The organism is Patescibacteria group bacterium (assembly GCA_041659905.1).
Lineage (GTDB): Bacteria > Patescibacteriota > Kazan-3B-28 > Kazan-3B-28 > UBA10110 > UBA10110.
In genome coordinates this window covers 230,686-288,356 of sequence record JBAZXK010000002.1, presented here as the reverse complement: position 1 = coordinate 288,356, position 57,671 = coordinate 230,686, and the positions used below count along the sequence as shown (strand labels likewise).

Here is a 57,671-nt window from a genome sequence, read left to right as displayed (position 1 = left end):
ATCTGCCAATAGAATTAGAATCAGCCGTATGCCCGAAAAAATAAATCCGTTTGTTGGGTTGCAAAAGTACACCATTGATCATTTTCTGCCAAATAATAGAAGGGTTACTGGGATGCGCAATCGTCGCCCAGTTGGCTCCAGCATCGCTACTGTGAAGAATCTGGTTGGGCTGACTGACCAAGGCTATAATATTGTCACCGAGCGGACCAGCGGCTAGTATGTCGGTAAAGGATGGGATATCATTCAAGCCTGATTCTGCTGCTGTATACACCAGATCATTCATGGCATATCCGCCCCGGACGGTGACATTCGGGCTGATATTATAATCATTCTCATTATCAAAATCAAACGTAAAAGTACTGGCGGCTTTGGCGCCATGGAACAAAGTTTCAAAATACCCGTAATACATCCCCACCCCTATCAACGCGAAAGCTGACAAGATAGCAATGGGCACGCCCCAATTGCGCTTGGGTGTAGCGGTTTTAACGGCTTGACTTAATTTGTTAATAATCTCTTCCATAATTTATTTTTGTTTTTGTTTTTTATCGGAGGGACTGTTGATTATGGATTCAAGATAAGCCGATTAGTGTTATCCACGGTGACAGAATTATCATCTGCTATCCAAGTATCAGAACCTGGGTCATATCTTTGAGCAGTATAACCAGAATTAGCAAAATTACCTTGGTCGAAGGTCAGGTCAATAGTGTTGCTTTCTAGGGCAGCCTGGGAAGCCAGCCAGTTCAGAAGGTTTCCAATCTGATTACTGAACAAGACAATTAAAATTACCCCGATAATCCCAATAACCAATAGATAGGCTTTCATAGTCTGGCTTTTATACCAGGGAAGCTGGCTATTGCTCATCGGAACCGGGGCATTATTACTGGGATTAAAGTTGCTTACCATATGGATTTTGGTTTTAATCTTTAATTACCTCTTCAATCATATTAAATCATTATACTACAAAGAAAGAAAAATGTCAATTCAGATCTGGTCTAACCAATTTTAACTAATCTAGCCCAATGAAACTTGCTAATTCATTATTTTTATGATTAAAATAGAAGCACAAGGTCAAATTGGCCGTAAGAAGGTTGTACATTAGTATTGATTGAGTTGAGAGAGCGGTAGGAAAGGAGCTTCTTGCTCCTTCCCACCAATCTATGAAGGAGGAGACTATTGCCAAAACCGCCCAAGAAGAAGGGCGGAGACAAAGATGTCCTGACCAAACAGGACAAATCTAAATCTCCGCGACCTAAAAGAAGGCCCAATGTTGTCAGGGTCCACAGTAACCCAACGAGGGGTACTGATAATGATGATCCTCTGACACGAGCCCAAAGGGCCGCCTACGAATCTGCCACCTGTGGAAACGATAAACTCAGCTGGCCCTACGACTAAGCATAAGTCTCGAAAAATCTGACAGGGGCTGCATCAGCAGCCCTTCCCTTTTTCCTCTTGAAAAAAATATCTACTCCTATTAAAATATCCTTACTATGAAAAAAGACATTCACCCCAAGTATTATCCGAAAGCTAAGATCACCTGCGCCTGCGGCAACGTGATGGAAGTCGGTTCTACAGTAGAAAGCATTTCGACTGAAGTCTGTTCGGCTTGCCATCCCCTCTACACCGGTAAACAGAAATTTATCGATAAAGCTGGCCGGGTAGAAAAATTCCGCGAGCGGGCGGCTAAAGCTGTGGCTAAGAAAGCTCCAGCGAAAAAAACCAGAGCCTAATAATATAATTATCATTTTTGTCATCCCGAGCCTAGTCGAGGGATCTTGCAGATTCCTCCACTTCGCCCGCCTTGGGCGAGGCTTCGGTCGGAATGACAATTTTTTATTAACTTCAGAACTGTATAATTAAACTATGGGTCAGACTATACAAAACTTACGACAAGAGCTCGAAGAGATTATCGGCAAACTCGAAAATGTGGCCAGTCTGTCGCCGGGTGATATAAAAACTCTCAGCCAGCGCAAATCCCAGATCGAGAAGATTTTGGATATTCAACAGCAGCTAGAAAAAATCGAGCGACAACTCCTTGATAACGCCGAGATGATGTCTGGGGACGATACCGAATTAGCTCAGGTGGCTAAAGATGAATCAGTTCAGCTGGATCAACAAAAAATAGAACTGACGCAAAAACTAGCTGATCTCTTGAATCCCCAAAACGCTGAACTGCAAAAAAACGTGATTATGGAAATTCGGGCCGGCACCGGCGGAGATGAGGCGGCTATTTTTGCGGGAGATTTATTTAGAATGTATACCCGTTATGCGGCCAAGGAAGGCTGGAAGATATATATATTAGATGAAAGTACTACCGAAGACGGCAGCGGATATAAAGAAGTGACCTTGCAGATTGATGGCACGGATGTATTCAGAAAACTGCGCTGGGAAATGGGTGTCCATCGCGTCCAGCGCGTTCCCGCTACTGAAGCCAAGGGGCGCATTCATACTTCCGCAGCCACTGTGGCAGTATTGCCTTTGGCTGAATCCGTCGATGTAGTCATTCGCCCGGAAGATCTCCGCGTAGATGTGTTCCGTTCTTCCGGTAAGGGCGGTCAATCCGTCAACACGACTGACTCGGCTGTGCGGATTACCCACCTCCCCACCGGCATCGTCGCCAGCTGTCAAACCGAAAGATCGCAAACTCAAAATAGAGAAAAGGCAATGGCGGTATTGCGCTCACGGATTTTGGATGCAGAACAGGAAGCTAAAGCCAAAGCCCGCGGCGCAGAGCGCCGCTCCCAGATTGGCACGGGAGATCGCAGCGAAAAAATCCGGACTTACAATTTCCCGCAGGATCGAATCACTGATCATCGCATCAATCAAAGCTGGCACCATATCGAAACTATTCTGGCCGGGAATTTGGACCCGATTATCGATGCTCTGACTACTGCCGAAGTAAAACTACAAACCTAAACGTTCAGCGCTATTGCGCTCCAAAAAGAAACCCGATTGCAATTGCTTCTAACACAACCAAAATCGTCACGAAGAAACTAAGTAATTTTATTGTCCAAGGATATCCCTGGACGGCTTTAATCATATAAAATGGTGAAATCAGAAGAACCACGAAACCAATAATTCCACTAAAACCGCCGAATGACAATCCAATCATCGCGGCAAATAAACTGATAATAAAAACTACTATGACCGTAATCAATACTAATCTTAACCAGAAATTCATTCGATAAAAAAATTTGGTATACTTGCACGCATACAATGCAAAAATAATTGGAGGCACCCAAAACAAAAAGCCTAACCAGCCCCACCCTGCCCATGGCATAGCTGTAAACATCCTCAAAGAACGATTGACTAAATAAAGAAAATCTATCATATTCCTAAATAATTACGGATAATTTTTTTAACTAGGCGGACGGTTTCGTCCAAGTGGCCTTCCTTGTTCACTACGCTATAAGCAAAAGCATTTTCTTTTTTCATCGCCTCTTTAGCGAGCTGCAGCCGATCGGCGATTTCATCCACTGTCCCCCCGCGCGCGATCAGGCGCTTTTTTAAAACATTTAACGATTCAGCTTTTAAGAAAATAACCAGCGCATCCGGATTGCGTTTTTGGATATTATTCGCTTCGTTAGGATCCACATCCAAAAGCGCCACATAACCTTCCGTGGCAGGTTTGCGCATATCTTTCCACTGGGTACCGTAATAACTTCCACTGAAATAATTATGTTCGATCAACAAATTGTTTTTGATCATTTCCCGGAACCGAGTCTTGGTTACAAAATGCCGATCCACTCCCCGTTTTTCACCGGGCCGCGGAGATCTGGTGCAAGTGGTGATCACTTTCTTTAAAGGCAAGTATTTCATTACTTCCACTTCGACCGTATCTTTCCCGACTGCCGATGGTCCCGTAAACACTACTAATTTGTTAGTCAGTTTATTTTTCATATCTAACGAGACAAGTTTTTTAAGAAATTACTTAGGTCCTTGGGTAAAGGGGCGGTATAAGACCTGAGTTGCCCATGAGAGTCGTTAAATTCAATTTTATGAGCGTGTAAAAATTGCCGATTCAACCCCCGCTCTCCTCTCCCATACATGGTATCTCCGGCGACAGGGTGACGGAGGGCCTGAAAATGTACCCGGATCTGATGGGTCCGCCCAGTTTCCGGAAATACTTCTACCAAACTGAATCCGGGCAGATATTCTTTTACTCGATAATGGCTTTTGGCTGCCCGCCCCCCCGCCAACGCTTCGAATCTGCCAGACTGCCCGCGCTTGATCGGCAAATCCAGATAAGCTTCCTGGGGAGTGATTTTACCAGTTAGCAGTGCCAAATAAGTTTTTTTAATTTGGCGTTTTTCGAATAGTTTAGTCAGCCAATTTTTGGTAACTTGATTTAGAGCCACTAATAACACTCCGGAAGTGTCTTTATCTAATCGATGTACTAAATAAAAAGTATCAAATCGGTGTTTCAGGGCATTAGCCAACGTTCCAGTCAGATGCTTGCCGGCCGGGTGCACTACCAGTCCGGCTGGTTTATTAACTACTACCAGATCTTTATCCTGGTAGATGATGTCTAGGTCGATTTTCTCCGGCATAATCTCGGTGCGCGGGAGTTGCAATTCGGCCACGACGCTCTGTCCGGCTTTGACTACACTTTTGACTTGAGCGGAACGGCCTCCTAACCAGACCCGGCCGGCCTTAATCTCTTTGGCTAAGAAATTCCGGGAGTACTGCGGAATTTTTTGTGATAACCAAGTATCTAAACGTTCGCCGGCTCCAGATTTAACCGTAAATCTAAATTTTTTGATGTCGTTCGCCATAAATAACTCCCAAAATAATCATGATTACTCCAATAAAAATACAAACATCCGCTAAATTAAAAATGGGCAGCCACCAAAGAGAAATAAAATCCCTCACAAATCCTAACTGAATCTTATCCCACAGATTACTCGCCCCCCCGCCGATGGCCAGCAATAATCCTAATTGATAACCGTTTATTTTTCCGCGGGCCCGCAGCCATAGTCCTAATAATACTAATAATAATATGGCCATCAGTATGCCTGCCAGTGGCATAGGCAAATTAATACTAAAAGCAATGCCAGGATTCTCATACCAGACTAGTCTTAATCCTCCTCCGTTCCAAAACTTTATTAGACCAGCTAAAGCTTTAGTCCACTGATCTAAACTCACCAGTAAAACTGTGGTGATCAGTGCCACAATCAATCTAATAATCCATTCTCGCATCAGTTTTATTCGCACTTAATGCAGGTTTTGGCTGCCGGATAGGCCTGGAGGCGGTCTTCGGAAATATATTCACCGCAATTCTCGCAATAACCGTATTTGTTGGCCTCGATATCTTTGAGAGCACTCAAAACTTCATTGAGAGATTTGATCAGACTGTCGGCCATTGCCGTATTCTCGCCAAAGGTAGTAGTTTCGTCGCTAGCTTCATCGGTAGACTCAGTTTCCCCCGGACTAGTTTCTTCGTACTTGGGCACATACCGGCCTTGGCTCTCATCAAAAAAAGCGACATCTTTAATTTCCCGTTCCAGCCGTTCCTTTTCTTTCAATAGCGCTTCGCGCTGGGCACTAATAAATTCTGGACTATAGTGATCGCTCATATTTACCTCTAAATTAATTTGTTAATTTATCCTGAGCTAGCCGAAGGACTAATGAATTAATTTTTCCACGGCTTCTAGATTCGCACGGATACCCATCAAAATCAATCTGTCTCCAGTTTGAATTACTGTGTCCCCTAACGGATTAATAATCGCATGGCCATCTTGCCGATTGATGACTAATACTGACACTCCCGATTTTCGATTAGCTAAAAAGGCTTCTAGAGGACGTCCGACCAGCTGCGATGCAGAGCCGACTGTCATATCCGTGATTTGGATTTCGCTATTTTTGAGATCAAACACATTATCGACAAAATCAGCCACTCCCGGATGCAGAGAGAAAGTCGCCATCCGAAAAGCGCTAATTTGATAAGGCGAAACTGCCCGGTTAGCGCCCACGCGGAGTAACTTGTCTACCGCTTCGTCATGATTGGCTTTCGCCACGATAAAAACGTTGCTCTGTAAAGTTCTGGCGGTAATGACTACCAAAATATTGTCGCTATCTTTTCCTAAGGCAGAGATCAGCGCTTTGGCATTCATCAAACCGGCTTCCAGCAAAGCGGCTTCGGTGGTAGCATCTCCTTCTACACAGAGAAAACCTTGCTGACGGCAAATGGCAGCCATTTCGGGATCACCTTCCACCACCACTACCGGCGTATTCTCTTTGGCCAACTCGCGGGCAACTTTACTGCCCACCCGGCCATAACCGCATACGATGTGATGTCCGACCAAGCTTTGAATTTGTGCTTTCATTTGCTTAAGTTTATATTTTTCGTCAAACCGGCTCATCAAGACATATTCCCCTACCACCCTAACTACATAGTATAGGGTAACTATACCAAAGACAATCAGGAGAATAGTAAAGATCGTTCCGGCTGTGCTTAAAGGATGGATCTCTTTATAGCCAACGGTGGCTAAAGTAATTACCACCATGTACAAGGCTTCCAAAAAGCTCCATTTCTCGATCACCATATAACCCAGTATGCCGATTGCCACCAACCCGACTACTAACGATATCAGAGTAACAAAATGTTTTTTATTGAGCTCGAGTTCTTTATCCATTAAGGCTGTTTAACTAATTCGGGTTCTTCTTTGGGTGCGGTCGATTTCAGTAGTTGCGGTTTTTCTGCTTCGGCCAAATAGGTCATCCGTCCCCGCACTTTCCCGACAATTTTTTTGTATTCGGTGTAAGCATTACCGATCATCGTATTGCCCCGAGCAATTTGGTTTTCCAAGACAGTATCCATTTCTCCTAATGCCCTGTCCAGATCTTCCAGAAAAGCGTGTACTTGCTGCTCATCGTAGGTCGCTAAAGTTTTTTTATGCAGATCGAGAAAAGTCAAAATATACGGCACGGCCATACTGAAAGGAATTAAAATGACCGATTGACTGTAAGCTCGGGTGAACGATTCTTTCAAGATGGAATAGATGGCGTCTGGCACCATCATCAAGGCCCGGTCCCACGTGATGGGCGGATGGACATACTCGGCTACTTCTTTGATTTTTTTCATGACCTCGGTTTCAATTTTTTTGATTAGTTTTTGCCGAGTGTCCTCGTTATTTTCCGTCACTAATTGGTTCATTTCTTCCAGCGCCACTACTTTGGAATCCATCGGCACAATCCGGCCATCCGGAAGTTTCAAGCCAAATTCGACGGGGCGGCCTTCTACTTTGTAATCAAACACGATCAGCTCGGGTGGGAAAATTTTAAAGATCTCCCGTAAAATGTTTTCTCCGGCCATACCTTTGGATTTCGACCCTTTAAACAGGTGCTCAATGCCTTTAATAGAATCTTTGATGGACGAAGTATATTCTTCTTCGCGGTGATTGCGCTCCTCTTGGCGAATTTTGAACTGCTGTAATAGATCCGCTAAACTCCTCAGGTCTTGATTGAGCGTATGGCTCGATTCGCGAATTAACTTTTGATCTACCCTCAGATCCCGCGTATCCCGGAGTAGCGCATCTAAGCTCTGATTTACCGCTGGGCTAGTATCAGGCTGTTTGGCCGACAGACGCTTTAATACCCAAACCAATGCCCCCAGGGTGGCTAAGCTGATCAAACTAAGGATTACTAAGAGAGTATTGATCATAATTTAGGTCGACTACTATACCTTAATATTAAACCACCAATCAGGCTGATGAGTATAATAACTAGACTGCCCCATTGGGCGACTGTCAGGTTCCCCCACTTATCGCTATCGATACGGAAAAATTCGATGCCGAATCTCAGCACCGAATAAGCCCCGGTATAAACGAAGGCCACCGTTCCCGCCGGCAGCTGTTTGCGTTGAGCAATTAACAAAATTAACAGAACTATCAGCAACCCAATGCTTTCATATAAAAAAGTCGGGTGGAACCAACTATAATTTTGCCAGGCCTCCGGCCGCAGTGCTGGCGTTATCCACATTTTCCATGGGCTACTAGTCGGACCCCCAAAAGCTTCTTGATTAAAAAAATTACCGAATCGGCCAATCATTTGCCCCAAAGCCACCCAGGGGACAATCATATCAGCCGCTGCTCCAAAAGATAGTTGATGCGCTCGGCAATACCAAAACATCATCACAGCTCCTCCCAATAAAGCTCCATGAATACTTAAACCACCGCCCGGCAAATTAAATATTTCCAGCGGCGTAGAGGCAAATTCTGACCATTTCAAAATTACAAATAATAAACGAGCGCCGATAATACCTCCGCCGACTGCGCTAGTCACTAAACCTAAAATATGCGGTTCCCATATCGTCGCTTTGGCTAAGCGACTAAGACCTAAGAGAGCCAGCACTACTGCGCTTGCCATTAAAACGCCGTACCAGCGAATTTGCCAAATACCCAATTGGAAAATAACTGGCTGAATTTCTTTTAGTCCAGCAAAATACGGATGCAGCCACCAGCCAATCATTGTACAAATTAATAATCCCCCTGCTGCAATCCCGATTCGCTTGATTTCGTAGTAGCTCATCTCTCTTTATAGGATATACTATTGTTCTGTTTCTTCCCAAAACTTATTCACAGCTTTGATTGCCAAGTTTACGGCTAGTAGTCTATAATAACTTTGATAACCAAAGGTTAATGGTAGATTTCAAAGTTACAGCCACAAAACCAAAATATGCCGTTAAGATCGGCAAGGTTTTATCTAAAAGCCCGTCGGCGAGCGGATTTTCTACTGCCCTAGTCTATCGGCCTGATTTAGCAGAAGAACAACGGCATGGCAGCCTCTATTTTGTGATCGATATTAGTAGCGCCTCTCCTCTGACCCCTGATATTGCCTATAATCTGATTGATATTATCAAAGAAGAATATTACCGCGACCTGTCCTTAGACCCCAGTCAAAGCTTTGAGAGTGCGCTCAAGGCAGCTAATGAAGAATTTGCCGCCATTGCCAAAGAAGGAGAAAAGGACTGGATCGGTAAAACTAATGTGACTATCGCTGTTATTGCTGGCGACAAGCTTTTGGCCGTGCACCGGGGTACTAACGAAATTCACCTCTGGCGAGCCGGTAAAATGATGCATCTTTCTGCTGAAATGTATACCCCAGGAGAAATGCCCCGCCCCGAGGAAACTTTATCTAATATTATTGAAGGCGACCTGCTGGTAGGAGATAAGATTATTATCAGCACCGCCGAACTCCTGTATTATTTTTCTATTGATAAGGTAAAACGGATTATTGAAAGTTTCGGTCCCGCCGAAGGCGCCCGCAAGTTGGCTGCTCAACTGGAGAAAGAAGGCGATATCAGTAAAACCAATGTGATTATTGCCGAATTCTCCGTTCCCGAGATGGCCACTGACGAAGAAGAGGCTCCGGAAGATAACTGGGTGGGCAATACCGAATCGGATTATGGCAGAAAGTTTGTTCCGAGCGCAGCTCCGACTGCACCGATCAGCGACAACCTCTGGGGGAAAACTCCTCAAGCAGGTTTCCATACTCAGGTAGTCCGCGAAGCGGACACCAGTGAAAGCGTGGGGGCTCGGGCCAGCGAAATGGCCCAGGAGTTAGATATTACTGCCGAAATGCCCGCCTACGAAGAGCCTGTCCGACCGGAATTATCTACTGCCAAATTTAATTTACCCAAAGTTGACTACGGCCGTTTGGGCGATAATCTGACTAATATTACCAATAGGGCTAAATTAGCCGCTAAAAGTCCTCAACTGAAGAAAACCAGTAATGCCGTGATGCGCTACTTTAAATACGCTTGGCTGGTAATAGTAGCGGTGGTAGATCTCGTCTTCAGTTCGGTGAGTTATTGGGTGAATCAAATCAAAAAACAGAAAAACGGCAACCGGATCTTACTGATCTCCGTAGGCGTATTGGCTATCGTATTAGTTGCTTCTACTCTGGCTTTAGCCAGCAGCAATACCGAACGGGTAAGTAAAAAAACTGCCATCGCCTCTTTAGACAGCGCTATTCAAAAACGCGATGCCGCCAAAGCGGCGCTGATTTACGAAGATACGGCTCAGGCTAATTCTTTGCTCGCGGAAGCCTATGCCCTGGCGGAAGCGGCCACCAAACACGACACGACCAAACAGGATGCTCTCGGGGTGTTGGCGGAAGTCAAAGGCCAATTAGATGACATCAATAAAGTCACGCGTTATGCCAACCCCAGAGTGACAGTTGATTTTGCTAGCATCGCCAGTCAGCTAGAAACCTCCGGTAGTAAAACGCCCAAGGTCAACGTGAATAACTTTTTCGCTGTCGGCGAAGATATTTATACTTACGATGTCGATTACAATAAAGTTTACAAATACAATTACACCCGCAACGAGGTAGGGATTATCAATTCTTTAGTCAGTAATGAGAAAAAGATCAAACTGGGCGCCCCCACCGATAGCGGCCTGGTCATCTACACCACTCCCCCGGGGATTTATGGCTTAGAGCTTTCGGATAACCGGATGAGCGCCGCTAATTTAGATAGCGGAACTTGGAATAACGCTATCGACGTAATTGCCTACACTACTAAGCTTTATTTCCTGGATCCGGATAATAACCAGATTTGGAAATATCAAAAAACCGTAGATGGTTACACCAAGATTGCGTCTTTCTTTGAAGACAATTCAACTATCAGCTTAGCCGGAGCTACCACTTTTGCCATTGATGGTGATATGTACCTCCTAATTAACGGTGTGGTAAATAAATATGTTCAGGGAGTAAAAGTAGAATATAGTCTGAAAAATGTTCCTGAGCATACCGGAATTATCAATACTATTACTGATATTTATGCCAGCTGGAATACCAATGGGCTGTACGTATTAGATGCGGCTAATTCCCGCGTGATCGCTTTTGATAAAGACGGCAAATACCGCAAGCAATACGCCTTTAGCGGGATTACTAATCCCAGTAAAATTTTTGTCGATGAAAAGATCGGCTCTTTCTGGGTGATGTCCGGCTCCCAAGTCTACCAATTAGATCTATAAAACTCGATCTATAAAACCGGAATTACTGTTCGAGCGTAGCGAGAACTAAGCAATAGTTCTCGTCATTATATTCCTTGAACAATAAGACATTTAAGTATTTAAACAGTCGGAATTTCACCGGCTGATTGATTCTAAAGCTTAACAAATTTTTCATCAATCATATTCTTATTTCCTAATCAAACACTTGCTGTAACCTAAGGCTACGAGTTGCTCATAGGCAGACCACACCTTATCAGGAATTACTTGACTGATCTGGAACCCCATCTCTGGATATAATTTAATCCGTTGCAGATCGCCGACCATAATGTTGATGACATCTTCTTCGGAAATCTCTGCAGTAGGATAATTTTCATAGGCTATCTGCGGAGAAGTAACCAAGACATCTATTTCTGGCCATAATTTCTTAAAAGTGGCATAAGTTCTACGTTCCATATAAGGTTTATGCACAGCGATTATCCGTTTAATATCGATACTCTTGTTTTCTAGTAGTTTTCTAACAGAGGTGATGTTTTCTCCTGTATTGGTAGATGTGTCTTCAACTAATATCTTGTCCGGAGGTACGCCCATAGCTAAGGCAATTTGTTTGAACTTCTCCGCTTCAGTTTCTTTCCATATATTTTTAGTAATCCTTCCAAAACCGCCGGAAAAAACTATAAGAGGCGCCCATCCCTCTAATAGTAATTGCGCTCCCCTTTCAGCCACCCGGGTGTCTTGGCTACCCAAAACCACAATGCAATCAGATTTCTGAAGCTGATGTTGCATATGATGGTAATCCCAAATTATCTTAGCTAATTTATCTACTGAATCAGGCATAATTTTATCTTATCAGGTTCCCGCTTTGTTGAGTTATTAAAAAAGGCGGTTAACTTTGCAGTTCCCGCCCTTTAGTCACACCGGTTAATGCCGATTAGTTATCGAGTGCCGCCCACTGGTTTCCTAGGAAGAAATCATTAAATACAGTAGCGGCAAGTTCACGAGCCGTGACCATACTCATGAATCCTAACCTAACTGCGGTGAGCAGCATAGCTGTCTCATCGCATATTGGAGGCAGGCCGGATAAGGAAAAGATGTAGAATTCGCCATCCTCATCACTATCACCTACTACTGCTCCGGGAGGCTGTCCGCCGGACAGCTTACTGCTTTGCGAACTTAACCTCTCGCCATAGATAGAGAATCGGGAAAGTAAGAACACTGGTTTGGATTGGCTGAATCCTTTGTACTTCTCATCACATCCGTTGGTAATTTCGTTGACAAGTAGAGGATCAACTAACCAAAAAAGACCTGTGTCTCCGGGTCTCGCCGCAGATATGGTTAGATATGCTCCATGGTGATTCCCAAGGTCAAGGCCAAACGAAGCGGCTTTGCCCATAACTTCGCCGACAGAAAAGTTAGCGACAGCGATCATCTTGTCTCTCGGTACCCTCATATGATGACCCATAGATCCATCACTAGGGCCTTCGGATTGTTCACTCATATGATTGCCTCAATGTTCAAAGCAGGTTTGGATTTACCATCAGGGTAACTGCTTTATACATTAGAATACCATAAAATCACCTCTGGCAAAGAGTTTATGCATCAGAATTTTATTATAAAAACAACCCCGCCATCAGGCGGGGTCGGTCAATTACTTAAAAATGAACAGAATCAAACAGAAGATCTCAAGGATTCGCCGTAGAGCAGCCAGAGATCCGGATCCATTCCCTTAGAATCGAGAGTAATCCGATTACCAAATACTCCTTTGGCTTTTTCCAAGAATCCGCAAACGCTCTGGACTGCTTCTTCATAGGACCCGCCACAGAACTGGTCGTAATAATATGCGGTCATGCGAATGGGGTTATAGGCCTCCCATCGGCTTTCTCGCGGCCAGTACGTCGGATCTTGTGCGCTTAAACCCATCTTCTCCAATACTTGCAGGAATAATCTGGACCCCAGAATAATCAACAAGGGGGAATGGGTTACCCAGACCAAGGTGCCATCAGCGGCATAAGAAGTATAGAAATTCAGCATCGCTTCCGTGTCGGCCTCCCAGCTTTCTGACCCAGTTCCCGGTAAGCCAGCAATCGAAGTTGCGATCAAAGGCACTCCGAATCGAGAGGCCCTTTGGAACGCTCTTTCGATGTGGCCGATCTGGGTATTGCCCTTACCGGCAATTTGAATATCGGTCAGGGATTCAACGCCAATAGCGAACCGGGCGCCAACTGCCTTAGCGCAGTAGCAAAACTCATCCGTGAGTTGAGTCGCATTCATAAAGGCCTTCATCCAGCGTTCGGGTTCCGGCTTTTCTGCTAACACTTGCTGTCGCCATGTAGGAACTGCGGTGGCCAATTCGTTAAACTCCCTTGGGTATACTCCCACAGTATCAGCGGTGTTATAAATAATATCCACCCCTGCTGCGTGGGCTGTCTCCAATTCATCCCAGAATACTTTAGGATCGGGACGACTGGAATGACCCATCGTTGCTCTGCCACAAAAGACGCAGCGTTGCCCGGTGGCCGTCAAAGCGCAGTCGCCGGCGAATAAAGCACTTATTCCCTTATGACTGGATAAGGCATAAAGCAGATTGTAATCTACCCCTGCATTAACAAAGTCAAAAGGATGCCAGATTGTTGTGTTGGGAGAATGCTCTTTTGTAAAAATATTCTCTCCGACTCCGAAGCCTTGCTCAACAATAATCGGCAGAATATTTTCGCCTCCACCCACGACACATCCATTTATAAATGGATGTTTAGCGTAGAAGGGAGCGGTAACTGCAGTTACTTCTGGCCCGCCTATAAAAATATGGCAGCCAAGATCGCGCAGCTCTTGTGCCCATCTCATACATTGAGGAACATTGCCAGCGGTCAAAGTCATGCAGACTAAAACATGCCCTTGGCCGTATTCCGAAATATATTGAACAATGTCTCGACGCAATACCTCCCCCGAAGTTACCTCCAAATTATAAACGATGGCGTTTATCTCTGGGTAAACTCTCTTTAAGGCCGTCAGCATTACCAACAACCCAAGGGGGCACGCATACTTACTGGAATGGAGCGAGGCTAACTCGCCGTCGGTGCCGCAGAAGACACCGACAACACAGGTATAATGAAGTGATTGTGTCATGTCAGGCCTCCTGCCTGTTTGATTGAAAGATTTTAATGTTCTGGAGCCATTTTATTGGCATTTTGGCCTGCTGTCAATTCTCAGACCACAAGATAACAGCTGTATTCTGGATGCCTGCCCGATCACTGGCGGGAAGTGGGAACTTGGTTACAGGAGAACAGATGGCAAGAACTACCTGTTATTCCTTCTGCCGAGACTGGGCTATCAACTCTTTGAATGCACGATAGTGTAACTCTAATTCTTCTTTGCAAATATCTAATGACAGGATGGAGTGTTTTTCATCAAGTTTCTTTTCTATAGAATCTAAATGCTCATCAAAACCAGCATTCGGTTTACCCGTTAAGGCAAAGGCAATTAAAAAACCTCGTGGAGAAAGGAACTTATAACAATCGGCATTAGCACAAATTTCTGCCTCTATAGATTTATATGGAACATCTCCATGGTGAGCTTCGATGCAATTGATAATTTTATTTTTAACATCATCTGCCAACCCGAACTGTTCCAGAAATACTGCTCCACTTTCCGCACTTAACCGAGCGTGTTCTGATCGTTTACCATCCCTCTTAGCCTCTCCGAGTTTCAAGTCCATTAAATAAGCACCCATTTTTGTTATGTCAACGTCTGCCTCTAAAGCGGTGGCTAATCGAGTAGCTACTTGGGTTGCCAAATCAAGAAGCAGTACAGGGGATCCGTACTTTTCGAACTCACTAACAGTGTATTCTCTGGCTTTGATTATAATTTCGTCCATATATTTATCTTATTAACTTTTTTTATAACCCACTGCGGTGAATCTGGTTGTAAATCCAATCTTTTTATAAAACTCATTGGGATAAGTTCCTGCCTCAGTAGCCAAGTAATGAATGGTATTGCCATTTTCTACAGATCTTTCTAGTGCGAATAATGTAGCTGTCTTGCCAAACCCTTCTCCCCTGACTTCCCGCAGAGACCCCACATTAGAGATATATCCGCCTCCCTTCAAGTTGGTCAACGTAGACACGGCCACGGGTTGGTTATCTTTATAAACTATGAAGTATTCTACTCTGTTGGTGGAATGGTGGGCTTTCCAGGCTCTAGCTGTAGCTTTGAGATAATCTCCCAATTCACCAAAGGGGTTCTGGGGATCATCTTTTTGATAACATTTATCAAAAGTGTCGATAAATATCTTTAAATCTTCTTCATTTTCCACCTTTTTCACATGGTGAGATCTGTCATAATCAATATTTTCACCCGCATGGAACATCCACGAATCCTCATACTCAAACTTATAGCCGGATTGTTTTAGTAGGTCTATAAATGATTCGGATTTATTGTTCTCAAAATAGATGACAGGCGTTCTGCTTTGGCTAATCATGGTTTGCTCAATGACTTTTATCTGTTCTGGGGTAATCTCATTTTCTATCAGAGCCTGGTTCCACCAGGCCGATTTATCGTCTTCACAGTAGCTAACTGAGGCAAAGCCCAAATCAGTAAGTTTTCCAAACATAATCTGATATTGGAGTTGCTGATATTCTTTTAGAAACTCGTAGTTGCTCATAGGTTTATCTTATCAGGTTCTGATTACATTCAAGTATTAAAAAAGCCGGGTTTTACCCCAGCTTTAAGGCAGTGAAATAGAAACTTAGGCGGTCTCCAATTTAGCCATCTTTTTCAGAGCCAGATCATTTAGCACGCCTCCGGAAACTTCAGCAATTTCCTTCCATTCGTCGAGCGAAAGGTTAAATTCTTCTATCTTGGCGAGAACAGACTGGTCCGGTTCACTCCCCTCGGGAGGATTCTCATAGATATACAACAGCCAGGTTATAGTAGAGGCAGTTTCGCACACCTTAGTGAAGGCGAGCTCCTCTAGGTCATCGAATTCGGAAGCATAGACAAAACTTGCCCATTCGGCCGAGGACAGGTCAAGTTTGCCTATTTTGGTAAGGGCAGACTGTTGTTCTAAATCACTCTCGGCCAGAACGGCCGCATAGTAAGCATCTTCCAACTCTTCGAGAGTATTGGAGGCCTCGACTATTCTGGTAAGAATAGGTTTTTCTAGACCGCTGCGGGTTGCGACAGCCAACCGATAGGCGTTTCTTAGCTCACTAAGAGAAGCAGGCGCTTCCATCATTTTGGCGAAAGCCAGTTGCCCCAACTGATCATCATGGGAATTTAACCAGATTCCCTTCCATTCAGCAAATGACAGAGATAACTCGGGAGGCAGGCACTGATGGCGATGATAGTAGATCATCACTGCTAAACCAGTATCGTACCTATCGATCAAGGTTTGGATTTCACTCACAATTTCACCTTTTTTTCAAGGAGCCTTCCAAGACTCCTATGGAATATCTATAATATACCATTATAGGAGAACAGATTAGATATACTTGGTCAATTAGGTTTGGCAGTATAATGCAGGAGAAAGACATAAAAATGGCACATACACAGCTCAAAATTAGCAAATACACTGCCCGTGACTTAGTAAATAAGTTTGGCAGTCCTTTATATGTTTATGACCAGAAAGTGCTAGAAAAACAGTATAAAGAGATCGTTGACAGCTTTAGTTACCAGCCTTTCCAGATTCGTTATGCCGTTATGGCGAACAATCACTCTGGGATATTAAGTATCCTGAAAGGCTTGGGGGCAGGTCTTCAGGTTAATTCTCCTAAAGAGTTGGATGAAGCCTTAGCGGCTGGTTTTAAGCCAAATTCTATTACAGTTACCACTACCAACATATCTGACAATGATCTTCTGTTGTATGCCAAGAAAGGACTTTTTATTAACTTTGATTCCAAGGAAGAGATAGAGCGATACTGTTCTTTAGCTAAAAGCATAAAGTCTAAGAATCCAGAAATAGGCATTCGCTACCAACTTAGATGGTCACCTCCAGCCCATGCCACTAATGCTTTAAAGAACAAGAAACGGATTGGTATAAACCGAAAAGATTTTCCTTATATACTAAATCTTTGCAAGAAATCAGGACTTAAGGTCACTAGTATACATGGCTACATAGCTTCTAATATGTTATCCTTGGCTCCTTTCATCCGTTTATCTAAAGAGCTGGGAGGGGCAGCTAAACTCCTACCAGATCTAGAGTCTATTAACTTTGGCGGAGGCTTTGGTGTAAAAATGAAACCAACTGAATCAGAGTTTGACTTTATTTGTCTTGGAAAACATTTATCCCAGTTAACGGAAAAATTGTCTAATCATTTCAAAAGGGAAATCATCTTAGAAATAGAACCTGGCAGATCTTTAGTTGGTAATGCCGGCACTTTATTAACCACAGTTACTAGTATCAAGCACCTGGACGGTTGGACACAAATTGGTTGTGATGCCGGATTCGGTGTCTTTGCCCGTCCATTTGTCTATGGGTGCAACTCTGGCGGCTATCATCCGATAGTTTTAGCTGATGGTAAAGGTGGAAAACATCAGAAATATACCATCTGCTCGAATTCTGTCCTCCAATCAGATTTTATTGGAGAAGATAGAAAGCTGCCCGAGATTCACATTGGAGATATACTGGCAATCTTAAATACTGGGGCTTATGGAGCAGTAATGGCTTCCGGATTTCCAGGCAAGCATCTCCCCGGTGAAGTATTGCTTTAATAATGTAAAAACAATGGATGTTATGAAGTTAGGGTTTATCGGGTTTGGCAGAATGGGGTCTTTATTGGGCAATGCTCTAGTAAATAGTGGGGCTATTTCTGGTCAAAACTTATACATCAACGATATTGCTCTACTAAACCCTGAAAGATTGCCAGAGGGAGTCAAGGTAGTCAAAACTCCTCAAGAAGCCATCAATCAATCTGATATGGTATTTATTTGCGTCAAACCCACTGAGGTTATATCTTTAATAAAAGATCTCGGTTTTGATAGCAATAAACTGGTGGTTTCTATTGCAGTAGGGGTTACGCTCAGCCAGTTATCTAAACATGTTGGTGACCAAGTTATTAGAATCATTCCAAGCTATACCCAAAAGGTGTTCCAGGGTATTATTCTTTATGCTGCTCACGAGAATTTAAAGACTGATAAACTATCCAGGATATTAAGTCTGCTTAACCTGGTGGGTCATCCCCTCTTGTTGGATGAATCTAAGTTTGAATTAGCCGCCGATGTTTCTAGCTGTGCCCCTGCTTTCTGGGCATTTATGCTTGATACAGTCATCCAAGAAGCCGTTACAAGGGGTTTGCCCAAGGAGATAGCAGGAGAAATTGCATTGCAGACACTTATTGGATCATCTCAAGCCTTCTTAAAGGAAAATGATTTAGCTAGTGTCCCCCAGCAAGTAGCTACTCCGGGTGGAATTACGGCGGAAGGCATGGAAGTACTAAAAGCCCATTTCCCTGATTTGATTAAACAGGTGTTTGACCGAACTCTAGCCAAGTATGACAAATTATCACAGATCCTAAATAAACAATCTGAATAATTTTTACTAGCGGAGCATTCTGAATGCCTACCCACGGAAACAGGTCCGCAGGACACGGCCAGGGAAGTGGAAAATTATCTGAGGGAAAATAAAACAGCTCCGATGCCTTTCGGAGCTTGATGTTTTGTAGACTGGCTACTGCGGGAGAGGTTTGACTTGCATCACTCCTTATTACTGATCATCTTTGTAGATGATGGTGGTATAAGTATGGATACTACCACTGATCGGCTCACCACAGGCAATCTGGCTGATTGCCACAATTGTGGCGTTGGGGTGTTTATCAAGCCACCGCTGGATATGCTTCTCCAGGTCATCCGTCTGTCCGACAGAGCCCAAAACTGCCACCTTGTTCATTGGGTCGGTTCTCCTAAAAGGTGCTGATATCTGACAAGTCAGACCACCTGGGAACATCCTCAGGAATTATGCACTGATTGTAGCTTTATCTATCAAAAAGTCAATCCAGAAACGGATTTTACTGGCGGTGCATCTTAGAGGATATAGGAAACTGACTACAGGAGAACAGGTTTAGTATTGATATTCCCAACCCGGTTGCCACTGCCACGGATCTGTCACAGTTTTTAGAATAGGAATGCCTTTAATCCAATGCTCTAATCCGTATTGAGTAGCTCTATGCCCAATGATTAGCACAGTCTTGTTATTATAGTTAGTTTTTAATTCATCTAAGAAATCCTTCATCCTGTCGCAGATTTGTTCGTAACTCTCGCCGTTCGGGAAATGAACAGAAACCCTGTTCCCTCTTTCAGCTTCTACATCACTGCTGGGACGTCTTGTCCAATCTCCATAATCACATTCTCTTAATCTGGCGTCTTGGATGATGGGAATGTCTTTGCCTTTAAAAGCGATCTCTGCAGTTTTGTATGACCGCTGTAGATCCGAGCAGAAAATAGCATCTATATGTTTATCCTGGTAACGTTCACCTAACTGCTTCGCCTGTTCTCTGCCAAGATCGGATAACTCCACATCATAATGCCCGGAAGCTAAGTGAGCTTCATTATCCAGAGTTGTGCCATGGGCTTCAAAGAATATAATAATCATAGTTTTATCTTATCAGGTTCCAACTATATATATTATCCAACGGCTCAACGATGAGCCGTTGGAAACTGGGGGGATATGGCACCCGTCGCCCCGATGCTAAATCGGGGCTCCTCGGACCCTTGCGGTTCCGACGCCCACCAGTGATACTGGTGGTCTGCCTCCACCACGGGGAAACTCCCGTTTCCCCGACCCCTTTCCCAGGGTGCGAATCAACCCTCTCAACTCACACAAAGAAAAAATCCAGACACAAGGTCTGGGATTTTTCTTTGGTGGAGCTGGGGGGATTCGCACCCCCGTCCAGAGAATAATTTCCAAGAGTCGCTACATGCTTAGTCAGTTTGAGTCTTTTCATTTGCCACCCACAAACCAACAAAGACGGTGGCAAATTAAGTTACATTAGTCTTAAGAGTTAGCCGTAACCGCTAATTCAGCAGCTCGAAAATATGACGCCTCTTGAAAACACTCGAGCAGAGTAATCAGAAGCGGTATTCGCAATTAGGCAAATACTGGCGCAAGCCTCATTTGAGGCATGCTAAATGCGTTTTTGGCATTTGTGATTTGTCTGGTTTAACGTTGCAAGACATCAACGACATGCTACCCCTAGAAATCAAGATTCACTGTCGAAGCTAGACAGCCCCATGCAGGAGATATAGTAAGTTATTTTTTTGCTTTTAGCAATAAGAAGACCCCTTTTCAAGGGGTCTTTCAATTTTCAATAAAATTCCGTAGTTATTTGGGAATTTTTAGAACATCGCCAGGATAGATCTGATATCTACCGATATGGAGACCATTCCTGTTTGCAATTTCAATATCATCGATACCGAAATTCTGCCCGATCCGATATAGATTATCACCAGGTTGAACAATGTACTCCGTGTACGGAGTATCGTCATCGAAATAACCAACAACACCACTACCGAGATCGAACATTTCTGATCGATCTGTCGCAGTCGTTGGTTCAGCAGGCGTTTCAGGAACAGCTGTTGTCCCGGGATTATCCTGTTGTGATGGAGTTGGTGAAGGGTCTGGCATCCGACGGACACTTACTGGAGCAGTACTGGGCGCTGTTGCAGCAGCATGGGAAACCACCGCGACCAGATTGGTAGTCCAATCGGTTAAGGGAGTTTTAATTTCTCCCATTCCCATTAATAAAATGGATGCTAGGAATACTGCAAATCCGACAATACCTCCAACGGTATTGTTTTTTGAGAATGCCTTGGCAACAGCCGTAGCCAAGGCAGCTAATACCAACAAGGCGACCATTGTCACAATTACTGGGACTAATTCCATTTTGGGACCTCCTTAAGGGTCTTAGATTTTTCATTTCCACTCGATCTCACCCTGAGGGACATCCATTTCCCTTCCGATATTTATGTAAATGTGCGATGCACAGTATAAAAATAATACTCTATTTTTGATAGATATGTCAATAGTTTTTGGCTCTAGGGGCTAAATATCGCAAATCTGGCCTTTTACCGTTCGAGCCTGCCTACCGGCAGGCAGGCAAAGCGAGAACTACTAACAATCTGATTATTAGTTCTCAGTTTCCACTCCCGCCAGCTGGCGGATGGCGGACTCGAACAGTAATAACGGACTATTTTCGCCTGATCTTGCGCTGAATATCTCTGGCGGTTTCTTTGGCTTTGATCTTGGCCCGTTTGTCATATTTTTTTAGGCCCCGTGCTAAGGCAATCTCTACCTTTGCCACATTGTGCTTTATATATAAAGAAAGTGGGATCAAACTCAGCCCCTGTTCTTGAATCTTGCCAATTAACTTATTTAACTCCGATCTTTTCAGCAGTAATTTTCTCGGCCGTAAGGGATCGTAATTTGCGGGCACGCCTTGGTGATAGGCAGCGATATGCGCTCCAGTCAGCCACAACTCACTCCCTCGTAATCTGCCATAACTCCCCTTCAAGCTCGCTTGCCCATTCCGGATGGATTTAATTTCCGGCCCAGTTAATACCAAGCCCGCCTCGAATTTGTCCAGGATATCGTAACTGCTTTTGGCGTATTTGTTGGTAGCGATAAGTTTCACAGCATTATCATAACATTGACTGGAATGGCATTATTGTTATACTGGCAATGAATTAGTGAATTAGCACCTTGTGCACTTGATCACCTACTTTATTTTTAGTTATTAAACCCCGGAGGGTGGTAGGATTGCCAGATCCTGCCTGTCCCCCTTCCCGAATTTGCCCTGATGGTTTTCTTGCCGGAGCATCGGCTATAAAGAAACATTTGTCATCAGGGCTGTTTTTTATCTAGCCGGTTGCTGCTTCTTAGTCAGATAGGTTTTTTCGTAATGCTCTACCGCCGCTAAAGCCACGGCTGAAATCAGCGTCAAGATCATAAATAATAGTTGGATGCCGTTCGGACCCGTGGAAGGCAAGGTGCCGGGCGCTCCGTAATTGATGACCCGGGCCACCCGGACAGTAGCGTTGTCAGCCAAAATATTGCCGTTGTAATAGGCTGCCACCATGACAGTGTCATAATAAACTCCCGGAATTTTACCGGCGATAAATCTGCTGTTGTGGTTATTATCTATTGATCCGGCTTTCAGAATAGTTCCCCCGCCGGCAATAACATACCAACTAAAGACTAGTTCATTTATCTCTTGGCCGTCTTGGTCGTAACCAGTTGCGCTAAAGATCTTAGCTGCTCCCGGAACTAGCGTAACATCCTGAGGAGTAATGACAATTTTATCCAATACTCTACCAGAATCATCGTCTACTGGGATCAGTTCGTCTAATTCGCAATCACCTTCCTCGCAATCGGTGATATCTAAAGGTAGAACAATCATGCTCTGGCCTGTACTTTGGGCAATACCAGCCTGGATCACCACTCCGGCAACCCCCAGTTCGCTATTACCATCGGCGATAGTCAGGCTATACGATCCCGGGGTAGAATCTTTATAGTAAATTGTTTCTGTCATTGTGGTAGTGCGAATGTAGTGGCGATAGAAAACTTGCCGACCCTGGTTGGTATTGGCTACATATTCCTCGGTGATCAGATTTTTATCGCTGGTATAGAACCGGCCGGTAGTGGAAGTACTGTGCAACAGGAAGCTTCTGCCCTCCTCTAATTCCACTTGTTTATCTCGATTAGTGATGCCAAAGATAATCGGATTACTAAACGAACTGACCGGAATCCGCTGCGGATCGCTGCCAAAATAGATCTGATCAATATCGCTGCTAGTGGTAGAAGTAATCACCGGTTTGCGTTCGGGATCGATCACGACATAGCCTTGGGTGTTACTGTCGGCCGCCATTAAAGAATTAAAGCCGATCTCAACGTCGGTGTAGTAGAAAGAAGCTGCATCTCCGCCCACAGGAATTTTTAGATAAGCATTCGGATCAGCCGGTTTGCCCGACCAAGGTCCCCAGGTCTTGGTATAGAACGGGCCTGTGGGTGTAGCACCCATCCGTCCAGTTGTGCTAGTGGTTTCTAGATTTAACACCAGGTCTTGCATACCTTCGACAGTGTAGGGCAGATACGCCGGAGATTCACCCAGAGCATTAAAGTTAATCCAATCTACCACTTTTAGAATAATTTCTTGACTCACCTGACCGGCTAAGAACGATACCGGCCCCTCGGGTTGAGAGAAGGTCAACATCGGCCGGACAGTGGTAAATTTCCAGGTGTTATCTGGCACGGGTCCATCGGTGATCAGCCCAGATCCTTGCAGGTCAAGCGCTTCTAAGATATGAATGGTATAGATTTCGCCAGAATCTAGGGGAGCTGGCGGCGTTAGGGTTACTTGTTCCCCTGTTTCCGACCATGTGGCTTCCCATTTACTGACATCGACTTGTAAATCCCCCAACATCACTTCGTATTGCAGAAAATCAGTATTCATGGTTTCAGAGAAAGGCACCACAACCGAACTCAGCAATTTAACACTAGTAGCATTCATCGCCGGCTGGATTTGATCGGTAATATACGGCGCCGGGTTAGGCCGAGGTGGTTTAATGGTCGTGTCTTCTGGGACATCCACCATGGTGGTATTCTCCATAACATACCCGTCCACTCCATCTGCTAAATCAATCTGGGTAAAGACTTTATTGTTGGGTGCTTTAAATTCATCGGGATTATTGTTCAGTTTGATTTGATAAGTAAAAGTTTTATTTTGATTAACATTAAGAACTCCTGTCCACTGCAAAGTATCTGTGGCCGAATCATAAACCAAACCGCCGGTGGCAGAACCATCAACATATTTAGTATGATTTGGCACATCAGTGACAACAGCTAGATTACTAACATTCATATCACCCGTATTGGCAATATAAGTAGTGTAGGTTATGGTGTCACCTGGTTTGACTTTGCCGTCAGTCCGCTCGGGTGGTAAATCAACCTTGAGATACGAGGTAGCCCAATTGGGCGTCGATCCGACAATACTAATAGCTTGTTTGGCAATGGCCGGATTAGTCTGGTCTTTAAGGGTGACAGTATTGGTGATATTCAAATTATTATCCAAGGGGGTATTCACTCTCACCTGGAATCCCATAGTTTGCGAAGCCCCGGCCAGAACAGTCCCGCTCCAAGAAAATATTTTAGTCGTGGCATTGTAATTGAGTCCTCCAAACCGATAATTGGCATAAGTAGTGTTGGCCGGCAGCGGGTCCGTCAAAGTAACCCGAGCTGATACGGTGCCTAGACTGTTATCCACTTTAATAGTGAACAAGAGCAAGGCTCCGGGTTGAACTGTCGGACTGTCTACTAATTTAACCGAGGCAGTCAGATCCGGAGCTTGTTTAATAGCCGTAGTGAAAGTAAAGGGATTGGGCTTGGACCGGCTGTCAGCGTTATTTAAGTACTTTCCCTTAGCATCTTTGGCAATAGCCGGATCAACCGATACTTGGTATTGAGTTTTATATTCGAATGGGACGCTCGCATGACGCAAAATTATCTGGGTACTGCTAGTATTCCAAGTGGCTACCCACTGGAAATCAGGCACCGGCTTGCCATCCACCCGACTGAAATTGAAAGCACTAATCACCGAAGCCCGATCCATGGCTGCACTAAAAGTCAACCGGACATAAGAAGAAGTACCGCTGATTGGCACATTAACCGCATTATGCACAGGTGTGGTCAAAGTAATATACGGACGAATCGTATTCACCCGAGTATAGGCATCATAGCTGCTGGGAGCATTTTCGATATTGCCATAACTATCGGTAGCTCGGGTGTAAAAATAATAGGTCAAACTGATTCCCTCAGCAAATGGGAAATCCCATTTGTAATAAGCGGAGCCATCCGGCAAATCTTGATATTTTGTACCTGGCCCGAAATTCTTATACACAGTATCGCCCGTGGCGCTGGTTCGGTAATACAAATTTACCGTGAGCAAGGAAGAGGCATTGGGAGCTTGCGCCACCACCGTTAACGGCGAGGCGTAAGTATAGCCCTGCATCGGGGTGATTAGAGTTCCGTCCACTAAATTGCCAATGACCTTGGAAGTTGGCACGGTGTTAACGGTGGTGTTGGCATACCGGTCAAAGGTATTGCCAGCTCCATCACTGAAGGTAGCTTTATTCTCGATAACAGTACCATTAGCCACTCCCGTATTAATCTTGACCCGGAAGGTAATGGTCCAAGTTCGACCCCGGGCGATAGTACCGCTCCAACGGATAGTCTTAGCCACCGCGTCATAAACTGCATTGGTCACCATATTATCGTAAGTTGTATTGACAGGAATAGGATCAGTAAACACTACATTGGCCGTGGCCGTGCCGGTATTACGCAAAACGATAGTGTAAGTAAGTAAACTTCCGACCGGTGCAATCGCTAAATTAACTACTTTAGTTGAAGTGGCTAAATAAGGTCGGTTGGTTTGTGGACCCGCCGCTACCGTAAACGAGAATGGCATGGGAGCTGCATCAGGGTTGGTAATATCCAAAGGCGCTCCGCTCGCATTGGTAGCAATATCCGGATCGATTTTTACTGTGTAAACTCCACTGTAATCGAATACGGTGGCATGACGGAAACTTGCTACTTGGTTGTTATTAGACCACACAGCTGACCAACGCAAATCCACCGGCACTACAGCGCCTTGCTTAGTAATACTAAAGGCACTCCAGACCGAAGCAGTATTCATGGGCATATTAAATACCACTTGGATGGGCATATTATTCGCCACGCCGGTTTGGCTATTAAGCGGATTGGTACTAATCACATATGGCCGGCGCATATCCACTAGCGTCAACGTATCATAACCTGGCATGCTCGGGGCGGTTTCGGCGTTGCCATCATAATCAGTGGCTAACGAATAGAAATAATAAGTCGTAAATTCCTTTGCCGGAATATCTATAATCCATTTGTAATAATCATAACCGGGTTTGGCATTGGCAGGTGGGACCATATACATTCCCCCGCTTTGGGCAATATACTCACCGGCGCCTTTTTTAAGTTGCAAATCAATTGCAGCTACACCCGTACCTAAAGGACAACCATCAGCCACCAAACCTTGGTCGGGATCGATTGCTTCCGCCACTACTGTCATGGGAGTTTTGTAAGTAGTGGCCGGCATGGGTTGGATAATGTTATTGGCATCTAAAATCCCTACTACCGCCGAAGCCGGGGCTTTTTTATCCATTGATTCCGTACAACCAATCACGGTAGTAGATCCCCCACCGATGATGTTCATAGTATCAGATCCGGTCGCACTGCCATAAGTCGCGGTAATGGTTTGTACTCCTGTCCCGCTGATTTGATAACCGTTATATGTGACTACTCCATTCGACCAAGTGCCAGTAGTGGTACCGTTGCCGATAGTGGTTGGCGTGATATTGCTGGGCAAAGACCCGATCGCTGTGGCTTCACTAAATGTAGTAATGGTATTTCCATATGTATCTTTAGCAGTTACCGTCAAACTAAAATATTGGTTGATGTTAGCTGTTTCTGGAGCAGCTACAGTAAAACTGGCCACAGCACCGTAGGCCACCGTAAAGGCATCCGAGGTCCCGGTCGCAATCAGGGTATCCGTAGCATCGTAGGATTGCACGCGGACTTTCCATTGCGCGCCCGGAGTATCGTTGTTAACAATCCAACTGTAAGTCTGTGGCATCGCTCCATCCGCCACTCCATTTTCAATCGTGTAATAATTACCTCCATTGTTTGGCGAATACGCCAAATCCAAATGGTCAATACTTGTTTCTCCTCCTGCCCGAAAAGTGATGCTGTTCCCAGGCGAGCCGATTACAAAACTGGAAGCCGATGTCGGCGCATCCATAAGAACTAGATTAGCTACTACATTAGTGGTATCATTCCCTTTGGCGTTTAAATCATAACTAATTGTTCCACCTCCATCTCCAATATTACCTTCATCATAAGTGAAATAAGTAACAATTTGAGCATGTCCATTAGCCCAAGACCATCCAGAAGGTTGAGGCTGAACAATACTAAAAAGGCCATCTCCGTTTGTTAAGTTTGAATCACCGTTTACAGTAACCATGACATTAGGCACTCCCATACCATCAATCCTCACGTAGCCCTGAGTAACCATACCTGAATCAGAGAAATTCAAAATAGTATTATCATATTGGTCTTTGGCTGTAGCATCTAAATAAACCGACAATCCCTCGCTTATTTGAGGTTCAACATCTACAACAAAACTATCTAGTGGCCCATAATCAATTATGTAAGAGACAGTACTTTTAGTCGCCAATAAAACATCCCCGGCATCGTACGCCTCAACCTTAACCTGATGTGTTTGTGATCCTGCGTTAGCCACTACCGGCGTTGTCCAAAGATAGAACTGAGGACTACCTGTATAGGCCTCATAATCATCTATTGAAGCCCAATTGCCTCCACTGTCGGTTGAATAATACAATTTGAAATAACTTGGAACATCCCCGACAGTTGTCCATAATATGGTATTATTTTCCCCAATAACCCACTCTGTAGAAGCAATGGGCGCCGATATGCCTAAGGTTGTAGCAGCATAAGTTCTTTGGACAGCAAAATCAAACAATCCTCCCGGAAACACCACCTGAATAATCAACACTGCCATCACCACCCACGACAGCACCCTACTTACTCTGCCCGTCATCCTGGCTTGTCCAGGATCGTATAATTTTTTATTCCCCGAGTGTAGTCGAGGGGTTACCGACAAGAGGTTATTCTTTTTGCTTTTTGGAGCCATTTTGATGTTTGTTTCCGCAAGGAACTCTATAAAGTAATTATATTATTATACTACAAATCACTCTCCTTGTCAACATAAAACCATCCCACCCAACCTCCCCTTAATATAAGGGGAGGAAAGGAGGGGTTATTGTATATAAATTATCCTCTCCCAGAGCCAAAAACTCTTGACTTCTGCCCATTTTTGATATAATATTTAGTCAGAAATTCAGTCCTTTGACATACATCCTTTGAGCCCGGCATTCTGTTCCCTATTCGTCATCCTGGACCGACTGTCCATAAGGCCAAGTTCGGATTCAGGATCTCTCCCTGGAGATGCTGAAATAAATTCAGCATGACAACTAACGAGCAGACCGCCGCGCTCAAGGAATTCTCCGGAGAACACGGCTATCAAAAAAAACGCAGCCAGGACATCTGCCTGGCTATGCCCACGGAGGCAATTCGATGCATAGATACTTTCTTCTTATCACCGCCGGGCTCTGCCTGGCAATCATTGGATTAGTATCATGTGGTAACGAACCCGTCACTCCTCCTGTCAATACTGGAGCAACGGTTGTAATTACCGACGACGGAGATGGGCAACTCATCTCAAGAGAGCCTATTATTATTTCCTGGGATTTTGTCACAATAGTCGATCGTTATACTATCGACTATTCGACCAATGACGGAGAAACCTGGTCGCCAATTGGCGAAACCAGAAAGATTGCCAGTATTAACTGGCAAATACCTTCAGGAACGGAAACCTCGGCTTTCATTATACGAGTCGATGGGTACTCTGATCGGTACACAGCACCACGATCCCGAAGTATCAGCCCGTCTATACAAGTAATCCCCTACGGAACGTTAAATTTCTTCGACGTTGACGCTGAATCCCAAATCAGCGAAGGATCATCGATCTATCTAGATGTCACAGCAAAAGATCGGTATGATAATACTGTTCTTAATTTCCATGATTCCGGCATAATCATTTCTGGCCATGTCCAGATTGATGGTGCAGGGGTACCCGGTGTCCAGATTTTTATCGACGACAATTCTACTATGACGGATGGAAGCGGCGCATATTTCATTATCATCCCTAATAGTGTTGTTGACCCTAAGTCCTGGGTTGATGGGAGTATCCAACTTACCACTTCCTTCAACTATAACAGCAATATTGCTGGTGGAATTATCCTATATATAGTTGATGGAGGAGGGGGCGTCACCGGACAGGATAGCACCAATATCGCATAAGGACAGGAGAGACATTCCTTTTGTCACCGTCAAACTCGTACTTTGCAATTGGTTTTAAACCCTGATATGAAATCGGGGTTTTTTCGTCCCCCATTTTTCCATCACTCTCCCCTTGGCTACGCAAAAACGCTATAGCGTTTTTGCGTAGCCTCATCCTGATTAGTTAATTTATTATTCCTCTTATACTCAACTAAACCTACTGAGTCTGCATTTTTCTTACTATCAAACTGGGCGGCCGCCTTATTTTTGCAATGGGGATTGTAAAACAATTGATTTGCTATAATAGGGATGAGCGAAAGCTTATGAACCTTCAAACGGCAGGACTCTCCCTTTTCGGGTGAGAGATGGGAACTCCTTCCTACCTTCCTTCAACCAATCCGAAAACCTCCTAGTCTTCACTCCTCTTCTCCTTCCCTCTCTCACTCAAAACGGGACTCCTGCCCGTTTTTTATTTAGACAGTATGTTTATCCAGTTCGATATTCAATAACTTATCGGCGAGAGTGTTTTTGTCGCGGAAAATGTGTTGGAATTTGACTGCCGCGAATTTAGCTACCAATTCTTCGACTTTGGCCACTAACGGTTTTAGGTCTTTGTTTTTCACGCGGTATTCGCCGGAGAGTTGTTTCACGATCAATTCGCTGTCCATAAATACTTCCACCGCAGTTTCGGCAATTTTATGGGCATCGCCCACCAGTTTTTGAATCCGGCCCAGCCCTAAAATCAGCGCTTGATATTCCGCTTGATTATTCGTGGCTACTCCCAAATAATGGGCGAATTTATCAACTTCTTTTAGGTGTGCATCATAAATCACCACCCCGGCCGCCGCCGGCCCCGGGTTGCCTCTGGCCCCCCCATCTGTATAAAGAATGTATTTTTGCATGTTTATATAATAACACCTGATATGATTAAATAGGATTGATAAACGGGGTGTAGTTCTGCTGTACAGCAGAATTTATGGCTAACTAATAGATATGTATTATGTCTATGTCATTGCCAATAGCCAGGGTAAGATATATATTGGCCAGACAGCTAATCTAAGTAATCGCCTGGACGCTCACAACAAGGGAATATCTAGTTATACTAAGAAAATAGGCGGTCCATGGAAGATAATTTATCAAGAAGATTATGATACCCGAGCCCAGGCCAAGCAAAGAGAGACATACTTCAAACAAGGTTCTGGCCATAGACTTCTGAGAGATATATTGAAAATACGGGGTGTAGCCTAGTGGTTTATGGCGCACGTCTAGGGGGCGTGAGGTCCCGAGTTCGAATCTCGGCACCCCGACCATCGTCGCAGTGGACTCCACTTTATCCTTTTGCTAGTTTTGCAAAAGTCATAAACGCTTTGTCACTGCTCCTCTCCAAATTACAAACAGCACTGCGTGCTTCGGTTTGTAATTTGGGTATTCGTCTATGCCAGCGGGGTTATTTTTGATACTATAAGATGTTCTCGCATATTAACATTAGAAAGTACCTACCTGTGAACAGGTAAAGGAGGCTTAAATGCCTAGCAATAAAACGAAGGTTTATCATGGGGTTAAAGCTATTGATAAGTTTTTGGATCGATATGCTCATCCTATTCCTGACCAGGACGAGTACAACAAACATCGCCAAGTTCTTATCGGCCTGCAAGAAAAAGTATCCGAGAGAGAGGGAGAATTAATAGTAACGATTCATTTCCGTGATACGCGCGTCGGGGGAAACATTTTTAGGGATTGGTATGGTCCCGTTCTCGAATTCATAAACGTTGCTATATTGCCTCCGACGAATAACTTCTTAAATTATCAATCGATACCCAAGGACAATGTGATTGATAGGTTATTCAGCCGGGATGCGTTATTCAGCGTCAATACGGGTGGATACGCAAAAGTGCACATTCATCCCCCCACCACAGACCCATTCATAGAGTGGCGGGAGGAAGAATTTCCTTTAGTAGATGGTGATTGTCTTGTGGAATTGCTTTGGCCAGAGGCATGCTCACGCAATAACACCAAAACCACATTGGCGATTGGTAACCAAGACGTCGCAAACATTTGGAAGGGCGCTAATGTAGATCTGTTCAAGTTGTTTCAGTGCATTAAACAGGCCGCTGACTTAGTCAGTACGACCTTGAACAGACCCATCGACTGGGACGCAGATCTCAAGGAAATAGCCAAATTGGCTAATATCCGCACATCGAAGGGGAACAATCTGCCTGTAAAAACTGTAAGAGCAATGTAATTGTTAGGTTTGCAATTATAGCGCTACCTTGAGTAAGGTAGCGCTCTTTTTTATTGGTATAGTATATTTATCTTAGGTGTATGAATATGCCGGAGTAACTCAGTGGTAGAGTAGCTGTTTCGTAAACAGCAAGTCGAGGGTTCGAATCCCTCCTCCGGCTCCAGCGCCCCAATCCGCCATCCGACGGATTATTGAGCCACTGGTTTTGCAGTTCTAAAACGGGCATTGGAGGAGAGGCGGTAATGAAATGAGTAAAATCTCTGTGGGTGAAGCTATGTGTGAGCCCAGCAGGGCGAGTTTAGCGAGAACACCCAGAGATTTTTGCCATTTCATAGCCTCGACGACTGCCTGAAGCTTTGGTGTTACCTTTCTGGAAAGGTAACAAGAAAATGTTTTAATGATTTTACAAAATCAAAGGTAGCCCCTCGACTCCGCTCGGGGAATATATACTCCCACCTCCCCTAACCCCTCCTCCGGCAGGAGGGGAATATTAAAAGCTCCATAGATTCGCCAGACAAATTCTGATCCTAGTAAACTAGGTGGGTTCCCGCAACCACAGCCCGATTAGGAAGTCGTATTTTTTGAGACACAACTTGCTAATAGGACCGTGGCGATATAGGGATCCCGTATCAGAAATTTTGTTGGGTCAAAATTGCTAGCGAATACAATGGAGTACTTTTATTTTACCATTGCCAAAACAAATAGCGTCAACACTACGTCTGCAAAACTCATCTAAAAAATTGGGCCACTAGCGCCAGTAATCCAGTTGATCAAAAATATAATAGGGTCTAGGAGCCTAAAAATAATGTTGATACTGAATAGCCGCTCGGCGAACAATAAAGTCAATAAAATCATCGGTCCCATGCGCTCAAAATTCGGCCACCAATCTACATTACCGAAGGTCAGCCGATCTAAAATTAAATACAAAACTTTAGATCCATCCAAAGGCGGAATGGGAAACAAATTAAAAGCGGCTAAAGCGACATTGAGCACCACTACCGTGGCCAAGAATTTAAAAATATTACCATCGGCTAATTGCCCAGTTTGCATAAAATAAATTCTGGCCGGCAAAGCAAACAATGCGGCTACTATAATATTACTAACCGGCCCGGCTAAAGCTATCAGAGCTTCGCCCCAGACTCCCCGCCGGACAAAATGCGGATTATAAGGCACCGGCTTGCCCCAGCCAAATCCAGCGATCAATAACACCACTGAACCAACCGGATCGAGATGAGCTAACGGATTAAGAGTTAATCTGCCGGATAATTTAGCCGTGGAATCACCCATCCAAGTAGCAATCAGGGCATGGGAAAATTCGTGGACCGTGATAGCAATGATCAGGGCAACGATAGCAAACACGATGGTAGTGAAAGAAAGTGAGCCTAGCAGCATAAAATTATAGTTGCGAATTATCGAATAAGTTGATAAGCTGGGGAAAGTTAAAGAAAAGACTATGAGTAGAATCTGTACTATCTGCGGCAAGGGTCGGCAAACCGGACACAATGTGAGCCACTCCAAGCGGCATACTCCGCATACTTGGCAGCCTAATTTGGCTAAGATGACGACTACCGCAGGTGGCCGTCGGACATCTGCACTGGTCTGCGCCAAATGCCGGAAAACACTATCCAAACCAGCGACAAAAAGGAAAAGAGCTACAACGTAACTCTATCCAATATAACCAATTAAACTAATTTCTCCAACCTAGTAGTTGGGGCAATTGGTATAATGAGATAGCATCTAGCATTTAGTAGTTAGCATTTAGAGCAACTGACAGAAAATAGTGCGGGATTAGTTTAGTGGTAGAATGCGACCTTCCCAAGGTTGAGGCGCCAGTCCGATTCTGGTATCCCGCTCCAGTCTTCGCTTCCTTACGGAAGCTACGCCTGGCTTCGCCATATATTAAATAAAAGCGAAGACTGCCCTGCGTCATATTCCGGCGCAGCTGATGCGAAGACGGAAGCCTTGGTATAGCATGGGCTACCGATTCTGATTTATTCTAAACTGACTAGTTCCAATATAATTTCTGACCCAAATAAATCCTTGGCGAGAGTTTGGATGTTTTCGGTTAAATCGGTGACTAGATATTTCCTCTCCCCGCCTTTGGCCAGCAACTGATCAATTTCGGGATGACGCTCCAGGTAATCACGCAGTTTATCTGGAATAATTTCATCTTGCGATAACACTTTCACCTCGGTCGGCAGTTTTTGTCTGATTAAATCCTTAATGAAAGGATAATGAGTGCAGCCTAAAATCAGAGTATTTATATGCGCTTCTCGCAGCGGCTTTAAGTAGCTCTCTAAGATAGGCTCGATCCATTGTAAACCATCATTTTCAATCAAAGGCACCAGCAAGGGGGCGGTTTGTTGAACAATCTGAAGATGCGAATCCAATTTATGCAGTTCTCTAAGATATGTACCTGAATTAACCGTGCTGGTAGTCGCTAATACGCCTATTTTTTGGGGATGTTCGGCTACAGTCGCTTCGGCAGTTGGGATAATCACTCCCAATACCCGCCGCTCTGGATAATGTTTTGATAGATATTCTTGCTGGATTCTACGCAAGGCCTCGGCTGAGGCAGTATTGCAAGCTAAAATAATTAGTTGGCAATCCTGGTTAAATAAATACTCAACGGCTTGCTTGGTAAATTCATAGACAGCGGCCTGAGAACGATTACCATAAGGCACTCGAGCAGTATCGCCTAAATAAACGTAATCGTATTGCGGTAACGCTTCAACCAGGCTGCGCGTGAGCAACAAGCCTCCTAAGCCGGAATCAAAAATCCCTATTTTCATGAAAATATCTCTATCTAGTATATACTAGGTTCATTATAGCAAAATACTTGACTGAGAGCTGATTTTTCGTATACTAAATCCATGCTGTCCGCCACCGACACTGGACAGCCAAAGGAAGAGAGCACATTGAACTATCTGAGAGATTACAGAGTCAAAAGATTGATGACTCAGAAGGAACTGGCGAAGGTTAGCGGCGTGAGCCAGGTGACCATCTCGTTCGCGGAGAATCAGCTATCTGAACCGATGGAACTGACTAAAGAGAAGCTCGCGCGAGCGCTTAAAATTGACCGCGAAAAACTCTTCCCGCCGCCGAAGAAACAGGGGAAGAATACCGCAGCCGCCTGATTCTGATTTTCCTCTCTTACAAACAAAATGCCCCAGTATTTAGCCTGGGGTATTTTTTTATTTCCGCCAGCGGGAGAGTTTTGGGATAAAATGCACACACATTTCAATGGCATGATCTTCGGAAATTCCTTGCATTTCCATCATCATCTGGGCAACTTTATCTACCATCTGATCCATGGTGATCTTCGGTTCGGTAAAAGCGCCTGTTTGCCAACAATAACGGCAATAATCCTCATTTTTGCTGCCGTCTTCGTTAGTGCCAAAATCTGCCGATCTACGAAGCGGCATGCCGCAACTCTGACAAACTGGTCCCTGTGATGTTGAATGGTTCATACCTTTATTAAAACATATCCACGAAACTATATCGAAGCTCTTGATTTACCAACGCATGGCTGAATAAATAATCTATCAGTTGATTATTAAATAATTCTACTCCAATCTGGTTTAAATGCTGATCATCATAAAAGTGTTGGGTATCAGATAGCTGTAGTTGAGAATAATTATTGAAATTGACATATGGCGCCAACTCCTTAAACCAGGCATCAATCTCGTTATTATTCGCATACGAATCAAATAAAATCTTGGTCACGGGAGCTTGGACTACTAACAACTTTATCTCGCGCTCGTTTATCATATTAACAGTTTGGCGGAAGGTTTTAGTTTGTTTACTATTTAATACCCACGAGCTGAGGGTATGTTTTTGTGGCTGATAGTAGGCTGATGTTTTCTCGACATAACCGCCAGAGATGTAAGTGTCTCCGTTCTTTGTGGCTGGTTCTATAAAATTCGCATTAGAGCTAAATTGTTGTTTATACAATCCAAAAATAAGCGCATTAATGGTTTTTATGTTCAACGTGTCCCCCACCATCTGCCAAGTGTCCCAACCTATCCGATCATTCGCAATTATATCTAAAGACGACTCCACCCCATCGGAAGAAAAACTGTCATGACACACCTCATAAATAATCAGTTTGGGGTTAAAAATGTCCAAATATCTTTCCAGTAATAGTTTAGTTTGGATGGGTGTTTGCAAGCTGGAACCCAGGTTAAATGAAGTGATCCGGTGGGCAGCAAATATGCGGGTATCAAACCCCCGATAAACATGCGATGATCCGACAAACAGCACGTCAACATTGGGATACTGATCAATTTCGTGAATCCGAGAATAAGTATGCCCATAGCCCCCGCGAGGATAATTTAAATTGAAAATTAAGCGTCCCGGAATTAGCTCACCCCAAACTATCACTAAAACTGGATAAATCAGCAGAGTGAGGCCGATAAATAACGCTAAATCTTTGAGAAATTTTTTCACGGTTTTATTTAAAATTGAAAATAAATAAAGGGGCTTCCCAGCGCTGCCATATACATAATAATGATCAGAATAATAAACAAATAGACGCTCCACCGGAGCGGTCGCGATAAACTCCCTCCTAAATTAGCCAGGGCATGCTGCTGCCCTCTCCCTACCCATTCCACTATCAGAAACCCCACCACCAACACTAAGACAACGAGGGCCTTGAGTCTCATAGGGAAATCTGGAACAGTCAGGAGTGATTTGGAAAATATCTGAGAGATAAAACTCAGAGCATGGTGCATATTTTGGGCACGGAAAAATATCCAGGCAAACACAGTTAACCAAAAGGTAGCGCTTACGGCCCAAACCTCCTTTAATGAAGGCAGCAGTTTCCCTGGGGCGACTGTATCGAGATGGTCTCTGTTTTTACCCAACAATAACAAGGGTAAAAAATAGGTGGCATGCAACGCTCCCCAAACCACAAAGGTCCAGTTGGCCCCGTGCCACAACCCGCTGACCAAAAAAACAATCAGGATATTACGCACTTTTGTCCAGGTACTGCCTCTGCTCCCGCCCAGTGGGATATAGACATAATCTCTGAACCAAGTCGAGAGTGAGATGTGCCAACGCCGCCAGAATTCGGCAATATCTCTCGAGAAATAAGGAAATGCAAAATTTCTCATCAAATCAAATCCGAATAGTCTGGCTGTACCGATAGCTATATCGGAATACCCGGAAAAATCACCATAAATTTGGAAGGTGAAAAACAGCGCTCCCAAGACCAAAGTGCTACCTGAATAATTGGCAGAATTATTGAAGATCATATCGGCATAGACAGCACAGTTATCGGCGATGACAATTTTTTTGAACAATCCCCATAACATCTGCCTTAGACCATCGGTCGCCTTGGCATAATCGAAGGTTCTGCTGCGATAAAACTGGGGTAATAAATTAGCAGCTCGCTCAATCGGCCCGGCCACCAACTGAGGGAAGAAACTAACAAATGCAGCAAAGGCAATAAAGTCCCGGGTAGGTGCAAATTTTCTCCTATAAACATCGATCGTGTAACTCAGCGTCTGAAAGGTATAAAAACTGATTCCGACCGGAAGAATTATGTTTAGGGAATTGGCCGAGATGTCTGCGCCGAAGAAAGTGAAGGCGTCGATGAAGCTAGCCAGGAAAAAGTTATAATATTTGAAAAATCCCAGAAGACCAATTTGGGCGATGATACTTATCCATAAAAATAATTTGCGTTTGGCGGAATTTTCCTGATTGGCTAAACCTAAGCCAACCAAATAATCAACAATAATACTGCCGATCAGTAGTAGCAGAAAACGCCAATCCCACCAGCCATAAAACAGAAAACTAGCGCTGACGATTAAGATATTCTGAAGCCGGAGATTTTTATTAGTAACAAACCAATAGAGAACAAAAACTATTGGTAAGAATATGGCAAAATCAATGGAATTAAACAGCATAGGTGTACTTTAGTTTTTGCGCTCGGTCAAACATAACTGCGAGAACGTCATTTTGGCGGAAGCGAGAGGATTCGAACCTCTGATACCGGAAACCGGTATAACGCTTTTCGAGAGCGCCGCCTTCAACCGCTCGGCCACGCTTCCACAAACTTATTATACTGGCAATCTGATATGAAAAAAGACCTGTTTGGAAACAGATCTTTTCGAAAAGATTTGATGAGCAGCCAGAAATCATCCCGTTTTGTAGGCGTACCATCGCATTGATATGGCTCGGATAATGAGGATGGGTATCTCCCTAAGCCACCAGGCCCATGCTGAACGCGTATGCGGCTGTTTCGACTCATTACAGTACCACTTCTGAGGTGGTATCTGCGCAATGTCTTCCCAAACCCTCACATCGATATCCAATCCAGATTCCCACACCGCATATTCAGTGTCTCCTTTTGCTCTCCCTAAATGCGGCGTGGCTGCTACCACCATGATTTTGGTAGCCGGATGGGCATGAAAGCGCGCTGATGGGATTACTTCATTCATCATCCAGTGCGCAATTTTTAATGTCGGTTGGGCCTTCGGCTTCAATGAAATATAGCGGATTCGGGATGGATCGATCCCTGGGATCTCTGGTATCTCCTTTTGTGTGAAGATAAGTGCGCTGTCGCCCTTGTTTGTTATAAAATTATAACAACCAGCTGCCAGATTGGCTAGAATAACATTAGAAGCAACCGGGCCTGACCCAAACGCATACACAACAATATACCAGAATATTGGAGTGGCCTGCATCGGCCATCACCTCCCTCACAATAAGATAAGGTGCTATTAGAACAGCTTATTGTACGGGTTTCTAATGAAAAAGTCAATGCCAGAGCTATTTTCTACGCAAATCAGTAAAAACTATCACATCAGCTTTTTAGCTTTCCCCATATCACTAAATATTAAAATATATATTTAAATATATATTTTAATACGTAATTCTTTAAAGAAATCTTGTAATAATTGCTTAGTCTCTCCAGCGTCGTTTATCTTTTTTATGATCAGTTTCGGAAATAGTTTAGTCAGTTGTTTTTTAGTTAAGCGACTTTCGACCGAGCCGAATTGGGGATCAGCTAAAAAATAACTTACTTCTTTGATACGCGCATTAGCTATAGCGCCCAGACACATCAAGCATGGTTCTAGATTAACTATTAACTGGCAATCGTCCAATCGCCAATCACCCGTCTTTTTGAAGGCCTGCCGGAGGGCTCTAATTTCGGCATGCTCGGTAACATCTTTTTTGGCGTGGGCTAAATTATATCCCCTACCGATAATTTGTCCGGATTTATCTATCACAATAGCACCTACCGGAATTTCTTTTTCCGGAAGGCTTTTTTAGCTAATACTAAAACTTCTTTTTGATATTCTTCTGATTGATTCATATGGCTTGGTCGGGGTGAGAGGATATGGAACCTGTCGGCATTCGGGCTACCTCATGCCTCCTCGGACCCTTGCGGTTCCGACACCTGCTAATAACATATTAGCAGGTTGCCTCCACTGCGGGAAAACTCCCGTTTTCCCGACCCCTTTCCCATGGTTCGAATCTCATAAACACAATCACAAAACTTCCATCCATCTCTGATGAATAAAAGTTTTGTGGTCGGGGTGAGAGGATTCGAACCTCCGGCCTCATCGACCCGAACGATGCGCGCTACCACTGCGCTACACCCCGATACAATGAAAAATGACAAATGTAAAATGATTAATGATTGTTGATTTTTATCCTCCAACTTTAATTGGTGATATTAGCAGAGCCAGGCGTAGCTCCCAAGGGGAGCGAAGACTGGTGTCCCCGCGAGGAATCGAACCTCGACCAAAGCTTTAGGAAAGCTCTATTCTATCCATTAAACTACAGGGACATAAAATCAAAAAACAGCTTACTCTAATCTAATCCAATTATCTATCAGAATGTTATAATTGTCTTGTTCAGACTATCAGATCATCCATGGCAGCAGCAAACTCAGCCCTAGTAAGATTAGTAGAACCATCCAAATAAAGCGATATTTCCTTTTAGCCATAATTATATTATATCAAGGATAGAATAGCCCGCTTTGAGAAAAGATTTTCCCACACAAAAACCTGACGAGAAACCAGTACTCATCTTACGCAAACATTGGTTTGTGTTAGCTTGGCCTTTTTTTAAGGGAGCGGCTTTTATCGTCCTGGCCGGTTTTTTACCGACTTTTGGCCGGATTGGTTTCTATATTTTTAATTCAGAAATTTTAACTTTTCTTTATCTGGCCTGGATAGTCTTCTGGGCGAGCTATATCGTTTACGAATATCTCAACTGGTATCGTGATAAATATATTATTACGGATAAGCGGGTAGTTAATATCGACCAAAGGAGCTTGTTTAAGCGGCGGGTGTCAGAAATTGAATTAGACCGCATCCAAGATATTTCTCATGAAATCAATGGAGTAATGGCAACGAGTTTTGATTTTGGCACCGTGATTATCTCATCAGCCGGAGGTGGTAATATAGAGTTACGGGAAATTCCGGCCCCAGCTGATATTCAAGATATTATCTTTAAATTAGTGAAGGAAGCCACCAAAGAACCTCCGGTCACAGTAGACGAATTAGTCGATTTTATTAAAAAACAACGCGTATGAGTAATTTCCGCAGCACTAAAATAGGTTTAGCCGCTCTGACAATTATATTTTTGTTGCTTTATGGTTATTTCAGCACTTTAGGCAAGCCCAGCAACCAAATATTTGATCCGATCATCCAAGGCTTTGCTAATAATGAGATTGTTTTAGGTAATTTGGGTGGATTCCATATTATAAAGAATATAAATTACAGCGACGAAAACCAATTTCACAGACTAATTATAGATACCGAACTTAATCGCTCGACCGCTTCTCCGGAAGACATCACCATCCCTTATACGGTGATTCAAGAAATTACTGATGCAACGGCGGTTACCCCGAGCTACCAGATGAAAATTAAGCTGAGCGACAGTACTATAGAAAATATTCCTCAAGACCGACCATTGGCGATTTTCCCAACTACTCTAGATTCTTCGGAACCGGCTCAACTTATTCAAGAAGTGCGGGTCAATCAAATTAGTGATGAAAATGCTGAAATCACTATCTCACTGACTAAATCAACTCGTTTTCGGGCAATCGCCGATAACTCTGGCGCGATCATTCTAGATATATTAAAATAGTGCGGATAAGCCTCCTGGATCTAGGAGGGGGTGTAGCTCAGTCGGTTAGAGCGCTTGCCTGTCACGCAAGAGGTCGCGGGTTCGAGCCCCGTCACTCCCGCCACCACAGTGTCATACGACACGTGGTGAGTCCTGCATCGAATGGTGCAGAGCCAATTGAAAAAATAACACAACCTACTTATACTAAAGGTGGTTTTATTATTTATATTTAAGGGGGTTCGATGAAACTGAACACTCATGGTACCGGGATGACGCTAGGCGCGTTTTTTGCGTTATTCCATTTTGTCTGGTTATTGATAGTCGGCCTAGGCTGGGCTAAAGGACTTATGGATTGGGTTTTATCTCTGCATATGATGGGGTGGGATGGGAATATGCTGCCATTCGCCTGGGGTGCGGCGATCCTGCTTCTGATTGTAACTTTCGTCGTTGGTTACATCTGGGGCTGGGTCTTTGCCTATCTCTGGAATTACTTCCACAAGAAGTAAATTACACTCTTATACCAAACAGCCCGCTTCCGACGGAAGCGGGCTGTTTTAAGATCAATTTATTCCTATAGAGTATATCCGTAGACAGACAATGGGAAATTCTTTACCAGATATCCTTGAGTCCAATCAGCACTGGAGGTTTCTATTACACCATCGTCATCGAAGGTGGGTAGATGAATCAAGACAGACTTATCAGACCAGACGAAATTAGTTGATCCGCTGAACTGCGTACCATTGGCTTTCTGCAACCCAATGATTTGTTGTTTTCCCACATCGGAATCTAAATCGGTTAGATACACATATCCACCAGGGTACCCAATGCCTGGATCTACAGCTTGATCGCTCAATAAGGCAGTGGAAATAGCATCAGTTGTGGTGAAACCAGTTCCGCACTGTGCTCGCAAAGTATATTCCACTGTTTGCCCAGCTCCGATCGATTGCTCACCATTCGCATCCGTTGCCGGAGTGTTGGCAAAGGTTACTTGTACCAAATACGAAGTATTGTTCTCCAAATAGTTCGTGTCTTCCAAGGTTAACGGAGTAGTAATGTAGGTAGAACCATTGTTCGACACCATAGTAATCTGGGCACTGGCAGTAATATCTGTGCCACCCCGTAGAAAAGTAAAATTAGTCAAATCGGCACCTGAGGGAGTGGTAGTACTGGCATCTGTTATAAAGATAGAGAAAGTGAATTTTTTTATTGCTATTTCACCGGCCGTGTCGGCTGATACTTTGAATTTATAGAGATTAATGATGCCACCCGGCACAATCGTGCCACTACCGGAAGGGTTAGAAGCGGTTACTATAGGTGTGCTATTATAGAGCACATGCTCTGCGGAAAAAATGTTCTGGGTAGCAGCCTTAGTATCTATAACTCCTCCGCCATCCGATGTGGCTAAGAAATCTCCCGCAGTAACCCCGGAAGCTAACCCAAATTTAATATGAGCCCTGAATTCACCACCTTCCCCAATTGTGCCTACTTTCTTAAATGTAGCTTTCAGATTCATCACTGCGCTGCCATTTTTCGGCACATACATAGCTAAGCCTTCAAACTTACTTTTCTCTGCCGAAACACTTATCTCTTTTGATACAATCTGGCCAGTTTTCAGCGGGTACTCTATTTTCAATGTATCTACAGACGCCCATCCATGAGTAGGTATAACTATAGCTATCTTCTGCACAGTGAAACCCGAGCCAGTAGCGGAAAACTTGTACTTGGCCGCATCATAGTATTGATGGTTCCCCAATACTATATATGCCGCAGGCGAATCTGCAGCCAAAGTTGCGGTCACATCGCCAGATTGCGGCGTTATATCAACATTGGTTACATTCCCCGGAAGACCGCCGCCCAAATTTAGAAGATTAGCCGCAGATGAACCGGAAACTGATTTGAACCCATAATAGCCCACTATGATCAGAGCTATTATAATCACGCCATATAACAGAATTCTGTTGAATTCTGTGGATTTTTTCTTCTTAGCCATAACTATTAATATAAATTGGTATAACAATTCCTAATCTACACCAAGAAAAGATAGAATACCAGGGATGCGACTAGGTTCTCGCTACTAGTCAGAGCTTATTTTTTAACAAAATAAGCAAAGCAACCCCATAAACCCGGATTTGAGTTTATACTGATTTAGGAGTATAAAAAAACCATTGTCAGCCACTGGTATGGCCGCAGCGAACGTTCTATTCAAGATTTACGCCTTATTGAACTTATTAAATGGATTACCGCGACAGGTTTTACTCAAAATATATTTCCACTCATACTTCTTATTTTCATGGCGAGATAAGTTTAGATAAAATTAAAAAACAATTCCCCGCCTGGCAGAGATATTTCGGCAGATTTTTGCCGAAAGATAAAAACGCAAAAATTATCGATCTAGGCTGTGGCAGTGGCGGACTGGTTTATTGGCTCCAACACAGCGGCTACCAAAATTCATCCGGTATAGATACCAGTACCGAACAGATTGGAACGGCCCAAAAATTAGGCATCAGCCAAATTCATCAGGCTGATTTCAAAGAATTCCTAAAAAACAAGCCGATGGCGTACGATGTGATGGTGATGCGCGGCGTGATCGAACATTTTACCAAGGAAGAGGTTCTCGATATTCTTGATCTTATCTATCGTTCCCTCAAAGATGGCGGAATTCTTATTGCCCAGACTCTTAATGCCGAAAGCCCCTTTAGCGGCCGCGGACTGTACGGCGATTTCACTCATGAAACCAGTTTTACCGAAGGGAGTATTTACCAGGCCCTATTGGTATCCAACTTCAAAAACATTCAAGTTTTTCCGACTCGGCCGGTGGTACATGGTCTCAAATCATTTCTGCGCGCTGTTTTATGGAGAGCGATTGAAGCTACTTTACGCCTGTATGTTTTAATTGAGACAGGTTCATCTACGGGGATATTTACCCGCAGCCTCATCGCCAGAGCAGAAAAATAACTAAAATATGGCTAAATCTAATCTCCTACATCGAATTTATGCTTTCCTCTGGCAAAACCATACCCTGAGTCAAACTGTTCTTAAAAATACGTTTTGGTTGGGCGTCAGCCAAATTGTCGGCCGACTGATTCGAGCCACTATTGTTATCTATGCCGCCCGGGTTTTAGGAGTAGCCAATTACGGCGTTTTTTCCTATGCTTTGGCTATTATCGGATTTGCCGCCATTTTTTACGACTTAGGAATCAATGGCATTCTCACGCGGGAAGCTACTAAAAATTCTGCCCAACGGTTAAATTACCTGTCGAATGCTTTATTGATTAAGGCCACACTGATTATAGTGCTCGCTCTGATTGTTTCTTTAGGAGTACCCCGTTTTATTAATAATATTGATGTTATACCCATTCTGCAGATTGTCGTCTGGTTGTTCGTTTTCAACGGCTTACGAGATTTCTGTCTTGCCTATATCCGCTCTTTAGAAAAAATGGAATACGAAGCCGGCATTAACATTGTAGTTAATGTTTCTCTCGTGGTACTCGCCTGGATCATGCTACTAAAAGGAGCTACCCCGGAGAATTTGGCTATCGCCTATGCTGCCAGCAGCGGCATCGGCTTAGTGGTCGCTATCGGTATCATTATGCGACACCTGGCTAATCCATTCCGGTATTATTCTTACGACCTGGTTAAAAAAATAATGATGTCAGCCTGGCCGTTTGCTCTGATTGGATTCTTCAGCGCCTTTTTGGTCTATGCCGACAGCTTAATGTTAGGGTGGATGCGATCGGCCACTGATGTAGGATTATACGCCGCCGCCCAAAGACCAATTCAGTTACTCTGGGCCATCCCTTATATTATTGCTTTCAGCGTCTTTCCGGTGATGTCACGGCTAACCAAAGAATCCGGGCAAAAATTTGGCTCGGTATTTAAACAGGCTTTATCCGCCACGCTGCTGCTCGCCCTGCCTCTGACCATGGGCAGTTGGATAATGGGGCCTCAAATCATTCATTTTCTTTACGGCAATGATTACATTAGTTCGGTAATGACTTTCCAGATATTATCAATATCCTTTATTGCTTTATTCCCAGCAGTAATCATTAATTATGCTATTTTTGCTTATGATTATCAGAAAAAGTTTATTGTTTATAGTGTGATCGGGGCGGTGTTAAATATCATTCTCAATTTATTTATGATCACAAAATATGGAGCGACCGGCGCCGCTGCGTCTACTATCATATCCCAGATCGTTACTTACTCTTTAATGTATCTGGCTGTGAGAAAATTGATTTGGCGCGACATTACTCCCCAAATCACCAAACCGTTAGTGGCCACAATTATCACCGGGGTAATCCTCTGGCAATTGCAACAATTTAATCCACAAATTTACTGGTCAATTTTAATCGTCCTGATTACTTATCCGGCCTTACTGATTATATTGAAAGATCAGACTGTCTTTAAACTGAAACACATCGTGGCTGATGTGAATTATCATAAATCAGGTTAATTTAATTCTATTCGAACAGGATCGCTTGAGATATTAGCTACTCGTTGGCTGGTTTAGCAGCTCAGTATATTCCTCAGTAGTACGTTTGATATCATATTGGGAAGCAAATTGCTGCAGCCAAGCTGTAGTCCCCTGCTGCAGCTGATTAACCAATTCTCGATTAGTCAAAACTTTTGCCAGAACTTGGGCCAAGGCAGTGGCATTATTAACTTCGAACAAAATACCGTTTTGATCGGGAATAATAATTTCGCGCAAAGATGGAATATCGGAAGCGATGACTAGTTTGTGGGCGGCCAACCACTCCATTATAGCTAGCGGCGATCCTTCCATGAGCGATGGCAGTACCACTACATCTATATCCCGCAATACTGCGAGCATTTGTCCAATCTCGGTAACCCGCCCAACTAGTTCCACTTGAAATAATTGATGCGCCCGAATATATTCAGCCACACTTGTTTGCAAACTGCCGCTACCAGCAATAATTACCCGGGGAGATAGATTAAATTTAGATTGTAAAATAGCCAAAGCCGAGAGTAGACAATCTATCCCCTTCACCGGTTCGAGCCGACCGATAAACCCAATCACCAAATCATCTGCGTTACCTGTCGGTTTAGTGCCCGCACTAAACTTAGCGATATCTATACCGTTAGTAATCACTCGTACTCGGTCGGTAGAAACATTCCAATAATCCAACAAAAACAAGTTGACTGACTGGCTGACCGCAATAATTTGAGTAGCTAACTTGACGGCAAGATGCTTTTTAACCAATTTTCTGAAGCCACTGAACTGTGTAGTGTCGTGTTGGATTAAAATGCGCTGACGCACTCCGGCTAAATAACTTGCCCACATCCCGATAATATCAGCCTGGTAGAGGGAAGTGATAACTGTGTCAGGCTTCTCTCGGCGCAGCCACCCCCAAGTTCTTAATAAGACTACGGGACTCATGAGTAGCCACATCAGCTTAAATGACCGGCTTTGACTAAACGGAACCGTGGGCCCGGCAAAATAAAGCGGGACACCCAACTCCCTAAATTGCGGTTCCCACGGCCCAGAGCCCAAAACTGTTATAATAGAAAGGTTAAATTTTCCTCTGTCCAGGTGGGTAATCAGATCGCAAACCAACCTTTCTACCCCCCCGATCAAAAAATTATTTATAATAAAAACGACTTTTTTCCTGCTGGTTGTATCCATAGAAGTAAGGAATAGTTAATTCTTAATCCTAGCAGTCTGCCTGATTCGGACCTGAATACCTATCAACAATCTACTCTGGCACTCATAGTAAATCAAGATTTCGACAAATCAATATTCTCGCGTAAAAGATGAAAAATAAATTATTAATAGTTGTGGGTGAATCCGGATCGGGGAAAACCCAATTCGCGAAACGCTACGCCAAAGAGCATCAAGCAACTTATTTGGATTTTGATATGTTGTTTGACTACAGCGATACTCAGAATGCTTGTGCCAGATTGATAGACAAGCTCACTGTTATCATACAAAACAGTCCGGGCAACTCGTTTGTGCTAGATGGTTATATCTTCTACAACTTGCCCTCAGTAGAATTATCAACCAAGCAACGCTCTCACTTAACCATAGCTCATCTAGCCGAAAAACTGGATGCCGATGTGAGTTTGTGTCTCTGCTTCGCTGCTCCGCATATTTTGCGTCAGCGCCAATTAGCTAAGGCTAAAGCGGATCCCCTGTATCCGCCCCTGCAAAAAACTAATGCCATGCTAAAAGAAGAGATCGAGGCAAAATTTCTGGGGATAATTGTGCTGGATCCCGACCCTATCCTGATTGATACGACTGACCCCACTTTCCCACCCGTTACTAAAAAAACTTTTCCTCAACGTTGGCAAGAACTGTTACTACTATCAGATTTGGTAGACATGGAGCATGATAAATTCTATCAGGATATCGAATTGCCATCAGGAGTGCAGCTTAAGGGTTATTCGGACAGCGCTCAGACCTGGAACCGGCTTTCGTCTATTATTGACTTCACCGGGAAAACCGTTTTAGATATCGGCTGTTTCCATGGATTTTTTAGTTTTAAAGCTGAGGAAGCGGGCGCTAAAGCAGTCGTCGGAATAGATCATAGTTTACCTTCTCTCGATATAGCTCGTCGCATCGGCTGGTTAAAAAATGCCCGAGCCACTTTTCATGAGGGTGATATGGACGATTTTACTGTTGAGCAGCCTTACGATATCGTTTTGGTATTAAACGTTCTCCACCATGCTAAAAATAAAGAACAGTCCCTCCAAAACATTTTTCATGCCGGAGATTTGATTGTATTTGAAGCTCCTATGGAACAGAAGGAGATGATCTCTTCGGCAGCTCACAAATTCGGTTTTGCGCTGCAAATTCAAGTAGATTCATACCGGTTAGGAAGAGGCATTTTCGTATTTACCAACTCACACAGCACGACCAGATTGATAGACCTACCCCCCAAATACCAGTTCAGCATACAAAAATACCGCTGGCATAAATTCATCCAAATGATCAAGCGATTTAAAATCACTTATCCGGTCAGGTATTTAGTCAGAAAATACCGGGAATACCGCCGAGGTAGAGTTTAACACGATGACTAATCAAAATAAAAAAATTCTCTTGGTTTCCTCGTACGCGCCGCCGCTCTTGGCCGGAGCCCCTCGCTTTATGGCTAATTTACTAGAAACCTTCCCGCCGGAATCTTACACGATTTTGACCAGTTTTTATAATATTGATAATATTTCTGCTAAAATCGGCACTTGGTTACCTGGAAAATATATTTTTTATGACAATCTCACCGCTACTCCCACTACCCGGCAACACCAAGAAGTGGCACCCTCGGAAGTAGCGATCAACCCGATGGTTAAGCTTAAGAAATTCTTACGTAAAACTTTTTTATTCCCGGCTTGGGTGAAAGCCCCCCTGTCAGCTGCCGTCAAAATGGACTTGGTAGCTAAGTTAAAGCGCTTTTTAAAACGTAACAGTTTAGTGAAAGCTCTGATTGCCGCTCCGCTTATTCTAGGACAAATTCCCTTAATTATTCGGCACGGCCGCCGTGCCATTAAAGATGATCAGAGCGACCTGATGATCGGTTTTTCCGATTACGGTCCGGCCATGGTCGGGACTTACTATATCCACCGTGCCACCGGGATCCCATTTTACATTTATTTGTTTGATATTTATAAAGGCAATCTTTTACCCCTAACTGGCAAAATTTTGGCGACAATTTTTGAGCCTCGTCTAATCAAAGCCGCTCAAAAAATTATGGTGACTAACCAGGAAACCAAAGAATTTTATCGGCGCCGGTACGGCCAAAAAGTGGCTGACAAAATAGTCGTGATTCATAATTCAACCAATCCGGACCCTTATTTAAAGCTGCAAACACCGATTATCCCGCACCAGCCGCCTTATTATATTTTGTTTACCGGCAACGTTTACTGGGCTCAAACCCGCAGCCTAAAGAATCTCATCACTGCTTTAGATCAACTCACCGATATTGATGTTCGGCTCAAAATCTATTCTCCCAGTCCACCCGAATATCTCAAAGCTCTGGGGATTGCGAGCCCTAAAATTGAATACAACGTAGCGCCCGGCAGCGAGATGCCTAAAATCCAAAGTCAAGCCGATATTCTATTTATTCCTTTGTCCTGGCAGACACAAAGTCCTGATATTATCAATACGGCGACCCCTGGGAAGCTGACTGATTTTTTGATCGCCGGCCGGCCAATTTTAATTCATGCCCCGGAGACAAGCCATCTCGTTAAATATGCTAAAGAAAATGATTTTGCCGCGGTGGTCGACGAAGAAAATATTACCGCTCTCCAAAATGCCATCCGCCAGCTTATTGGTGATACTGCTCTGGCTCAGAGATTAGTCACTAACGCCCAAAGAGTGTTTTTTACTAACCATGATATCAAAAAAAATAGCCAACTCTTCCAGCACTACGTCTTAGGAAATTAACACAGTAAAAAGCTATGCAACATAACCCCGTTGCTCTCGCGAATAAAGAAAAATACCTGGATGTGATTTTAGCTAAACCAGATTTAATTTTGGCAGCCTTAAACAAGCTCGGGATTCCTGGTACTTGGCAATCTCTCTCTCGCATTTGGAGCCCTGGCGGCGGCAGTAGCTTATTTAAAATCACCTCTGGTGGCACCACCTACTTCATGAAAGCCAAGCATATTTCAGTAACGGTCGAAAGCAAACTAGAGGCCGAGTCAGCCTTCATCTTGCTACCTTCCTTAAAAAACGAATACGACTTTTTACAAAAATACCAAACCAGCCCGCATGTCCCGAAAGTTATCGGTTATACCGAATTATCCGGATTTAGTTTTTTGATTATAGAATCTTTGACTAGATTTGACGATAGTATGGCGACCCTTTCTCCTGAAGAAATCATCACCTGTTACCAACAGCTGAAACAATTTGTCCGACAAATCTTTGCCAATCAAGATATCCATACTGATTTGCACGAAAAGAATATAATGTTTCGCGAGAAAATTCCGGTGATTGTCGATTGGGAAGAAGCGAGACACCTGCCACAAACTACTGATTTCGCCAACTCTTTAGATGTTAAAGGCTACAACTACTTAGGCAATACAGGACAAACCCCTATGGTGGTGCCAAATATGATAGCGGGGCACCCTTGTTTAAATAAATTAAAAAATGTTTTTCAAAATAGATTAAAAACAAAGATCAGCCAACTGGCTAGCACAGCTGCCTATAATTCTGCTACTGGCATTTGCCGGAGTTTAGATCACGGTTTGAAAAGTGAGAGTTATCAAACTATTAAACTCCCCGGTTTGTGGCTCCCCGGGCAACGTCCCGCCCGAGACCTAAGATTAGGGTTAGTAAAATCCCTTCTAACTATTGTTTGGGGCAAACAAAATATTACTTTTATCGATATCGGCAGTAATCTAGGCACTCTCACGCGGGCAGTCAGTCAGCTGCCTTTTGTCCAATCCAGCCGAGGCATCGAAGGGGTAAGTGCCTATAATCGCCTTGCTCGGCTATTAAATTTTATTGATGGTAACGACCGGACAGAATTTTACGACTTGACCTGCGGCAACGATGATATTACCCCGGCGATAACTCATCAATCGCGTATAGTCTACGGCATGTTGTCCGTTTATCACCATATTGAACATCCCGATCAATGCTTAACCGACTTGGCCAGCTCCCACCCGATCGGACTAATTATCGAATTGGCTCAACAACCGGAATGTTATCAAGGTCGGACCTGGCAACAGACGCTCAAACACATTTCTGAACGCCTAAATTTGCCCTATGTGGTATTGATCGGCTATTCGCCTGATTATTTCCGTCCGTTCGTAGTGTTATCGGCTATTCCCTTTACTCCGACCCAAAAACTCCAACTACATCTAGTTGGAGAAATGCTTTGGCCGATTAGTTGGTGGCAACGATTGATCCGCTACCTGAAAAGACATTTAATTAGTGCAGCCTGTCTGGGATTAGCTGATCTAGCCATTCAGCTAGTTTCTGCGCTGCCGCGGTAGCATGATATTTACTTAGTTCGATTTCATCGGACTGAAAAATCAATTGCTGTTGGCAAAACGACTGATAATAAGAACGCAGAGCAGCAGCGATACCAGAAACATCATCAGGAGACACCGCGGTGCCTGTTTTAGTAGATTGAATGAGGCGAGCTGATTCGCCTACCGGGGTAATACCTAAAATCGGCCGTCGGACGGCTAAATAATCCATTAGTTTAGCTGGCAAAAAGATGCTCTCGCTCACACTGGGTGCATCAATTAAAATTAGCAAGTCACTCGTAGCCAGTTCGGATAATATTCGGGAGCGCGGAGCTTCACCATGATAGATCACATTGTTTTCTATTCCGTAAGTCTGCAGAAGGTACTCAAACGGACTCAACTTACCCCATAAATTTATCTCTAGATGAGTGAATACCTCGGGATCATTTTCTTTCAGGAGTTTGAGAGCCTTAAACAGCGGTTCGGGCGATCTGACGCCATAAAAATTCCCGGCAAAAGTAGCTTTTAATATTTTTCTATCAGAAGGGTTGGCCATAGGTAAATTAAATTTACTTTGATCATCAAACACATGCGGTAAAACTTCCGTTTTAGATTGCCATTTCGGCCAATCAACCAAGAAAGATTTGGTTGATTCAGTGGTGACAATAATTTTTGTAGCAGAGTGCAATATACCCCTTTCCAAATAGGTCTGCCATTTTTGGATCAACGGCCAATAATGGCGCTGCTGTCTATAAGGATTATTTACCCAGGGATCGCCGAAAATAGCTAGCCATGGTGTGCCCGGCATCACATAGCGCGTAAGCCACCACGCCACCAAATGGCTGGTGATGGGATTAGAGCGAGAGATGATGGCAGAGATATGGCGCCGGCGATGCAAATACTTAGCCGCTCGGACGGCCGATCCCCACCAACCGAACATTGAGTCTGACACTAACCCAAGTCGGTTCATTGCTCGAGTAAAAATATTTTCCCAAACTTTCGTTCGATAAACTGGCAAATTTAGCGGAACTTGCTGTAACGATTCTAGATCTAACTTAAATTCTCTGGACGATTGGGCGGCTACTACCAAGGGCTGCCAACCAAATCGGGGTAAATATTTTATTAGATTAGAAATCATCGTACTCACCACTACCTGCAAAGGCGGGAAGAAACAAGACACCACTAAAACATGTTTGGACTGAACCGGAGCTGGATAATTTTGAGAATAAATAGGAATTTGTTTGGCATATAATAACAAACCTAAATCAATAAAGAATTTCACTCCCCAATTCGGAAAAGCCAGGGGTAAATAATCTCCCCAAATTGGCGCACTCCCCGGCAAACTACCTCGTATTTCTGCATGGGGCAAAGTCGTGATCTGGTGTTCTACTAAATAATTCCAGACTTTCTGAGCAGCCGTTCGGTAGCGTGAACTTTCTTCCGGATATAGTTCTGCGAGACGCTCCCAGACTATCCCCATTTGCGCCAATCCAGTTAAACAACGGGAATAACTCGCAGATTGCCAGTTCGTATTATAAAAACTGAATAAAATCTGCCGATCATTCAAATCAGTTAAATAATCGGCTGTGCGTTTAGCGGCTGCAATATATTTAGTTTGGCCCAAACTATTCCCCGCCTCGATCAAGCCTTGCAAAGTATAGCCGATGGTATGCAAAACCGATTTCGGCTCGTCTGTAAATCCAAAGTAATTAAACCAGCCATTGGCTTGCTGCTCCACTAACACCCAATCTAAATTTTTTACGGCTGCTGCCATATAGTCGGCTTGACCGGTCAGTTTACTTAATTCTACTAACGGCCAATCAACTAATGAATTATAGGCATGTTTAATTCCGTTATAAGCATATTTGATCCACGAACCATCGGCTTCTTGGTTAATTACTAACCAATCCCCCGCTCTTTGGGCAGCCTGCAAGTACCGGACATCATTAGTTAAGCGATAAAGTTCCATTAGTCCGACGACGACTTGGCCGGTGTTAAAAATTACCGGCACATCATTGTCGTAGCCAGAAAAAGAGCCGTCGGCATGCTGAACGGTGAGCAGCCACTCACCGGAAGTTGTGCAAATTTTCTTAATCTCAGCCTGTCGGTAATCAAACTCTCGACTGAACTTTAAAAGGGTCGGGATAATGTACCCCGTAGTTTCGGCGTAGGATTTACCCCAGCCGGATAGTAAAGAATAGTAAGCCGAAAATCCTTGACCCCCGGTTGCCCCAAAAGCATTAATTAGCCAATCGACCGCCGCTTGTAATCTTTCTAAGGCAGACCAATCCGGGGCAGCGGTTTGACCAAACAATAATTGCCAACTTTGCCGCAGGCCAAATTTACTCAGCAAATTGCGAGTCGTCCGACCTATCTTCCCCACAAAACTGAAACGACTTTTAGACATGCTGGCTGGATAAAATTATTTAGTAGCTTCCCAGGCCATGAAGAAATCTAGATTAGGAGCGATGTGATGAAACCACCGCGTAATACTTTGATGAATTCGCCAGAACAATCGTTTTAATACAGGCCGCTCTTTAACATCCGGATGAAAAGCAATTCCTCTGAATTTATGCTCAGAACTATATTGCCCAAGCAACTGATCTAGCTCAGTAGGAACAAAATATTTATCTTGGAAAGGAAAATCAGTGGGATACATCCGCTGACCAATCAGTTGCCGCCACCCCCGCCACCACTTTGTCGGCAAAAAATATAAATGATTTAGGGAGCGGATATTTTTGTCTAAAATTAATAATTTTCCGCCGGGTTTAAGGACACGAAATAATTCTTGGATAGCTTTTTCTAAATCGGGAATATGGCCCAACACTTCCACGCAAATGATGCCATCGAATAATTCATTCGGAAACGGTAAGGTAGTTAACGAGGCAACCTGAAAATCAATCTCGGGATATTGGCTACGCGCACAAGCAGTCAGGTGGGCGGCTGGTTCTACTCCCGTAACTACCAAACCCTGCTTAGCCAAGACTACCGAAAATTTGCCCTTGCCGGACCCGGCATCCAGGATCTTAGCGCCAGCAGGGAATTGACGGGCAAATTCTAGAATTTCAGTTAATTCAAAATTAGAGGGATGCACGCTCTCTTCCACCCACTTATCACCCACCACGTCAAACTGGTGAATAATTTGTTGTTCGATATTAGTATTATCTGTGTTCATCTAAAGAGTTTATTCTATCTCTATCTTATCTGTAAACAGGTTATTATCATATCAGAATAAATCTGATTTTACACTAAAAAATAACCGCCCGGAAAGGGCGGTTGGGTACATTCTAATAATAGATGTGCGGATGTTCGGTCAGATCGGGATATGACCGGCTGGCAGCGCACGTTCCAGGCCGAAGACTATCTCCAAGCCAGTGTCATTTTCCAGACACTGGGGGATAGGAGAAACATTATCGGCAAGAGAATTGTCCATTTCCCGCTGGAGAGCTGCCCAGGCCAGATGTTTGGCCTGTTCCAAAGTGGCGGTGAATACTTTCACACCAGCCGGAGGCTCATCGACAACCTCCCACCGAGTGGCATACAACAAGGCGATCGGGAATTCCACCTCAGTATGACCAACTACACAGCCGACCACGCCGCATGAATCCAGATCGATGACATAACCGGTTAATGCCTTGATCCGGTCCTGGACGAATCCCCAGGTCAGCTGGTCCTTGTTATCAGTGCAGTATCCGCCCGTGAATTTCTCGACATCCAATCCTCGCCAGGGAGCCGCAGACCCTTCCAGGCGCTGCTTAGTCATCAGCTGGACACAGACATTATTGTCATTGTCCCGACTTAAGAGAGCGACTTCAAAGGCCGGTCGAGAAGTAATCTCCACCTGAGAATTGGGCTTTTCCAGCGTACCCCCTTTTCTGATCTTAATGACGAAGAACTGAGTCCTGATCGTGGTTAGCTGACCGGTCACTTCCAGGTGCTCAGACAAACCGCTTCCCACAGGAAGCAACTCCGAATGTGGGATAAGTGGTTTGCCTCCCACTAATACTGGTTTGTCTCGCGACAAGGATTCTTGACCTACCATATTGGTGTCCTTTCGCACTGAATCAGTGCAGATTTTGATTTTTCAATAAACAACTTGAATTTGCTAATCTACCAAAAAACTCCTGATCAGTCAATCTTCCCTTAACCAGCCATCCTAAACTGACGAAGTATCCCTAACTTCGTCATCCTGACTTGCCTGCCCGTCCGTAGTTTCAGTGTAGGAGGGTCCAGGATTTATTTCTCTACATTTCAGGATATCTCCTTTTCGTCATCCTGAATTTATTTCAGGATCTCTATAATGGGGTTATGAAGAAAGGTTATGTTTATATCCTCACCAATAAGCCAAAGGGTATCTTGTATATCGGTGTTACTAGCCAACTGATGAAAAGATCAGAACAACACTTGATCAGCCAGGCAGATTCTTTCACGAGAAAATACAATCTCAATAAATTAGTTTACTCGGAAGAATACCCAACTATTGCTGAAGCTATTCAAAGAGAGAAGCAATTAAAGCGTTGGCATCGGGAGTGGAAGATTAATCTAATTGAGAGTAACAACCCAAAGTGGGAAGACCTCTTCGGGAGATCCTGAAACTAGTTCAGGATGACGGAAGTGGGAAGTTCAGGATGACGGAAGTGGGAAGTTCAGGATGACAGTTATATGTTTTGGGATGACGCAAGTTCGGCGATCATAGCATCCAATGATGGAATCTGGAGTTGTTGATTCAGATTTTTGATTGTGCGCAACCGGCGGTCGATCGCCAAAGGTGCCGCCACCGGGTTAATCGTACAACCTAAATTAAATTTCTGATTTAACTTCACTAATAAATCGTGCTTGGTAATATCTTCAGAAAAAACATGGTAGATGCCAGGCTCTGGCATAATTTCGCGATCGATAATTTTTTGGCAAATATGGCCGAACTCTAGCGCAGTAATACCGTTCCACCAGTGATTAGTATAGCCATTAATGGTTCTGCCTCTTTGGCTAATCAACCAAGCCAGCAGGCTGCGATTGCCAGTTAACTCGAGCCCGATGAACGAAGTCCTCATGACAAGGGCCTTCTGGGGCTCCCCAAGAGCCTTAGATAGCCCATAAATGTCGGGAGGGAGCTTGGGAGCCACCTCATCATAAGGTGCGCCTGTGGAGCCACTAAACACACAGTCGGTAGTCATGTGAATAAGCTTAGGGCCCAGTGTTTCGGCTAACAGGTGCGGAAAAGCGCTGTTGATAAAAAAAGTTAAACCGGGATCAATTTCACAATAAGGCGTAATAATAGCGAGGGCATTAATTACCCAATCACAAGTCGATAATTCATTAACTAATTTAGTCAAAGTAGGGCTTAAGAGCGCTCCCTTCGCCGTATCTCTGAGATATTCCCGATAAATATTATTTACATCCAATTGGTAAATCGAATGCTGACCGACTCCCCCATAGCGCTGATCCAACAAATTTAATTTTTCTTTATTCCGGCATACCAATACCAAATCGTATTTATCTTGCAGGGTTTGATAAATCGAGCTGCCGACCATACCGGTAACTCCCAAAATAGCCACTTTAGGTTTATTAACAACCATTATTCTTTCTTAGACACAGCCGAAACAGGCTGAGGCGCTGCCATGGTAAAAGTTTCGGTATATTGGGATACGCCTAAAACTTTGGCAGATAATTGTTGAATTTCTGGCACAGACAATAATCGTTCTCGGTCGGAAGTATAGGCAGTGCCGTATTCCGTTCTGACTAATTCCTTGCCAATAACTACAAAACCGTTTTCAGCTTCGGTCAGCCGAGTAAATTCCTCGGACGAGACCAAGGCTTCATGCAATTTTTCGCCTCGCATTTTGCCAATCACTTTTACGTTATCGGAAAAAGCGTGGGCAATATCAATCAGCCGAGCCGCCGGCGATCTTTTGATAAACACATCGCCCCGCATCGGGCTATTGAGCGCTAACATAATTAAATTGATGGCTTCGTCGATAGTTAAGATAAACCTTGTCATATTTGGATCCGTGACGGTGAGTTGTTCCCCTGTTTGCGCCTGCTGATAAAACAGCGGCACGACGCTGCCGCGGCTACCGAAGACATTACCGTAGCGCACGCAATTATAGCCGTAGGAAATAAAGATTTTTTCCTGCAGGGCTTTCGTCATTCCGTAAGCATTCACCGGATCAACGCCTTTGTCGCTGCCGATCGTCACCGCCTTGGTAATGCCATGATAAAAAGCCGCCCGGGCCACATTTTCCGTGCCTAACACATTAGTCTTAATGGCTTCGATTGGATTTTCTTCACAGACTTCGATCCGCTTCATTGCCGCCGCATGAATCACTACATCCGCTCCTTTCATAGCCCGATGCAACGCATCGTAATCTCTGATATCTCCGATGCGATAAGTCACATTGGGATACTGGCGTTGCAATTGGGCTTGTTTTAATTCGTCGCGAGAATAGCCGGTAATGTCCCACTGATCATAAAACCGGCTCAGCAGTTCTTTGCCTAAAGTTCCTGTAATACCGGTAATAAATACTTTCATTTGTTAGTTTCTTGATAGTTCTCGCTTTTGCTCGAACAATAATAATTTTATTCTTCGAACGAAGCGAGAAGTTAACTTTTTAAATTTTAATACAGTTTTTGCTTATAAGACATAATGAATTTTACCATCCGATCCGAAGGACTACCTTCGTTATCATAGGGTATTTGCCAATTAGCCGGAATAGTCAGCATCGTGTGGACAGCCCGAAGAATTGCTTCCGGATTTTCTACGCCGCTTAAAATCGTAGCGCCGCATTCCAATACTTCCGGCCGCTCCATAGCTTGACGGATCACTACCGAAGGAACTCGCATGACGGCTCCCTCTTGAGGCACGGTGCCGCTATCGCTAATTAGGCATTTGGCATTTTTTTCTAAGGTCAGAAAATCCATAAAGCCCATCGCCTCCATAATTTTAACATTAGCCGGCAGTTTAATACCTAGCTCTTGCACTTTGACTAAAGTCCGCGGATGTAAACTCCAAACTACCGGTTGGTTATATTCCCCCGCGACCAGTGCCAGTCCATTGGCAATATTCCGGAGTGCCGTTTCGTTCTCGACATTTTCTTCGCGATGAGTAGTGGCTAAGAAATATTGTCCTTTAACTATCCCAAGCCTTTCTAATACATCCGTATTAGCCAACGGCAAATAATGATTTAATACTTCGATGTAAGGATCGCCTGTAATAAAGATTTTAGCCGGGTTAATACCCTCGCGCAGAAGATTTTCTCTCGGATAATCGCGGTAAGGGAAATTCCAGGTGCTAATATGATCTATCATGCGCCGATTAACTTCTTCTGGCACCCGAGCATCGAAAGACCGATTACCCGCTTCCATATGAAGAATGGGAATACCCAATCTCGCCGCCATAATAGAAGACAGGGCGCTATTGGTGTCACCCAGAATCAAAAATACATCCGGCTGTTCTTTCCGGAGCACCTCTTCGGAGCGAGCAATCACATTAGCGATTTGTTGCCCCAGCGTATCGGCCTTCACATCCAAATAATAA

General features: G+C 44.0%; 55 protein-coding genes, 7 tRNA genes and 1 other RNA gene (2 of these 63 only partly in view). 22 read left to right on the top strand and 41 right to left on the bottom strand.

The genetic code is table 11. The annotated features are described in order from the left end of the window. Window positions 1-520 carry part of the coding region annotated (locus tag WC805_03340) for an IPT/TIG domain-containing protein (protein MFA5967512.1) on the bottom strand (this coding region is incomplete at its 3' end). 2,428 nt of the annotated region lie to the left of the window's left edge, so 520 of the 2,948 annotated nt are shown. Between the two features lie 41 nt (window positions 521-561). Then, a complete protein-coding gene (locus WC805_03335; protein MFA5967511.1) occupies window positions 562-822 on the bottom strand; it encodes a hypothetical protein in 261 nt (86 codons plus the stop codon). Between the two features lie 665 nt (window positions 823-1,487). On the opposite strand from WC805_03335, the gene rpmE reads away from it, so the two are divergent. Then, window positions 1,488-1,727 carry a 50S ribosomal protein L31 gene (gene rpmE / locus WC805_03330; GenBank protein ID MFA5967510.1) on the top strand — a complete coding sequence of 80 codons (240 nt, stop codon included), beginning with the start codon at window positions 1,488-1,490 and terminating at the stop codon, window positions 1,725-1,727. 133 nt (window positions 1,728-1,860) lie between these two features. After that, window positions 1,861-2,913: a peptide chain release factor 1 gene (gene prfA, locus WC805_03325; GenBank protein MFA5967509.1), complete on the top strand. Its 1,053-nt coding sequence runs from the start codon at window positions 1,861-1,863 to the stop codon at window positions 2,911-2,913. A 10-nt stretch (window positions 2,914-2,923) separates the two neighbouring features. Here prfA and WC805_03320 read toward each other — a convergent pair whose 3' ends face one another. The 8 genes from WC805_03320 to lgt all read right to left on the bottom strand — a co-directional run bounded on the left by WC805_03320 (window position 2,924) and on the right by lgt (window position 8,526). After that, window positions 2,924-3,178: a hypothetical protein gene (locus WC805_03320; protein ID MFA5967508.1), complete on the bottom strand. Its 255-nt coding sequence runs from the start codon at window positions 3,176-3,178 to the stop codon at window positions 2,924-2,926. A gap of 146 nt (window positions 3,179-3,324) precedes the next feature. Next, on the bottom strand, window positions 3,325-3,897 hold the full coding sequence (locus WC805_03315) for a hypothetical protein (protein ID MFA5967507.1): 573 nt from the start codon (window positions 3,895-3,897) through the stop codon (window positions 3,325-3,327). Window positions 3,898-3,899: 2 nt separating this feature from the next. Then, window positions 3,900-4,772, bottom strand: coding sequence for an RluA family pseudouridine synthase (locus WC805_03310; GenBank protein MFA5967506.1), 873 nt, complete (start codon window positions 4,770-4,772; stop codon window positions 3,900-3,902). Next, window positions 4,747-5,196, bottom strand: coding sequence for a signal peptidase II (locus WC805_03305; GenBank protein ID MFA5967505.1), 450 nt, complete (start codon window positions 5,194-5,196; stop codon window positions 4,747-4,749). Before WC805_03305 ends, WC805_03310 begins: the two co-directional genes overlap by 26 nt. A 5-nt stretch (window positions 5,197-5,201) precedes the next feature. Next, window positions 5,202-5,573, bottom strand: coding sequence for a TraR/DksA family transcriptional regulator (locus WC805_03300; protein ID MFA5967504.1), 372 nt, complete (start codon window positions 5,571-5,573; stop codon window positions 5,202-5,204). A gap of 48 nt (window positions 5,574-5,621) precedes the next feature. Next, on the bottom strand, window positions 5,622-6,632 hold the full coding sequence (locus WC805_03295) for a potassium channel protein (GenBank protein ID MFA5967503.1): 1,011 nt from the start codon (window positions 6,630-6,632) through the stop codon (window positions 5,622-5,624). Continuing rightward, window positions 6,632-7,660, bottom strand: a complete 1,029-nt coding sequence (gene rmuC, locus WC805_03290) for a DNA recombination protein RmuC (protein ID MFA5967502.1) — start codon at window positions 7,658-7,660, stop codon at window positions 6,632-6,634. The genes WC805_03295 and rmuC overlap by 1 nt, the downstream gene beginning before the upstream one ends. Beyond that, the gene (gene lgt, locus WC805_03285) at window positions 7,657-8,526 is read right to left on the bottom strand and encodes a prolipoprotein diacylglyceryl transferase (GenBank protein MFA5967501.1); all 870 of its coding nucleotides are present in this window, start codon (window positions 8,524-8,526) and stop codon (window positions 7,657-7,659) included. Before lgt ends, rmuC begins: the two co-directional genes overlap by 4 nt. A gap of 110 nt (window positions 8,527-8,636) precedes the next feature. Between lgt and WC805_03280 the strand changes: the two genes are divergently transcribed. Continuing rightward, window positions 8,637-10,976, top strand: coding sequence for a hypothetical protein (locus WC805_03280; protein ID MFA5967500.1), 2,340 nt, complete (start codon window positions 8,637-8,639; stop codon window positions 10,974-10,976). 165 nt (window positions 10,977-11,141) lie between these two features. Here the strand turns inward: WC805_03280 and WC805_03275 are convergent, their stop codons facing one another. From WC805_03275 to WC805_03250, 6 genes are all read right to left on the bottom strand, one after another. Further along, window positions 11,142-11,789 carry a YdcF family protein gene (locus WC805_03275; GenBank protein MFA5967499.1) on the bottom strand — a complete coding sequence of 216 codons (648 nt, stop codon included), beginning with the start codon at window positions 11,787-11,789 and terminating at the stop codon, window positions 11,142-11,144. A gap of 94 nt (window positions 11,790-11,883) precedes the next feature. Further along, complete coding sequence (locus WC805_03270; protein ID MFA5967498.1) at window positions 11,884-12,402, bottom strand: hypothetical protein; 519 nt, start codon at window positions 12,400-12,402, stop codon at window positions 11,884-11,886. 218 nt (window positions 12,403-12,620) lie between these two features. Further along, complete coding sequence (locus tag WC805_03265) at window positions 12,621-14,075, bottom strand: radical SAM protein (GenBank protein ID MFA5967497.1); 1,455 nt, start codon at window positions 14,073-14,075, stop codon at window positions 12,621-12,623. 178 nt (window positions 14,076-14,253) lie between these two features. Beyond that, complete coding sequence (locus WC805_03260; protein MFA5967496.1) at window positions 14,254-14,823, bottom strand: hypothetical protein; 570 nt, start codon at window positions 14,821-14,823, stop codon at window positions 14,254-14,256. A gap of 12 nt (window positions 14,824-14,835) precedes the next feature. Continuing rightward, window positions 14,836-15,609, bottom strand: a complete 774-nt coding sequence (locus tag WC805_03255; GenBank protein MFA5967495.1) for a GNAT family N-acetyltransferase — start codon at window positions 15,607-15,609, stop codon at window positions 14,836-14,838. Between the two features lie 84 nt (window positions 15,610-15,693). Further along, window positions 15,694-16,353 (bottom strand): hypothetical protein, encoded by a 660-nt coding sequence (locus WC805_03250; GenBank protein MFA5967494.1) that lies wholly within the window; start codon window positions 16,351-16,353, stop codon window positions 15,694-15,696. A gap of 131 nt (window positions 16,354-16,484) precedes the next feature. Here WC805_03250 and WC805_03245 point away from each other — a divergent pair, with 131 nt between their 5' ends. Then, on the top strand, window positions 16,485-17,657 hold the full coding sequence (locus WC805_03245) for a hypothetical protein (GenBank protein MFA5967493.1): 1,173 nt from the start codon (window positions 16,485-16,487) through the stop codon (window positions 17,655-17,657). A gap of 22 nt (window positions 17,658-17,679) precedes the next feature. Continuing rightward, window positions 17,680-18,477 carry a pyrroline-5-carboxylate reductase gene (locus WC805_03240; protein MFA5967492.1) on the top strand — a complete coding sequence of 266 codons (798 nt, stop codon included), beginning with the start codon at window positions 17,680-17,682 and terminating at the stop codon, window positions 18,475-18,477. 171 nt (window positions 18,478-18,648) lie between these two features. Here WC805_03240 and WC805_03235 read toward each other — a convergent pair whose 3' ends face one another. From WC805_03235 to WC805_03210, 6 genes are all read right to left on the bottom strand, one after another. Further along, a complete protein-coding gene (locus WC805_03235) occupies window positions 18,649-18,831 on the bottom strand; it encodes a hypothetical protein (GenBank protein ID MFA5967491.1) in 183 nt (60 codons plus the stop codon). Between the two features lie 171 nt (window positions 18,832-19,002). Continuing rightward, the gene (locus WC805_03230; GenBank protein MFA5967490.1) at window positions 19,003-19,533 is read right to left on the bottom strand and encodes a histidine phosphatase family protein; all 531 of its coding nucleotides are present in this window, start codon (window positions 19,531-19,533) and stop codon (window positions 19,003-19,005) included. Window positions 19,534-19,800: 267 nt separating this feature from the next. Next, window positions 19,801-20,171, bottom strand: a transfer-messenger RNA (tmRNA) gene (gene ssrA / locus WC805_03225). Between the two features lie 91 nt (window positions 20,172-20,262). After that, on the bottom strand, window positions 20,263-20,823 hold the full coding sequence (locus tag WC805_03220; GenBank protein MFA5967489.1) for a LysM domain-containing protein: 561 nt from the start codon (window positions 20,821-20,823) through the stop codon (window positions 20,263-20,265). A 304-nt stretch (window positions 20,824-21,127) separates the two neighbouring features. Then, a complete protein-coding gene (gene smpB / locus WC805_03215) occupies window positions 21,128-21,571 on the bottom strand; it encodes an SsrA-binding protein SmpB (GenBank protein MFA5967488.1) in 444 nt (147 codons plus the stop codon). Between the two features lie 222 nt (window positions 21,572-21,793). Next, a complete protein-coding gene (locus tag WC805_03210) occupies window positions 21,794-27,673 on the bottom strand; it encodes an Ig-like domain-containing protein (protein ID MFA5967487.1) in 5,880 nt (1,959 codons plus the stop codon). A gap of 443 nt (window positions 27,674-28,116) precedes the next feature. On the opposite strand from WC805_03210, the gene WC805_03205 reads away from it, so the two are divergent. Continuing rightward, window positions 28,117-28,902: a hypothetical protein gene (locus WC805_03205; GenBank protein ID MFA5967486.1), complete on the top strand. Its 786-nt coding sequence runs from the start codon at window positions 28,117-28,119 to the stop codon at window positions 28,900-28,902. A 452-nt stretch (window positions 28,903-29,354) separates the two neighbouring features. Here WC805_03205 and WC805_03200 read toward each other — a convergent pair whose 3' ends face one another. Further along, window positions 29,355-29,783: a ribonuclease HI family protein gene (locus WC805_03200; GenBank protein MFA5967485.1), complete on the bottom strand. Its 429-nt coding sequence runs from the start codon at window positions 29,781-29,783 to the stop codon at window positions 29,355-29,357. A 331-nt stretch (window positions 29,784-30,114) separates the two neighbouring features. Between WC805_03200 and WC805_03195 the strand changes: the two genes are divergently transcribed. From WC805_03195 to WC805_03185, 3 genes are all read left to right on the top strand, one after another. Further along, window positions 30,115-30,191 (top strand) — tRNA-Pro (locus tag WC805_03195). A gap of 215 nt (window positions 30,192-30,406) precedes the next feature. Continuing rightward, window positions 30,407-31,123, top strand: coding sequence for a hypothetical protein (locus WC805_03190; protein MFA5967484.1), 717 nt, complete (start codon window positions 30,407-30,409; stop codon window positions 31,121-31,123). Window positions 31,124-31,211: 88 nt separating this feature from the next. Beyond that, window positions 31,212-31,286 (top strand) — tRNA-Thr (locus WC805_03185). Window positions 31,287-31,855: 569 nt separating this feature from the next. On the opposite strand, the gene WC805_03180 is transcribed toward WC805_03185, so the two are convergent. Further along, window positions 31,856-32,515, bottom strand: a complete 660-nt coding sequence (locus WC805_03180) for a site-2 protease family protein (GenBank protein ID MFA5967483.1) — start codon at window positions 32,513-32,515, stop codon at window positions 31,856-31,858. Between the two features lie 61 nt (window positions 32,516-32,576). On the opposite strand from WC805_03180, the gene rpmB reads away from it, so the two are divergent. Continuing rightward, window positions 32,577-32,786, top strand: coding sequence for a 50S ribosomal protein L28 (rpmB, locus tag WC805_03175; GenBank protein ID MFA5967482.1), 210 nt, complete (start codon window positions 32,577-32,579; stop codon window positions 32,784-32,786). A gap of 119 nt (window positions 32,787-32,905) precedes the next feature. Next, window positions 32,906-32,979, top strand: a tRNA-Gly gene (locus tag WC805_03170). A gap of 135 nt (window positions 32,980-33,114) precedes the next feature. Here WC805_03170 and murI read toward each other — a convergent pair. After that, entirely contained in the window at window positions 33,115-33,915 is an 801-nt protein-coding gene (gene murI, locus WC805_03165) for a glutamate racemase (protein ID MFA5967481.1), read from the bottom strand. A 126-nt stretch (window positions 33,916-34,041) separates the two neighbouring features. Between murI and WC805_03160 the strand changes: the two genes are divergently transcribed. Beyond that, the gene (locus WC805_03160) at window positions 34,042-34,260 is read left to right on the top strand and encodes a helix-turn-helix transcriptional regulator (protein ID MFA5967480.1); all 219 of its coding nucleotides are present in this window, start codon (window positions 34,042-34,044) and stop codon (window positions 34,258-34,260) included. A 57-nt stretch (window positions 34,261-34,317) separates the two neighbouring features. Here WC805_03160 and WC805_03155 read toward each other — a convergent pair whose 3' ends face one another. From WC805_03155 to WC805_03120, 8 genes are all read right to left on the bottom strand, one after another. After that, window positions 34,318-34,593, bottom strand: coding sequence for a zinc ribbon domain-containing protein (locus WC805_03155; GenBank protein MFA5967479.1), 276 nt, complete (start codon window positions 34,591-34,593; stop codon window positions 34,318-34,320). Window positions 34,594-34,600: 7 nt separating this feature from the next. Further along, a complete protein-coding gene (locus WC805_03150; protein MFA5967478.1) occupies window positions 34,601-35,572 on the bottom strand; it encodes a hypothetical protein in 972 nt (323 codons plus the stop codon). An 8-nt stretch (window positions 35,573-35,580) separates the two neighbouring features. After that, window positions 35,581-37,032 (bottom strand): MBOAT family O-acyltransferase, encoded by a 1,452-nt coding sequence (locus WC805_03145; GenBank protein MFA5967477.1) that lies wholly within the window; start codon window positions 37,030-37,032, stop codon window positions 35,581-35,583. A 53-nt stretch (window positions 37,033-37,085) separates the two neighbouring features. Continuing rightward, window positions 37,086-37,176 (bottom strand) — tRNA-Ser (locus tag WC805_03140). A gap of 87 nt (window positions 37,177-37,263) precedes the next feature. Then, window positions 37,264-37,812: a hypothetical protein gene (locus WC805_03135; protein MFA5967476.1), complete on the bottom strand. Its 549-nt coding sequence runs from the start codon at window positions 37,810-37,812 to the stop codon at window positions 37,264-37,266. A gap of 165 nt (window positions 37,813-37,977) precedes the next feature. Beyond that, window positions 37,978-38,376: a nucleoside deaminase gene (locus WC805_03130; protein ID MFA5967475.1), complete on the bottom strand. Its 399-nt coding sequence runs from the start codon at window positions 38,374-38,376 to the stop codon at window positions 37,978-37,980. 283 nt (window positions 38,377-38,659) lie between these two features. Next, a tRNA-Pro gene (locus WC805_03125) sits at window positions 38,660-38,734 on the bottom strand. 112 nt (window positions 38,735-38,846) lie between these two features. Next, window positions 38,847-38,921, bottom strand: a tRNA-Arg gene (locus WC805_03120). A gap of 192 nt (window positions 38,922-39,113) precedes the next feature. On the opposite strand from WC805_03120, the gene WC805_03115 reads away from it, so the two are divergent. The 4 genes from WC805_03115 (at window position 39,114) to WC805_03100 (ending at window position 40,713) form a co-directional block, all read left to right on the top strand. Then, on the top strand, window positions 39,114-39,671 hold the full coding sequence (locus WC805_03115; GenBank protein MFA5967474.1) for a PH domain-containing protein: 558 nt from the start codon (window positions 39,114-39,116) through the stop codon (window positions 39,669-39,671). Beyond that, window positions 39,668-40,228: a hypothetical protein gene (locus WC805_03110; GenBank protein ID MFA5967473.1), complete on the top strand. Its 561-nt coding sequence runs from the start codon at window positions 39,668-39,670 to the stop codon at window positions 40,226-40,228. Before WC805_03115 ends, WC805_03110 begins: the two co-directional genes overlap by 4 nt. 26 nt (window positions 40,229-40,254) lie before the next feature. Next, window positions 40,255-40,331 (top strand) — tRNA-Asp (locus WC805_03105). Between the two features lie 118 nt (window positions 40,332-40,449). Next, complete coding sequence (locus WC805_03100; protein ID MFA5967472.1) at window positions 40,450-40,713, top strand: hypothetical protein; 264 nt, start codon at window positions 40,450-40,452, stop codon at window positions 40,711-40,713. Window positions 40,714-40,778: 65 nt separating this feature from the next. On the opposite strand, the gene WC805_03095 is transcribed toward WC805_03100, so the two are convergent. Next, a complete protein-coding gene (locus WC805_03095) occupies window positions 40,779-42,197 on the bottom strand; it encodes a hypothetical protein (protein MFA5967471.1) in 1,419 nt (472 codons plus the stop codon). 242 nt (window positions 42,198-42,439) lie between these two features. Here WC805_03095 and WC805_03090 point away from each other — a divergent pair, with 242 nt between their 5' ends. Together WC805_03090 and WC805_03085 are read left to right on the top strand one after the other, a co-directional pair. Then, complete coding sequence (locus tag WC805_03090) at window positions 42,440-43,162, top strand: class I SAM-dependent methyltransferase (GenBank protein MFA5967470.1); 723 nt, start codon at window positions 42,440-42,442, stop codon at window positions 43,160-43,162. 7 nt (window positions 43,163-43,169) lie between these two features. After that, window positions 43,170-44,660: a flippase gene (locus tag WC805_03085; protein ID MFA5967469.1), complete on the top strand. Its 1,491-nt coding sequence runs from the start codon at window positions 43,170-43,172 to the stop codon at window positions 44,658-44,660. 33 nt (window positions 44,661-44,693) lie between these two features. On the opposite strand, the gene WC805_03080 is transcribed toward WC805_03085, so the two are convergent. Then, a complete protein-coding gene (locus WC805_03080) occupies window positions 44,694-45,851 on the bottom strand; it encodes a glycosyltransferase family 4 protein (GenBank protein ID MFA5967468.1) in 1,158 nt (385 codons plus the stop codon). A 128-nt stretch (window positions 45,852-45,979) separates the two neighbouring features. Between WC805_03080 and WC805_03075 the strand changes: the two genes are divergently transcribed. The 3 genes from WC805_03075 to WC805_03065 are packed head-to-tail and all read left to right on the top strand — an operon-like array spanning window position 45,980 to window position 50,161. Continuing rightward, window positions 45,980-47,233: a methyltransferase domain-containing protein gene (locus tag WC805_03075; protein ID MFA5967467.1), complete on the top strand. Its 1,254-nt coding sequence runs from the start codon at window positions 45,980-45,982 to the stop codon at window positions 47,231-47,233. A gap of 4 nt (window positions 47,234-47,237) precedes the next feature. Further along, window positions 47,238-48,605, top strand: coding sequence for a glycosyltransferase (locus tag WC805_03070; protein ID MFA5967466.1), 1,368 nt, complete (start codon window positions 47,238-47,240; stop codon window positions 48,603-48,605). A gap of 14 nt (window positions 48,606-48,619) precedes the next feature. Further along, window positions 48,620-50,161, top strand: coding sequence for a phosphotransferase (locus WC805_03065; GenBank protein MFA5967465.1), 1,542 nt, complete (start codon window positions 48,620-48,622; stop codon window positions 50,159-50,161). Here WC805_03065 and WC805_03060 read toward each other — a convergent pair. From WC805_03060 to WC805_03050, 3 genes are all read right to left on the bottom strand, one after another. After that, the gene (locus WC805_03060) at window positions 50,097-52,544 is read right to left on the bottom strand and encodes a glycosyltransferase (GenBank protein ID MFA5967464.1); all 2,448 of its coding nucleotides are present in this window, start codon (window positions 52,542-52,544) and stop codon (window positions 50,097-50,099) included. The two genes, WC805_03065 and WC805_03060, sit on opposite strands and share 65 nt — an antisense overlap. Before the next feature lie 15 nt (window positions 52,545-52,559). Continuing rightward, window positions 52,560-53,312 (bottom strand): class I SAM-dependent methyltransferase, encoded by a 753-nt coding sequence (locus WC805_03055; protein MFA5967463.1) that lies wholly within the window; start codon window positions 53,310-53,312, stop codon window positions 52,560-52,562. Between the two features lie 138 nt (window positions 53,313-53,450). Beyond that, window positions 53,451-54,179, bottom strand: coding sequence for a hypothetical protein (locus tag WC805_03050; GenBank protein MFA5967462.1), 729 nt, complete (start codon window positions 54,177-54,179; stop codon window positions 53,451-53,453). 266 nt (window positions 54,180-54,445) lie between these two features. Between WC805_03050 and WC805_03045 the strand changes: the two genes are divergently transcribed. Next, window positions 54,446-54,730, top strand: a complete 285-nt coding sequence (locus tag WC805_03045) for a GIY-YIG nuclease family protein (GenBank protein MFA5967461.1) — start codon at window positions 54,446-54,448, stop codon at window positions 54,728-54,730. Between the two features lie 65 nt (window positions 54,731-54,795). Here the strand turns inward: WC805_03045 and WC805_03040 are convergent, their stop codons facing one another. From WC805_03040 to wecB, 3 genes are all read right to left on the bottom strand, one after another. Next, window positions 54,796-55,713 carry a sugar nucleotide-binding protein gene (locus tag WC805_03040; GenBank protein ID MFA5967460.1) on the bottom strand — a complete coding sequence of 306 codons (918 nt, stop codon included), beginning with the start codon at window positions 55,711-55,713 and terminating at the stop codon, window positions 54,796-54,798. Continuing rightward, window positions 55,713-56,666 carry a polysaccharide biosynthesis protein gene (locus tag WC805_03035; GenBank protein MFA5967459.1) on the bottom strand — a complete coding sequence of 318 codons (954 nt, stop codon included), beginning with the start codon at window positions 56,664-56,666 and terminating at the stop codon, window positions 55,713-55,715. The genes WC805_03040 and WC805_03035 overlap by 1 nt, the downstream gene beginning before the upstream one ends. Before the next feature lie 86 nt (window positions 56,667-56,752). Further along, window positions 56,753-57,671, bottom strand: partial view of a UDP-N-acetylglucosamine 2-epimerase (non-hydrolyzing) gene (gene wecB / locus WC805_03030; GenBank protein MFA5967458.1) — the 3' portion only. 182 nt of this gene lie beyond the right edge of the window; the window shows 919 of its 1,101 coding nt (coding positions 183-1,101); its start codon lies beyond the right edge, outside the window; its stop codon occupies window positions 56,753-56,755.

Excerpts from the sequence above, each read along its gene's own strand:
- WC805_03270 (MFA5967498.1), bottom strand. The coding sequence starts at position 12,402 with ATGAGGGTACCGAGAGACAAGATGATCGCTGTCGCTAACTTTTCTGTC.
- WC805_03080 (MFA5967468.1), bottom strand. The coding sequence starts at position 45,851 with ATGGATACAACCAGCAGGAAAAAAGTCGTTTTTATTATAAATAATTTT.
- WC805_03070 (MFA5967466.1), top strand. The coding sequence starts at position 47,238 with ATGACTAATCAAAATAAAAAAATTCTCTTGGTTTCCTCGTACGCGCCG.
- WC805_03275 (MFA5967499.1), bottom strand. The coding sequence starts at position 11,789 with ATGCCTGATTCAGTAGATAAATTAGCTAAGATAATTTGGGATTACCAT.
- WC805_03265 (MFA5967497.1), bottom strand. The coding sequence starts at position 14,075 with ATGACACAATCACTTCATTATACCTGTGTTGTCGGTGTCTTCTGCGGC.
- WC805_03300 (MFA5967504.1), bottom strand. The coding sequence starts at position 5,573 with ATGAGCGATCACTATAGTCCAGAATTTATTAGTGCCCAGCGCGAAGCG.
- WC805_03305 (MFA5967505.1), bottom strand. The coding sequence starts at position 5,196 with ATGCGAGAATGGATTATTAGATTGATTGTGGCACTGATCACCACAGTT.
- murI (MFA5967481.1), bottom strand. The coding sequence starts at position 33,915 with ATGAAAATAGGGATTTTTGATTCCGGCTTAGGAGGCTTGTTGCTCACG.
- WC805_03155 (MFA5967479.1), bottom strand. The coding sequence starts at position 34,593 with ATGAACCATTCAACATCACAGGGACCAGTTTGTCAGAGTTGCGGCATG.
- WC805_03040 (MFA5967460.1), bottom strand. The coding sequence starts at position 55,713 with ATGGTTGTTAATAAACCTAAAGTGGCTATTTTGGGAGTTACCGGTATG.
- WC805_03135 (MFA5967476.1), bottom strand. The coding sequence starts at position 37,812 with ATGCAGGCCACTCCAATATTCTGGTATATTGTTGTGTATGCGTTTGGG.
- WC805_03065 (MFA5967465.1), top strand. The coding sequence starts at position 48,620 with ATGCAACATAACCCCGTTGCTCTCGCGAATAAAGAAAAATACCTGGAT.
- WC805_03240 (MFA5967492.1), top strand. The coding sequence starts at position 17,680 with ATGAAGTTAGGGTTTATCGGGTTTGGCAGAATGGGGTCTTTATTGGGC.
- WC805_03050 (MFA5967462.1), bottom strand. The coding sequence starts at position 54,179 with ATGGTAGGTCAAGAATCCTTGTCGCGAGACAAACCAGTATTAGTGGGA.
- WC805_03205 (MFA5967486.1), top strand. The coding sequence starts at position 28,117 with ATGCATAGATACTTTCTTCTTATCACCGCCGGGCTCTGCCTGGCAATC.
- WC805_03230 (MFA5967490.1), bottom strand. The coding sequence starts at position 19,533 with ATGATTATTATATTCTTTGAAGCCCATGGCACAACTCTGGATAATGAA.
- rpmB (MFA5967482.1), top strand. The coding sequence starts at position 32,577 with ATGAGTAGAATCTGTACTATCTGCGGCAAGGGTCGGCAAACCGGACAC.
- WC805_03090 (MFA5967470.1), top strand. The coding sequence starts at position 42,440 with ATGGATTACCGCGACAGGTTTTACTCAAAATATATTTCCACTCATACT.
- WC805_03145 (MFA5967477.1), bottom strand. The coding sequence starts at position 37,032 with ATGCTGTTTAATTCCATTGATTTTGCCATATTCTTACCAATAGTTTTT.
- WC805_03035 (MFA5967459.1), bottom strand. The coding sequence starts at position 56,666 with ATGAAAGTATTTATTACCGGTATTACAGGAACTTTAGGCAAAGAACTG.
- WC805_03110 (MFA5967473.1), top strand. The coding sequence starts at position 39,668 with ATGAGTAATTTCCGCAGCACTAAAATAGGTTTAGCCGCTCTGACAATT.
- WC805_03335 (MFA5967511.1), bottom strand. The coding sequence starts at position 822 with ATGAAAGCCTATCTATTGGTTATTGGGATTATCGGGGTAATTTTAATT.
- WC805_03280 (MFA5967500.1), top strand. The coding sequence starts at position 8,637 with ATGGTAGATTTCAAAGTTACAGCCACAAAACCAAAATATGCCGTTAAG.
- prfA (MFA5967509.1), top strand. The coding sequence starts at position 1,861 with ATGGGTCAGACTATACAAAACTTACGACAAGAGCTCGAAGAGATTATC.
- WC805_03055 (MFA5967463.1), bottom strand. The coding sequence starts at position 53,312 with ATGAACACAGATAATACTAATATCGAACAACAAATTATTCACCAGTTT.
- WC805_03180 (MFA5967483.1), bottom strand. The coding sequence starts at position 32,515 with ATGCTGCTAGGCTCACTTTCTTTCACTACCATCGTGTTTGCTATCGTT.
- WC805_03095 (MFA5967471.1), bottom strand. The coding sequence starts at position 42,197 with ATGGCTAAGAAGAAAAAATCCACAGAATTCAACAGAATTCTGTTATAT.
- WC805_03045 (MFA5967461.1), top strand. The coding sequence starts at position 54,446 with ATGAAGAAAGGTTATGTTTATATCCTCACCAATAAGCCAAAGGGTATC.
- WC805_03200 (MFA5967485.1), bottom strand. The coding sequence starts at position 29,783 with ATGCAAAAATACATTCTTTATACAGATGGGGGGGCCAGAGGCAACCCG.
- WC805_03295 (MFA5967503.1), bottom strand. The coding sequence starts at position 6,632 with ATGGATAAAGAACTCGAGCTCAATAAAAAACATTTTGTTACTCTGATA.
- rmuC (MFA5967502.1), bottom strand. The coding sequence starts at position 7,660 with ATGATCAATACTCTCTTAGTAATCCTTAGTTTGATCAGCTTAGCCACC.
- WC805_03315 (MFA5967507.1), bottom strand. The coding sequence starts at position 3,897 with ATGAAAAATAAACTGACTAACAAATTAGTAGTGTTTACGGGACCATCG.
- WC805_03100 (MFA5967472.1), top strand. The coding sequence starts at position 40,450 with ATGAAACTGAACACTCATGGTACCGGGATGACGCTAGGCGCGTTTTTT.
- rpmE (MFA5967510.1), top strand. The coding sequence starts at position 1,488 with ATGAAAAAAGACATTCACCCCAAGTATTATCCGAAAGCTAAGATCACC.
- WC805_03075 (MFA5967467.1), top strand. The coding sequence starts at position 45,980 with ATGAAAAATAAATTATTAATAGTTGTGGGTGAATCCGGATCGGGGAAA.
- WC805_03085 (MFA5967469.1), top strand. The coding sequence starts at position 43,170 with ATGGCTAAATCTAATCTCCTACATCGAATTTATGCTTTCCTCTGGCAA.
- WC805_03220 (MFA5967489.1), bottom strand. The coding sequence starts at position 20,823 with ATGGAATTAGTCCCAGTAATTGTGACAATGGTCGCCTTGTTGGTATTA.
- WC805_03190 (MFA5967484.1), top strand. The coding sequence starts at position 30,407 with ATGCCTAGCAATAAAACGAAGGTTTATCATGGGGTTAAAGCTATTGAT.
- WC805_03210 (MFA5967487.1), bottom strand. The coding sequence starts at position 27,673 with ATGGCTCCAAAAAGCAAAAAGAATAACCTCTTGTCGGTAACCCCTCGA.
- WC805_03235 (MFA5967491.1), bottom strand. The coding sequence starts at position 18,831 with ATGAACAAGGTGGCAGTTTTGGGCTCTGTCGGACAGACGGATGACCTG.
- WC805_03245 (MFA5967493.1), top strand. The coding sequence starts at position 16,485 with ATGGCACATACACAGCTCAAAATTAGCAAATACACTGCCCGTGACTTA.
- WC805_03320 (MFA5967508.1), bottom strand. The coding sequence starts at position 3,178 with ATGAATTTCTGGTTAAGATTAGTATTGATTACGGTCATAGTAGTTTTT.
- WC805_03260 (MFA5967496.1), bottom strand. The coding sequence starts at position 14,823 with ATGGACGAAATTATAATCAAAGCCAGAGAATACACTGTTAGTGAGTTC.
- WC805_03255 (MFA5967495.1), bottom strand. The coding sequence starts at position 15,609 with ATGAGCAACTACGAGTTTCTAAAAGAATATCAGCAACTCCAATATCAG.
- lgt (MFA5967501.1), bottom strand. The coding sequence starts at position 8,526 with ATGAGCTACTACGAAATCAAGCGAATCGGGATTGCAGCAGGGGGATTA.
- WC805_03310 (MFA5967506.1), bottom strand. The coding sequence starts at position 4,772 with ATGGCGAACGACATCAAAAAATTTAGATTTACGGTTAAATCTGGAGCC.
- WC805_03060 (MFA5967464.1), bottom strand. The coding sequence starts at position 52,544 with ATGTCTAAAAGTCGTTTCAGTTTTGTGGGGAAGATAGGTCGGACGACT.